This is a genomic window from Acinetobacter sp. XH1741, from assembly GCF_041021895.1.
Classification (GTDB): Bacteria; Pseudomonadota; Gammaproteobacteria; order Pseudomonadales; family Moraxellaceae; genus Acinetobacter.
Genome location: NZ_CP157428.1, coordinates 1,959,070 through 2,016,740 on the forward strand (window position 1 = coordinate 1,959,070; position 57,671 = coordinate 2,016,740).

General features: G+C 37.5%; 54 protein-coding genes (1 of these 54 running past the window's edge). 32 read left to right on the forward strand and 22 right to left on the reverse strand.

What is annotated here, in order from left to right; genetic code table 11:
* From ABLB96_RS09315 to ABLB96_RS09345, 7 genes are all read left to right on the forward strand, one after another.
* Positions 1 to 178, forward strand: partial view of an autotransporter assembly complex family protein gene (locus tag ABLB96_RS09315; protein ID WP_348897588.1) — the end only. 2,549 nt of this gene lie to the left of the window's left edge; only the last 178 of its 2,727 coding nucleotides appear in the window; its start codon lies off the left edge, out of view; its stop codon occupies positions 176 to 178.
* A 26-nt stretch (positions 179 to 204) separates the two neighbouring features.
* Positions 205 to 4,710, forward strand: coding sequence for a translocation/assembly module TamB domain-containing protein (locus ABLB96_RS09320; RefSeq protein WP_348897586.1), 4,506 nt, complete (start codon positions 205 to 207; stop codon positions 4,708 to 4,710).
* A 317-nt stretch (positions 4,711 to 5,027) separates the two neighbouring features.
* Positions 5,028 to 6,263 carry a lactonase family protein gene (locus ABLB96_RS09325; RefSeq protein ID WP_348897584.1) on the forward strand — a complete coding sequence of 412 codons (1,236 nt, stop codon included), beginning with the start codon at positions 5,028 to 5,030 and terminating at the stop codon, positions 6,261 to 6,263.
* 133 nt (positions 6,264 to 6,396) lie between these two features.
* A complete protein-coding gene (locus ABLB96_RS09330) occupies positions 6,397 to 6,759 on the forward strand; it encodes a hypothetical protein (RefSeq protein WP_348897582.1) in 363 nt (120 codons plus the stop codon).
* A gap of 257 nt (positions 6,760 to 7,016) precedes the next feature.
* The gene (locus tag ABLB96_RS09335; RefSeq protein WP_348897580.1) at positions 7,017 to 9,656 is read left to right on the forward strand and encodes a bifunctional aconitate hydratase 2/2-methylisocitrate dehydratase; all 2,640 of its coding nucleotides are present in this window, start codon (positions 7,017 to 7,019) and stop codon (positions 9,654 to 9,656) included.
* Between the two features lie 228 nt (positions 9,657 to 9,884).
* Positions 9,885 to 10,319 carry a hypothetical protein gene (locus ABLB96_RS09340; protein WP_348897579.1) on the forward strand — a complete coding sequence of 145 codons (435 nt, stop codon included), beginning with the start codon at positions 9,885 to 9,887 and terminating at the stop codon, positions 10,317 to 10,319.
* Positions 10,320 to 10,457: 138 nt separating this feature from the next.
* Entirely contained in the window at positions 10,458 to 11,441 is a 984-nt protein-coding gene (locus tag ABLB96_RS09345; RefSeq protein WP_348897577.1) for an ion transporter, read from the forward strand.
* 27 nt (positions 11,442 to 11,468) lie between these two features.
* Here the strand turns inward: ABLB96_RS09345 and ABLB96_RS09350 are convergent, their stop codons facing one another.
* The gene (locus ABLB96_RS09350) at positions 11,469 to 12,668 is read right to left on the reverse strand and encodes an MFS transporter (RefSeq protein WP_348897575.1); all 1,200 of its coding nucleotides are present in this window, start codon (positions 12,666 to 12,668) and stop codon (positions 11,469 to 11,471) included.
* Between the two features lie 227 nt (positions 12,669 to 12,895).
* Between ABLB96_RS09350 and ABLB96_RS09355 the strand changes: the two genes are divergently transcribed.
* Positions 12,896 to 13,324, forward strand: coding sequence for a hypothetical protein (locus ABLB96_RS09355; RefSeq protein ID WP_348897573.1), 429 nt, complete (start codon positions 12,896 to 12,898; stop codon positions 13,322 to 13,324).
* 263 nt (positions 13,325 to 13,587) lie between these two features.
* Positions 13,588 to 14,508 carry a LysR family transcriptional regulator gene (locus ABLB96_RS09360; RefSeq protein WP_348897571.1) on the forward strand — a complete coding sequence of 307 codons (921 nt, stop codon included), beginning with the start codon at positions 13,588 to 13,590 and terminating at the stop codon, positions 14,506 to 14,508.
* A 65-nt stretch (positions 14,509 to 14,573) separates the two neighbouring features.
* Here the strand turns inward: ABLB96_RS09360 and ABLB96_RS09365 are convergent, their stop codons facing one another.
* Positions 14,574 to 15,026 carry a DUF441 domain-containing protein gene (locus ABLB96_RS09365; protein WP_348897569.1) on the reverse strand — a complete coding sequence of 151 codons (453 nt, stop codon included), beginning with the start codon at positions 15,024 to 15,026 and terminating at the stop codon, positions 14,574 to 14,576.
* A 254-nt stretch (positions 15,027 to 15,280) separates the two neighbouring features.
* On the opposite strand from ABLB96_RS09365, the gene ABLB96_RS09370 reads away from it, so the two are divergent.
* Positions 15,281 to 15,499 (forward strand): hypothetical protein, encoded by a 219-nt coding sequence (locus ABLB96_RS09370; RefSeq protein WP_348897567.1) that lies wholly within the window; start codon positions 15,281 to 15,283, stop codon positions 15,497 to 15,499.
* A gap of 103 nt (positions 15,500 to 15,602) precedes the next feature.
* Entirely contained in the window at positions 15,603 to 16,307 is a 705-nt protein-coding gene (locus tag ABLB96_RS09375) for a pseudouridine synthase (protein ID WP_348897565.1), read from the forward strand.
* On the opposite strand, the gene ABLB96_RS09380 is transcribed toward ABLB96_RS09375, so the two are convergent.
* From ABLB96_RS09380 to ABLB96_RS09390, 3 genes are all read right to left on the reverse strand, one after another.
* On the reverse strand, positions 16,300 to 16,743 hold the full coding sequence (locus ABLB96_RS09380; protein ID WP_348897563.1) for a GNAT family N-acetyltransferase: 444 nt from the start codon (positions 16,741 to 16,743) through the stop codon (positions 16,300 to 16,302). The two genes, ABLB96_RS09375 and ABLB96_RS09380, sit on opposite strands and share 8 nt — an antisense overlap.
* A gap of 97 nt (positions 16,744 to 16,840) precedes the next feature.
* Positions 16,841 to 17,149: a type II toxin-antitoxin system RelB/DinJ family antitoxin gene (locus ABLB96_RS09385; protein WP_311069709.1), complete on the reverse strand. Its 309-nt coding sequence runs from the start codon at positions 17,147 to 17,149 to the stop codon at positions 16,841 to 16,843.
* A 111-nt stretch (positions 17,150 to 17,260) separates the two neighbouring features.
* Positions 17,261 to 18,169, reverse strand: coding sequence for a pseudouridine synthase (locus ABLB96_RS09390; protein ID WP_348897561.1), 909 nt, complete (start codon positions 18,167 to 18,169; stop codon positions 17,261 to 17,263).
* Between the two features lie 119 nt (positions 18,170 to 18,288).
* On the opposite strand from ABLB96_RS09390, the gene tsaE reads away from it, so the two are divergent.
* The 5 genes from tsaE to ABLB96_RS09415 all read left to right on the forward strand — a co-directional run bounded on the left by tsaE (position 18,289) and on the right by ABLB96_RS09415 (position 23,255).
* A complete protein-coding gene (gene tsaE / locus ABLB96_RS09395; RefSeq protein WP_348897560.1) occupies positions 18,289 to 18,762 on the forward strand; it encodes a tRNA (adenosine(37)-N6)-threonylcarbamoyltransferase complex ATPase subunit type 1 TsaE in 474 nt (157 codons plus the stop codon).
* Entirely contained in the window at positions 18,755 to 20,707 is a 1,953-nt protein-coding gene (mutL, locus tag ABLB96_RS09400; RefSeq protein WP_348897558.1) for a DNA mismatch repair endonuclease MutL, read from the forward strand. The genes tsaE and mutL overlap by 8 nt, the downstream gene beginning before the upstream one ends.
* A 6-nt stretch (positions 20,708 to 20,713) precedes the next feature.
* Positions 20,714 to 21,658, forward strand: coding sequence for a tRNA (adenosine(37)-N6)-dimethylallyltransferase MiaA (miaA, locus tag ABLB96_RS09405; protein WP_348897557.1), 945 nt, complete (start codon positions 20,714 to 20,716; stop codon positions 21,656 to 21,658).
* A gap of 94 nt (positions 21,659 to 21,752) precedes the next feature.
* Positions 21,753 to 22,265 (forward strand): RNA chaperone Hfq, encoded by a 513-nt coding sequence (hfq, locus tag ABLB96_RS09410; RefSeq protein ID WP_348897555.1) that lies wholly within the window; start codon positions 21,753 to 21,755, stop codon positions 22,263 to 22,265.
* 132 nt (positions 22,266 to 22,397) lie between these two features.
* On the forward strand, positions 22,398 to 23,255 hold the full coding sequence (locus tag ABLB96_RS09415) for a DMT family transporter (RefSeq protein ID WP_348897554.1): 858 nt from the start codon (positions 22,398 to 22,400) through the stop codon (positions 23,253 to 23,255).
* A 39-nt stretch (positions 23,256 to 23,294) separates the two neighbouring features.
* On the opposite strand, the gene nfsB is transcribed toward ABLB96_RS09415, so the two are convergent.
* Positions 23,295 to 23,948: an oxygen-insensitive NAD(P)H nitroreductase gene (gene nfsB, locus ABLB96_RS09420; RefSeq protein ID WP_348897552.1), complete on the reverse strand. Its 654-nt coding sequence runs from the start codon at positions 23,946 to 23,948 to the stop codon at positions 23,295 to 23,297.
* 140 nt (positions 23,949 to 24,088) lie between these two features.
* Here nfsB and ABLB96_RS09425 point away from each other — a divergent pair, with 140 nt between their 5' ends.
* Positions 24,089 to 24,310 (forward strand): hypothetical protein, encoded by a 222-nt coding sequence (locus tag ABLB96_RS09425; RefSeq protein WP_348897550.1) that lies wholly within the window; start codon positions 24,089 to 24,091, stop codon positions 24,308 to 24,310.
* On the opposite strand, the gene ABLB96_RS09430 is transcribed toward ABLB96_RS09425, so the two are convergent.
* Both ABLB96_RS09430 and ABLB96_RS09435 read right to left on the reverse strand, forming a co-directional pair.
* The gene (locus tag ABLB96_RS09430; protein ID WP_348897549.1) at positions 24,307 to 25,026 is read right to left on the reverse strand and encodes a UDP-2,3-diacylglucosamine diphosphatase; all 720 of its coding nucleotides are present in this window, start codon (positions 25,024 to 25,026) and stop codon (positions 24,307 to 24,309) included. The two genes, ABLB96_RS09425 and ABLB96_RS09430, sit on opposite strands and share 4 nt — an antisense overlap.
* 15 nt (positions 25,027 to 25,041) lie before the next feature.
* Positions 25,042 to 25,551 carry a peptidylprolyl isomerase gene (locus ABLB96_RS09435; protein WP_004700945.1) on the reverse strand — a complete coding sequence of 170 codons (510 nt, stop codon included), beginning with the start codon at positions 25,549 to 25,551 and terminating at the stop codon, positions 25,042 to 25,044.
* 167 nt (positions 25,552 to 25,718) lie between these two features.
* Between ABLB96_RS09435 and ABLB96_RS09440 the strand changes: the two genes are divergently transcribed.
* Positions 25,719 to 27,446 (forward strand): glutamine--tRNA ligase/YqeY domain fusion protein, encoded by a 1,728-nt coding sequence (locus tag ABLB96_RS09440; protein ID WP_348897548.1) that lies wholly within the window; start codon positions 25,719 to 25,721, stop codon positions 27,444 to 27,446.
* A 719-nt stretch (positions 27,447 to 28,165) separates the two neighbouring features.
* On the opposite strand, the gene ABLB96_RS09445 is transcribed toward ABLB96_RS09440, so the two are convergent.
* Together ABLB96_RS09445 and ABLB96_RS09450 are read right to left on the reverse strand one after the other, a co-directional pair.
* Positions 28,166 to 28,888: a glutamine amidotransferase gene (locus ABLB96_RS09445; RefSeq protein ID WP_348898457.1), complete on the reverse strand. Its 723-nt coding sequence runs from the start codon at positions 28,886 to 28,888 to the stop codon at positions 28,166 to 28,168.
* A gap of 229 nt (positions 28,889 to 29,117) precedes the next feature.
* Positions 29,118 to 30,629 (reverse strand): aldehyde dehydrogenase family protein, encoded by a 1,512-nt coding sequence (locus tag ABLB96_RS09450; RefSeq protein WP_348898456.1) that lies wholly within the window; start codon positions 30,627 to 30,629, stop codon positions 29,118 to 29,120.
* Between the two features lie 144 nt (positions 30,630 to 30,773).
* On the opposite strand from ABLB96_RS09450, the gene ABLB96_RS09455 reads away from it, so the two are divergent.
* Complete coding sequence (locus tag ABLB96_RS09455; RefSeq protein WP_348898455.1) at positions 30,774 to 31,964, forward strand: transcriptional regulator; 1,191 nt, start codon at positions 30,774 to 30,776, stop codon at positions 31,962 to 31,964.
* On the opposite strand, the gene ABLB96_RS09460 is transcribed toward ABLB96_RS09455, so the two are convergent.
* The gene (locus tag ABLB96_RS09460) at positions 31,961 to 32,929 is read right to left on the reverse strand and encodes an alpha/beta hydrolase (protein ID WP_348898454.1); all 969 of its coding nucleotides are present in this window, start codon (positions 32,927 to 32,929) and stop codon (positions 31,961 to 31,963) included. The genes ABLB96_RS09455 and ABLB96_RS09460 overlap by 4 nt on opposite strands.
* A 195-nt stretch (positions 32,930 to 33,124) precedes the next feature.
* Complete coding sequence (locus tag ABLB96_RS09465; RefSeq protein WP_002119340.1) at positions 33,125 to 34,297, reverse strand: iron-containing alcohol dehydrogenase; 1,173 nt, start codon at positions 34,295 to 34,297, stop codon at positions 33,125 to 33,127.
* 230 nt (positions 34,298 to 34,527) lie between these two features.
* On the opposite strand from ABLB96_RS09465, the gene ABLB96_RS09470 reads away from it, so the two are divergent.
* The 3 genes from ABLB96_RS09470 (at position 34,528) to ABLB96_RS09480 (ending at position 37,576) form a co-directional block, all read left to right on the forward strand.
* A complete protein-coding gene (locus tag ABLB96_RS09470; protein ID WP_348898453.1) occupies positions 34,528 to 36,240 on the forward strand; it encodes an AAA family ATPase in 1,713 nt (570 codons plus the stop codon).
* A gap of 43 nt (positions 36,241 to 36,283) precedes the next feature.
* Positions 36,284 to 36,643 (forward strand): 5-carboxymethyl-2-hydroxymuconate Delta-isomerase, encoded by a 360-nt coding sequence (locus ABLB96_RS09475; protein ID WP_348898452.1) that lies wholly within the window; start codon positions 36,284 to 36,286, stop codon positions 36,641 to 36,643.
* An 81-nt stretch (positions 36,644 to 36,724) separates the two neighbouring features.
* Complete coding sequence (locus tag ABLB96_RS09480) at positions 36,725 to 37,576, forward strand: AraC family transcriptional regulator (RefSeq protein WP_348898458.1); 852 nt, start codon at positions 36,725 to 36,727, stop codon at positions 37,574 to 37,576.
* 28 nt (positions 37,577 to 37,604) lie between these two features.
* Here ABLB96_RS09480 and thiM read toward each other — a convergent pair whose 3' ends face one another.
* The 3 genes from thiM to ABLB96_RS09495 all read right to left on the reverse strand — a co-directional run bounded on the left by thiM (position 37,605) and on the right by ABLB96_RS09495 (position 40,030).
* Positions 37,605 to 38,432 (reverse strand): hydroxyethylthiazole kinase, encoded by an 828-nt coding sequence (gene thiM / locus ABLB96_RS09485; protein WP_348898451.1) that lies wholly within the window; start codon positions 38,430 to 38,432, stop codon positions 37,605 to 37,607.
* A 32-nt stretch (positions 38,433 to 38,464) separates the two neighbouring features.
* On the reverse strand, positions 38,465 to 39,622 hold the full coding sequence (locus tag ABLB96_RS09490; RefSeq protein ID WP_348898450.1) for a hypothetical protein: 1,158 nt from the start codon (positions 39,620 to 39,622) through the stop codon (positions 38,465 to 38,467).
* 150 nt (positions 39,623 to 39,772) lie between these two features.
* Positions 39,773 to 40,030: a hypothetical protein gene (locus ABLB96_RS09495; protein WP_348898449.1), complete on the reverse strand. Its 258-nt coding sequence runs from the start codon at positions 40,028 to 40,030 to the stop codon at positions 39,773 to 39,775.
* Between the two features lie 320 nt (positions 40,031 to 40,350).
* Between ABLB96_RS09495 and pepN the strand changes: the two genes are divergently transcribed.
* From pepN to ABLB96_RS09540, 9 genes are all read left to right on the forward strand, one after another.
* Positions 40,351 to 42,957, forward strand: coding sequence for an aminopeptidase N (gene pepN, locus ABLB96_RS09500; RefSeq protein WP_348898448.1), 2,607 nt, complete (start codon positions 40,351 to 40,353; stop codon positions 42,955 to 42,957).
* A 495-nt stretch (positions 42,958 to 43,452) separates the two neighbouring features.
* The gene (locus ABLB96_RS09505; RefSeq protein ID WP_348898263.1) at positions 43,453 to 43,989 is read left to right on the forward strand and encodes a spore coat U domain-containing protein; all 537 of its coding nucleotides are present in this window, start codon (positions 43,453 to 43,455) and stop codon (positions 43,987 to 43,989) included.
* A gap of 75 nt (positions 43,990 to 44,064) precedes the next feature.
* Positions 44,065 to 44,769, forward strand: coding sequence for a fimbria/pilus periplasmic chaperone (locus ABLB96_RS09510; protein WP_348898264.1), 705 nt, complete (start codon positions 44,065 to 44,067; stop codon positions 44,767 to 44,769).
* Positions 44,770 to 44,778: 9 nt separating this feature from the next.
* On the forward strand, positions 44,779 to 47,238 hold the full coding sequence (locus tag ABLB96_RS09515) for a fimbria/pilus outer membrane usher protein (protein WP_348898265.1): 2,460 nt from the start codon (positions 44,779 to 44,781) through the stop codon (positions 47,236 to 47,238).
* Positions 47,229 to 48,251, forward strand: coding sequence for a spore coat U domain-containing protein (locus tag ABLB96_RS09520; RefSeq protein WP_348898266.1), 1,023 nt, complete (start codon positions 47,229 to 47,231; stop codon positions 48,249 to 48,251). Before ABLB96_RS09515 ends, ABLB96_RS09520 begins: the two co-directional genes overlap by 10 nt.
* Before the next feature lie 229 nt (positions 48,252 to 48,480).
* On the forward strand, positions 48,481 to 49,167 hold the full coding sequence (locus tag ABLB96_RS09525) for a glutathione S-transferase family protein (protein ID WP_348898267.1): 687 nt from the start codon (positions 48,481 to 48,483) through the stop codon (positions 49,165 to 49,167).
* 7 nt (positions 49,168 to 49,174) lie between these two features.
* On the forward strand, positions 49,175 to 49,936 hold the full coding sequence (locus tag ABLB96_RS09530) for an SDR family NAD(P)-dependent oxidoreductase (protein ID WP_348898268.1): 762 nt from the start codon (positions 49,175 to 49,177) through the stop codon (positions 49,934 to 49,936).
* A 9-nt stretch (positions 49,937 to 49,945) separates the two neighbouring features.
* Complete coding sequence (locus ABLB96_RS09535) at positions 49,946 to 50,629, forward strand: SDR family NAD(P)-dependent oxidoreductase (RefSeq protein ID WP_348898269.1); 684 nt, start codon at positions 49,946 to 49,948, stop codon at positions 50,627 to 50,629.
* A 77-nt stretch (positions 50,630 to 50,706) separates the two neighbouring features.
* Positions 50,707 to 51,261, forward strand: a complete 555-nt coding sequence (locus ABLB96_RS09540) for a chorismate mutase (protein ID WP_348898270.1) — start codon at positions 50,707 to 50,709, stop codon at positions 51,259 to 51,261.
* Between the two features lie 28 nt (positions 51,262 to 51,289).
* Here ABLB96_RS09540 and ABLB96_RS09545 read toward each other — a convergent pair whose 3' ends face one another.
* The 5 genes from ABLB96_RS09545 to ABLB96_RS09565 form a co-directional block, all read right to left on the reverse strand.
* Positions 51,290 to 51,775, reverse strand: coding sequence for an Lrp/AsnC family transcriptional regulator (locus ABLB96_RS09545; protein ID WP_309453970.1), 486 nt, complete (start codon positions 51,773 to 51,775; stop codon positions 51,290 to 51,292).
* 304 nt (positions 51,776 to 52,079) lie between these two features.
* Positions 52,080 to 52,961 carry a CopD family protein gene (locus ABLB96_RS09550; protein ID WP_348898271.1) on the reverse strand — a complete coding sequence of 294 codons (882 nt, stop codon included), beginning with the start codon at positions 52,959 to 52,961 and terminating at the stop codon, positions 52,080 to 52,082.
* 71 nt (positions 52,962 to 53,032) lie between these two features.
* Positions 53,033 to 53,404: a copper resistance protein CopC gene (locus ABLB96_RS09555; RefSeq protein ID WP_348898272.1), complete on the reverse strand. Its 372-nt coding sequence runs from the start codon at positions 53,402 to 53,404 to the stop codon at positions 53,033 to 53,035.
* Positions 53,405 to 53,648: 244 nt separating this feature from the next.
* Positions 53,649 to 55,025: a heavy metal sensor histidine kinase gene (locus tag ABLB96_RS09560; protein ID WP_348898273.1), complete on the reverse strand. Its 1,377-nt coding sequence runs from the start codon at positions 55,023 to 55,025 to the stop codon at positions 53,649 to 53,651.
* On the reverse strand, positions 55,018 to 55,698 hold the full coding sequence (locus ABLB96_RS09565; RefSeq protein WP_348898274.1) for a heavy metal response regulator transcription factor: 681 nt from the start codon (positions 55,696 to 55,698) through the stop codon (positions 55,018 to 55,020). Before ABLB96_RS09565 ends, ABLB96_RS09560 begins: the two co-directional genes overlap by 8 nt.
* Before the next feature lie 149 nt (positions 55,699 to 55,847).
* Here ABLB96_RS09565 and ABLB96_RS09570 point away from each other — a divergent pair, with 149 nt between their 5' ends.
* Complete coding sequence (locus ABLB96_RS09570) at positions 55,848 to 56,192, forward strand: hypothetical protein (protein ID WP_348898275.1); 345 nt, start codon at positions 55,848 to 55,850, stop codon at positions 56,190 to 56,192.
* A 61-nt stretch (positions 56,193 to 56,253) separates the two neighbouring features.
* Here ABLB96_RS09570 and ABLB96_RS09575 read toward each other — a convergent pair whose 3' ends face one another.
* Entirely contained in the window at positions 56,254 to 56,760 is a 507-nt protein-coding gene (locus ABLB96_RS09575; protein WP_348898276.1) for an AAA family ATPase, read from the reverse strand.
* A gap of 3 nt (positions 56,761 to 56,763) precedes the next feature.
* A complete protein-coding gene (locus tag ABLB96_RS09580) occupies positions 56,764 to 57,225 on the reverse strand; it encodes a hypothetical protein (protein ID WP_348898277.1) in 462 nt (153 codons plus the stop codon).
* Positions 57,226 to 57,671 lie beyond the last annotated feature (446 nt).

Consider the following 57,671-nt stretch of genomic DNA (forward strand, 5'->3'; position numbering starts at 1 on the left):
TTTTTCTGATTTTGGTAATGCTTACGATAAGGATTTTAAAAACCCGACTGCCTATAGTGTTGGTGTCGGTATCCGCTGGAAATCTCCAATTGGGCCAATTCGTTTAGATGTGGCGTCAGGTATTTCAGACGATAATCATCCGATTCGTTTACATTTCTTTATAGGTCCACAACTTTAAAAATAAAATTTTATTAGGTTTATTTTATGGCGGAAGTAGAACAGCAGCCCACTTCGGCACCTAGCTCTCCTAAGAAGCGACGTATTTTACGTAGCTTCGTGCTGACGATATTAATCATACTTTTATTACTTGTTGCTTCTATCATTATTATGATGTCGACTGACCGTGGAAGCCGTTTCTTATTAGACCGTGTTTTACAAGCTCAGCAAGTGATTAAATATGAATATGAAGGGGGTAATTTACTCAGAGGAATTATCCTTAAAAATATTATTGTTCAGTTAAAAGAGGTTGATGTTACTTTAGATCGAGCTGATGTCCGCTTGGGGTGGCGTTCTTTATTATTAGAAAAAGAAGTCCATTTGAGTAATGCAGATGTACGTAATTTAATCATTATTAATAAAGCTCCCCCATCAAATAAACCATTTGAATTTAAACCGATTAAATTGCCATTTGTGCTTCGTGTAGATAAAGCAGATGTTGATCATTTAGAAATTAAAAATTCAGGCACAGTTGTAAATTTCCATGACGTTCATTTAAATGACGCACTTTGGTCAGATACCAAATTAAAATTTGAAAACTCGAGTATGGACATGGGTTATCTTTCTGTGCATAACGCAACAGGAAAGATGGACTTTAGCGGGAAATATCCACTAGATGCGACAGCAGATCTAAAAATTCCTTCTCTAAAAAGCTTAAATATTCAAGATATTAAAGTTGCTGCACGAGGGAGTTTAGATACTATACGTGCAGGTGTTGCAACCACCACACCAGATTTATTAACTGGTTGGGTTGTTTTACATCCTGTTCGTCATGAAGTGCCTATGCAAGGCGCATTGTTATTCAAAAATTATCATTTGCCTTTATTGGTTGAACAAAAATTATTTGCTAAAAACGGTGTCATTAATTTTCAGGGTGATATTAAACAACTAAACTTAGCACTTGATACTGACTTAAAAGGTGAGAATTTACCCGAAGGCCAATATAATGCCTTAATGAATACAGATCTCGTTCACCAGTTGAATATTACTAACTTTAATGGTCAGCTCATGAAAGGAGCTGTTAACTTAAAAGGTTTGGTAAATTGGAAAGATCATGTCACTTGGGATGTAAAAGGCCGTTTAGATCATATTAATCCTAAAGATAAAGCGATTCCTCAAGTCGTTCAGGATTTCTTACCGCCAAGTTTAGATGCTGCTGTTGCTTCAACTGGTTCTTTAGAAAAAGGCACTGAAGTATTGGCTAATATTAATTTTGACCGCTATGAGTCTTGGAAACTTAAATTAAACCAAGCACCTGAGAAAAATAAAAAACCACAGCCTATGTTAATGAATGTGGCTTGGGCAAATATAGATCGGGCAATGCCATATATCGGCTGGTTGAGTAGTGATAGTGGTCAAGTTGATCTGACTTTGCGAGATGGTCAGCAAGATATTAAGGTGGCTACTAAAGTATATCAGCATGAAAAAACTTTATTGCCAGCAGGACAATATCTCGCAACGTTGAATGTTAAAGATAATATCTTGAATGTTCCGAGTTTTAGCTTTGCTGCACAAAAGGGTAGTCTTAATGGACAGGCTAAAGTTTTACTTCCTACTGAAAAACGCCAGTTGGCTTGGAACGCATTGTTAAATGCAAAAGACTTTAATCCACAAAGTATTCATGCGGCAGCACCTGTTAATCTTCTAAATGGTTCAATTAAAGCAAATGGTTTTGCTAAACCAAACCAGCAAATCATTCAGTTTGAGAAAATTGATTTAACTGGTCGATTGGCTCAAGCCAGTCAAGAGACTGTAAGTTTAGGCGGGAAAAGTACAGCCGCTTTATTATTTAATGATGTTAAAGCTGGTGGTGGTTTTAAAGGTTTTGCAGTCAATTATGACGGATCTTTAAAAGCTCTTAATCAGGCCAATGGTTTATTAAAATTCTCTATTGCAGGTACCCCAGAATTTATTCGTATTAGCCAGTTACAGCACGATGGTGTTGCTGGGAAAATCTATGCGACGGGATCATTAAATTTAAAAGACCGTCTTGCTTGGGATATTAATAGTTCATTAGTCCGTTTTAAACCTCAATATTTTGTCTCTAGTGTAAAAGGCGAAATATCAGGAAACGTAAAAACTCAAGGTGTTTGGTCCGATAAATTAAAGCGTATTGATATTCAGCAATTGAATCTTGCAGGTTTTTTAAATAATAAACCAGTAAGAGGTAAAGGTAACTTATCTGTACTCATGGATTCGAACCAAAAAGGCTTTTTACCTCAACAGTTTGAAGCGAATAATCTATTTTTAGTTTATGCCCAAAACCAGCTACAAGCGACTGGTAATGCGCAGAATTTAAAAATTAAGCTCAATGCACCTGCACTTTATGAATTGTATCCTGGTTTAAGTGGTCGTGCGTATGGGGACTTGAGTGTTCAGTCTCAACCGCGTCTTAAAGCAATCGCGAATATTGCGGTTGATAATTTTGCCTTTAATAACTTGGTAAGTGTTAAAAAGCTTCGTATTCAGGGTGAACTTCCTACTTCAGAAACAACACCAACTCAGCTTACTGCAAAGCTAGACAATTTACGTAGTGGTAGTCGTGTCATCCAGTCTGCTGAGCTTAATTTGGCAGGAACAAGAAAAGCGCATCTGTTAAAAGTGCAGGCCAATAATAATATCTCTAAATTTTATGTTCAGTTGGCAGGTGGTCTTAACCAGAATAACGATTGGTTAGGACAAATTCAGAAAGGAAGCTTTGATTCGCGTCGAATTCGTTTAGCGCAAAATCAAAATGCACCTGTTGTTTTCTCGTCAGCACGTTCTGAGTTATATGTTGGGCAGCATTGTTGGCAAAGTAGAAATAGTCAGTTATGTCTTGATCAACCTGTGCGAGTAAGTAAGGCACAAGGTAATATTTCGTTTGTTACTCAAAATCTGGACTTAGGTGATTTTGCAGCATTTATGCCAGAAGGTCTGGCTATGACGGGTCAACTTAATGGTTATGCTAAAGCTTCTTGGGTAAATGGTGGACATCCTAAGCTTGATGCACGTTTAGTGACCCGTAAAGGTGAACTTGGTCTGGCTGCCGAAGACCCACAAGATCCGCCAACAACCTTGGCTTATGATGAGTTAAGTGTAATTGCGAAAAGTATTTCAGAAGGTTTATTGTTCCGTGTTGATGTAAAAACACCTGATATTGGTACTGGATATGCAAATGTCATTATTAATCCATATCAATCATCAATGCCAATGCATGGTGAGGTAGCATTTAACGATGTACAGTTAAAAGTCTTAAAACCGTTTATTCAAGACGTGCGTTCAATGAGTGGTACTTTGGCATTGGCAGGTAAAGTGAATGGAACATTAACTCAGCCACAGTTTACAGGTGAAATGCGCTTGAAAAATGGGGCAATCAGTATGATTTCCCTGCCGGTTAACTTAACCAATGTACAAGTATATTCATCTATTCGTCAGGATATGGCGACCATTGATGGTGCATTTAACAGTGGCCAAGGTGTTGGATTACTCAAAGGTAGTTTTGATTGGAAAGATACACCACGTTTACAGTTGAATTTAAAAGGCGATAACTTACTTGTACGTCAAGCACCATTAATTACAGCAATTGCCAATCCGAATTTGACACTTGATATGTATCCTTTCGATAAGCGCTTAAGCTTAAAAGGATCGGTAGATATTCCTCGTGCACGTATTTCAATGCCTGAAACAACGGCACCTGTCATTAATACATCTTCAGATGTTCGGATCGTTCGTCAAGGGCAAGACCCGCTTGCAATTTTACGTGCCGCAAAACCTTGGGATATTCGTGCTGATATTTCGGTGAATGTGGGTAATCAGGTTATTTTCCAAGGCTTTAACAGTAATATTCCTTTAGTGGGGCGTTTGAACTTAACCCAACGTGGTTATGAAACAGCAATGCGCGCAATGGGGGCTATTGGTGTAAGCCAAAAAGTGAAAATTGAAGCGTATGGACAGAGCTTAGATTTGAACCGTGCAATTGCCCGTTTCAATGGGCCATTGGCAAATCCGACTTTAGATATTGATGCCAATAAAAATGTTCAGGGTAGTATGGTGGGTGTTCGTGTTACAGGTACGGCATCATCACCAAGTATTCAAGTTTATAATGATGCAGGTCTTTCTGAGCAAGAAGCCTTAAATGCACTCGTGACAGGGCGTATTAATGAAGGTTCAAGTGGTTTAAGTAATGCAGAAGGATTTAAATCTGATGTAAACAATACGATTGCTGCTGCTGGTATTAGTATGGGCCTAGGTGGTACACGTGCTTTAACAAACCAAATTGGCCGTACTTTTGGTCTAAGTGGGCTTGCATTAGATGCTCAAGGTACAGGTGACGATACACAAGTAAGCCTTACTGGATACATTACGCCTGACTTATTCATTCGTTATGGTGTGGGTGTATTTACTCCTGTCAATAAGCTTACGTTGCGTTATCAAATGAACCGCCGCTTATATTTAGAAGCGAGTCAGTCTTTAGAAAGAGCAATCGACTTATTCTACAACTGGCGTTTCTAAGTAGATGGGCAGTAAATCTTGGAAAAGATGCCATCACTTGTAATGCTTTATTTGAATTGAGTCATTAATGAATAGAAGAAAAGCTCACCTTCCGGTGGGCTTTTATTTTTGCTCTCATGGTATTTTAAAAATTTGAATATTTATCAGATCAGGCATTGGTTTGTTCCCATGACCTAAGCCTTGAAAGGCATTCTGATTAAAGAAAATTCACTTGAAAATTGCAGTTTTATAAATTAGTTTTCAGAATCATTAAATGAAATTAGTTTGTTATACCTTGTTGATAGTTAAAAATAAGGTGAGTTTTTCAAGGAAATACAGTGAAAATAGATTCTTATGTTGAAATTAAACAGAGCAAGGTTAACGATACACATATTAAATATCGTGGGCTCATTCATAAATTAACCGCCACATTGTCGCTGACGCTTTTATCATTTGGTTGGAACTCCACCGTAAATGCTGCACAACAACAAATCGCTTTAGTAGGAACTTGGACATCAATTCCTGATGCACCGCTTGTGCAAAAACCAAAACAAGCTAGTGAAGGTTTGTACCAGCTTCAATTTAATGGCGATGGAACTTTAACTCCTGTTAAAGTATTAAAAATGAAAAGTCCTTCTTGGATTGTCAAATCAAAAGATGGCCGTTTTGCTTATACAACGAATGAAGAAAATGAAGGGGCAGTGACTGCATTATCAGTTCAAAACGCAAAAGTGGAAGTTTTGAACACAGTAAATAGTCATGGTGGGCATCCAACACATGCAACAATCAGTTTAGATGGTAAATTCTTGTTTGTGTCTAATTATTCGGCATTTGATAAAGGTCGTGGTGGGGTAGCTGTTTTCCCAATTTTAGCAAACGGCCATTTGGGTGAAATGGTACAAAATATAGTTTTCGCAGAAGGTTCTGGTCATGTCAAAGGTCGTCAAGAGAGTGGCCATGCACATTCGACAACTTTCAGCCCAGATGGCAAGTATTTATATGCGAGCGATCTAGGAAATGACAAAGTTTATGCTTTTCGTTATAACCCGAGTAATCTCCAACCACTTGAAGCGGACAGCAATCGAGACGTGACTCTCGGTCATGGTTCTGGTCCACGTCATATGGTCTTTTCACAAAATGGCAAACATGCATACCTTACCGCAGAAATGCAAAGTGAGATCGTGATATTTAATGTGCAAGATGGCTATTTGAAAAAAGTGGGCCAGCTAAAACTAATTCACGAGGACAAAACACCTGAGTTCAAGAGTGCGAGTGGAATTATCTTGAGTCCAAATGGCAAATATGTAATTGCTGCTAATCGCGGTGCAGACAACAAACTTCTGGTCTTTAAAATCCAACAAAATGGATTGCTCGGTAAACCGACAGTTTATAAAGCTAATGGTATTGAACCACGCGCTTTCTCATTCGATATGTCGGGTAAATATCTGTATGTGACCAATGTTTTTAGTAATAACATTAGTTTGTTCCGCTTTGATGGGGAAAAAGGTACTTTAAAATCCATTGGTGATGCAGCAAAACTTTCTACACCTACGGATATTAAATTTTTTAACTAACCCGAATCACAAAACGAGCATTACTCATACTTCATATCAAAGACCGAGAATTTATATCTCGGTTTTTTTATGGCAGTTTTTGCAAAGTTTGTCAGATTCAGTATGATGTGGTCAGCATAGTCTGTGTAGAGTAATGATGAAAAAAGTTTTATTTGTTTTGATGGGTATGTTGTTGGTCGGCTGTACAGAGAAAAAAACTTTAACACCTGAAGAACAATGGCATGGCTTTTGTACAAGTGTTGGGAATGCTGCGAGAAGCATTGTATTTGACCGTCAGCAGGCGATTGAAAAGTCGCAAGCAATTGAACATGCAAATAAAATTGAAGATGAAATCACAAAAAAATTCATCTTGAATATTATTGAAAAAGTTTATGCTATTCCACAAGATGAACTAAAAACTAACCCCGAAGCCCTACAAGAGAAAATTAGAAAACAAATGGCAGAGGAGTGTCTGGTTACGCCACACGACAAGATGCCAAATTACAAAAAGTTCTAAGTGTACAAGACATCACCAACACTCCACTAAGGTGGAGTGTTCTTTCAATTCAAAATATCGCATGATAATGCAGTCATTAAGATCATTATTTATACAGGGGTATTTAGTTACAAAATAATGGGCATCACGGAGAAACACCCCGCGCGCATTAACTTTTAGCTTGAACTCTAGTAAAATTTTGTAGTCCATATTACTTGTGAAGCTTTGTGAAAGCTGGAATTTACAAGTAGTTTTTTAAAAAAAGAGGAATGAACACCGTGCTAGAAGCTTACCGCCAACACGTTGCTGAACGTGCCGCACTCGGAGTCCCACCGAAGCCACTTGATGATGCTCAAACTGCTCAACTTGTTGAGTTATTAAAAAACCCACCGGCAGGTGAAGAAGCATTCTTGGTTGATTTGCTTGAAAACCGTGTTCCTGCAGGTGTTGACCAAGCAGCTTACGTAAAAGCAGCTTTCTTGGCAGCGATTGCAAAAGGCGAAGCGACATCTCCGCTAGTTTCTAAAGAACGTGCAGTTTATTTACTAGGTACAATGCTTGGTGGCTATAACGTAGCGCCTTTAGTTGAGCTTCTAGATGATGCTGAACTCGCGAACTTAGCTGCTGAAGCATTGAAAAAAACATTACTTGTATTTGATGCGTTCCATGACGTAGCTGACAAAGCTAAAGCTGGTAATGCTAGTGCAAAAGCTGTTTTACAATCTTGGGCTGATGCTGAATGGTTCACTAGTCGTAAAGATGTTCCAGAAGAAATCAAACTTACTGTATTCAAAGTAACTGGTGAGACAAACACTGATGACTTGTCTCCAGCTCAAGACGCTTGGAGCCGTCCAGATATCCCATTACACGCAAATGCAATGTTGAAAAACGAGCGTGATGGTATCAATCCTGAAAAACCAGGTGAAGTTGGTCCATTAAGCCAAATTAAAGAACTTATTGCGAAAGGCAACCAAGTTGCTTACGTAGGTGACGTTGTTGGTACAGGTTCATCTCGTAAATCTGCAACAAACTCTGTGCTTTGGTTCTTCGGTGACGAAATCGCGCACATTCCTAACAAGAAAGACGGTGGTTACTGCTTAGGTTCTAAAATCGCTCCGATTTTCTTCAACACTATGGAAGACGCTGGTGCGTTACCTGTAGAAATTGATGTTGCCAACATGAACATGGGCGACGAAATCGTTCTTAAGATTGATCACTCAGCAGCTAAAGTAACTGCGTTCAAAAATGGCGAACAAATCGCTGAGTCTGAACTTAAAACTCCAGTTCTTCTAGATGAAGTACGTGCTGGCGGTCGTATTAACTTGATCGTTGGTCGTGGTTTGACTGCTAAAGCGCGTGAAGCTTTAGGTTTAGCTCCATCTACTTTATTCCGTACTCCAGTACAACCTGCTGCAACTGGCAAAGGCTTTACTTTAGCTCAGAAGATGGTTGGTCGTGCATGTGGTCTTCCAGAAGGCCAAGGCGTAATTCCTGGTACTTACTGTGAACCTAAGATGACTACAGTTGGTTCTCAAGATACAACTGGTCCTATGACTCGTGATGAGTTGAAAGACTTAGCTTGCTTGGGCTTCTCTGCTGACTTAGTTATGCAATCTTTCTGTCACACTGCTGCTTATCCAAAGCCAGTTGACGTACAAATGCAACATACACTTCCAGACTTCATCATGAACCGTGGTGGTGTATCTTTACGTCCAGGTGACGGTATTATCCACTCTTGGTTAAACCGTATGCTTCTTCCAGATACAGTAGGTACTGGCGGTGACTCGCATACTCGTTTCCCAATTGGTATTTCGTTCCCTGCAGGTTCTGGCCTTGTAGCTTTCGCTGCTGCAACTGGTGTAATGCCACTTGATATGCCTGAATCAGTTCTTGTTAAGTTCAAAGGTAAAATGCAGCCTGGTATCACTTTACGTGACCTTGTACATGCGATTCCTTACTATGCAATCAAAGAAGGCGATCTTACTGTTGAGAAAAAAGGTAAGAAAAACATCTTCTCTGGTCGTATCTTAGAAATCGACTTAACAGAAATGGAAACTGACTTAACAGTTGAGCAAGCATTCGAACTTTCTGATGCTTCTGCTGAACGTTCAGCTGCTGGTTGTGCAATCACACTTTCTGAAGAGAAAGTTGCTGAGTACCTACGTTCTAACATCACAATGCTTAAGTGGATGATTTCACAAGGCTATGGTGATGCTCGTACAATGGCTCGCCGTGTTGAAAACATGGAAAAATGGTTAGCAAACCCAAGCTTACTTAAAGCTGATGCAGATGCTGAATACACTAAAGTGTATGAAATTGACTTGTCAGAAATCAAAGAACCTATTCTTTGCTGCCCGAACGATCCAGATGATGCAAAACTTCTTTCTGACGTTCAAGGCGACAAAATTGATGAAGTATTCATCGGTTCTTGTATGACTAACATTGGTCACTTCCGTGCTGCTGGTCAGTTACTTGAGAAAGTACCAAGTGGTTCATTAACAACTCGTTTATGGTTGGCTCCACCAACACGTATGGACGAACATCAGTTAATGGAAGAAGGCTTCTATAACACTTATGGCCGTGCTGGTGCACGTACTGAAATGCCTGGCTGTTCATTATGTATGGGTAACCAAGCACGTGTTGCGCCGAATACAACTGTTGTATCGACTTCTACACGTAACTTCCCTAACCGTTTAGGTCAAGGTTCTAACGTTTACTTAGCATCTGCTGAGCTTGCATCTGTTGCTGCTGTACTTGGTAAATTACCAACTCCAGAAGAATACCAACAATATGCGGCTCAGATTGACAGTATGTCTGCTGACATCTACAAATATTTGAATTTCGACCAAATGGGCGAATATACAAATGCTGCTGATAAAGTAGATACTAAGAAAATTGCTGCTGCTCAATTGACTTAATACTCAATTTAGTACAAAAAAGGAGCTGAATAATCAGCTCCTTTTTTATTTAAATGAGAATTAATGCATAATTAGTATTCGAAAATATTAAATACATCATGTTTTATTTCTTTAAAATGTAAAAATAAATATATCGCTAGATATTAAAGAAGATTTTGTTTTAAAATATTTGCATGAACTTAAAAATAATTAAAAAGAACATGGGTATTTTATATATGGAACTTAAAAATGCTAAAGACAATTGTTGAATTTAAATTTGATGATTACCAACGATATGATCAACATTTATCAGCAGAAGACGGGAATACTTTAGTACAAAAAACTGAAGATATAGCACAGTATATTTATAGTATCTTGAAAAACAGATATCACTTAAATATTGAATTAAATGCTCAAAGTTGGGGGTGGGAGATAGAGATCCCATTACCTGAAATTACGATGTATCTCGGTATTAGTGTTTACGAAGAGTACAATAATGGCTTTGCAATATTTATTTCACCGAATACACCGATTTTGAGAAGATTTCTTTTTAAAAAATTAGATATCACCCATCATATTATGTTACTTCAAAATTATATTAATATCATTTTGAAGTCTCATGCCGGTATTTATGATGTGCAATGGTGGGAAGAAAATGAATTTAGATATGTTGCCGCTCATTAAAATATAATTAGAAAATATGAAATATTCTTTATGATTGTTTAGTTAATACAATTAATAAAATATTTTATTAGTCACTATAGTGGTGAATTTACGTGTGTGAGCTTAATATATGTTCAATATATTGTGACTTAGATCCGTATGCGAATTTTAGCTTGGAAGGCATTACGTCAGTTCTTCTATAACAATCTTCATAATCATGATTATGAAACAGTCGTGAGCAGATGCATCAACTACTTCTTGGTTTTTTTAATTATTGGTAATGTAGTTGCTGTATTGCTAGAAACAGTAAATGATCTGTATTACAGCTATCGTATATGGTTTGATTACTTTGAAAATATTTCAATCACGATTTTTAGTGTTGAATACCTCTTACGCCTCTGGAGTGTAGTAGAGCGTGATCCTACACAAGGTGCATGGAAGCAGCGTTTAGCGTGGATGAAAAGCGGGGAGGCATTAATTGATCTGATGGCAATTTTGCCAGCGTATTTAAATTTCTTTGTACGAATAGATCTTCGTATGTTAAGGATACTAAGATTATTTCGCTTACTAAAGTTAACTCGTTATTTTATCTCTTTACAGATATTGCTATGCGTAATTAAACGAGAAAAAGGTTCCTTTCAGGCAGTGATTTTTATTTTAATCATTATGATTATTATGACTGCTTCGGGTATTTATGTTGTTGAAAATAAAGCTCAACCGGAAGCTTTTAGTTCTATTCCTAAAGCAATGTGGTGGGCAGTTGTTACCTTAACTACAGTTGGCTATGGTGATGTTACGCCTGTGACGAGTTTAGGAAAGTTATTAGGCGCTTTAATTACAATTTTAGGCGTGGGTATCGCAGCTTTGCCCGCTGGTATTTTAGCTTCTGGTCTAGCAAATGAACTTAATCAACGTAATCAGCGTCTCGAACAAGAGTTCCGAGAGTTACTTCAAGTGCGTGGTATTGATATTCTGCATGATGAAGTTGAAATAGAACGTATTAGGCAAAAGGTGGGATTACCAAAAGAACAAGCACATAATCTGATTATTCAAATTATGCGCGAAAAGGTGTTAGAAGAAAAAGAGTCAGTAAGAGAGAAGAAGTGTTATTGTCCACATTGCGGTGAAAAGCTAACAGATTAATATTTCACTAAGAAAGCCTGACGAGAATCAGGCTTTCTTAGTTGTTTTTTCTACAGCAAATGCAATGAGTAAGATAATAAGACCACCAAGACTTAGTACAAAACCTACCCAGATCGGTGCAATCCACCCCATTTGATGACTCAGAACCCAACCTCCTAAAAATGCACCTAATGCATTGGCTAGATTAAAGGCAGAGTGATTCAGTGAAGCTGCTAGCGTTTGAGCATCACCTGCCACATCCATTAAACGTGTTTGTAAGGCTCCACCTAATCCCATCACAGTAAGTCCGATTAAGAATAAAGAGGCGATTGCACTATAAATATTACTCATTAAGAAGCTTGCAATAACAAAAGCTATAGCTGAGCTAATGAGTACACCAACAATAGTTTTATTGAGATTTTTATCTGCAAGCCAACCTGCTGTTAAACCACCAATCACCATTCCAACACCCCATAGGGCTAAAGCAATAGGTACAATTTCAATATTAACTTTTGTGTATTCAGTTAAAATTGGTGAAACATAGCTATATACAGAGAACATTCCTCCAAAGCCAATAGCACCAACTGCAAGGGTTAACCACATGTTTATATTTTTAAGGCCGGCTAATTCGGTTTTTATACTAGCGGTGGCTTGAACTGGAATATTTGGAACAAAGCAACCAACAGCAATTAAAGTTAGAAAGGCAATGGTTGCTGAAAATTCAAAACCTGCTCTCCAACCAAAATGTTGGCCTAACCATGTTGCTAAAGGTACTCCAATAACAGTCGCAACAGTTAAACCCATCATCATTTGAGCAACAGCAGAAGCTCTTCGTGAAGGCCCAGCTAGTTCAGCCGCGACTAGAGCACCCACTCCAAAATATGCGCCATGAGGTAAACCTGCAATAAAACGAGAAATTAAAACAGTTTCAGGTGTATGCGCTAAAGCTGTACAAGCATTAGCAATACCATAAAAAAGCATTAAACCAAGTAATAGCGTTTTTCTAGGCACTTTTGCACCAAGGATGGCAATGATTGGAGCCCCAATAACAACTCCTAACGCATAAGCACTAATAAAATGGCCAGCTTCAGGTACTGTAATATTTAAGTTGTGCGCAATTTCCTGAATAAGTCCCATTGCGACAAATTCTGTAGTTCCAATACAGAAACCACCTACTGCAAGTGAGAAAATTGCTAAAAAGAGAGAATAATGTTGTGGTGTAGAGTGAGGAGATCGGGGTGAAGCCATAATAAGTTAAAAGAAGACTCAAAAAATGAAAGTATAAGGGAAAAGAGATTAAAATAATAAAAAACTCAAATATTGAGAGCATGTTTGCATATCTCAGCCAAAAATATTTTTATCTTTATTTTGAATGGTTTATCGAAATTATTTAATAAATTGTATATGATAAGTCAGTAATACTTTAGGCATTACAATAAGTTGTATACATATTTAAAAAATAGAGAATCTAAATCGTGAGAAAATTAAGTATTGCCTGCCTTATGGGGGTGGTTATGTTATCTATGTCTGGTTGCTCAGTCTTTATGGCGGGGAATCAACCAAGTAAAAAAAATTTAAATGTTTTAAATCCGGGTAGTTCGCGTAATTATGTTATTGCTGAGTTGGGAGCGCCTGTACTTTCTGAATATCGTGATGGTACAAGAGTCGAAATTTATACTTTCCAGCAAGGCTATCCAAAATGGGCGAAAGTAAGCCGTGCATTTGGACATGGTATAGCAGATGTTGCTTCATTTGGATTGTGGGAAGTATTTGGAACACCAACTGAAGCATATTTTAGTGGGAAAGAAACTTCTTACGAAGTAATGTACGGACAAGATGACTTGGTAAAAAGCTTTAAACTTATTGATTTTGACCAAGCATTTCCGAAAGCAAAAGTACAATGATGATATGAAAAGGGCCGTTAGGCCTTTTTCTTTATATGAACGAAAAAAATTTATTCTAAAAGAAATCATTGCTTTAAGAAAAGGTGAGTTCATTTACCTTAAAAGTAATTCAATAAAATACAAGTTGAGACATATTAATTAATATTATGATAAGATGAATACTATTCATTAATGAAGATTTATCTAGGCTGACTCTATTGATTCATAAATAAGAGATCAGTTCCAAAATTTATGGATAAATCTATTTGTTTAGGCTTTTGCCCATGTTAGAAATTCGCCATCTTAAAACTCTAGTTGCTTTACGTGAACACGGTTCACTTGTTGCCGCAGCTAATGACCTGTGTTTAACACCGTCTGCTATTTCTCACCAATTAAAAGAATTAGACCATTGGTATGGAGTAGAAGTGGTTAACCGTAGAAGTCGGCCTGTAAGTTTTTCTAATGTGGGACAGCGCTTACTCAAGTTAGCTGATGATGTATTGCCGCAAATTCAGATCACTCAGAGTGATATTACTCGTATTGTGCATGGGCAAACAGGCAGAATTATTTTTTCTTCTGAATGTCATAGCTGCTTCGACTGGTTAATGCCTTTGCTTAATCAATATCGTCATCAATATCCGGATGTAGACTTAGATTTTGCTTCAGGCTTTGAAGCGAATCCGCATGAACTTTTACAAAATGGTGAGTTTGATTTACTCATTACCGCTGATCCACTTGCATTAAAAGGGATCGAATATTTTCCAATTTTTGAATATGAATCGCGTTTGGTTCTATCTAACACCCATCGCTTGGTTCGTGCTGAAAATATTACAGTTCAGGACTTGGCAGAAGAAGTTTTAATTACTTATCCAGTGGATAAGCACCGTTTAGATATCATGTCGAAACTCTTTATACCTGCAAATATACAACCTAAACAAATAAGAACCACCGACCTTACTCAAATGCTGATTCAGCTTGTAGCAAGTGGCCGAGGGATTGCTGCTTTACCTGATTGGGTTGTGAATGAATATGAACAAAAGGGCTGGGTAACAAGTCGACGTTTAGATTGTGTTTCACCAACAGGCCTAAGACGGACTTTATATGCAGGCTATCGAACTGAAGAAAAAGAGAAGAGTTATTTTGAAGGTTTCTTAAAACAGCTTGAGAAATTTTCTTTAAAACGGACGTCTTATTATTCAGGCTAAATACATTCGTTTAGCCTAAGTTTTGATTAAAAAGTACCAGAAGTCGCCTTATTAATTTCGGATATTTATTTGCCTATAAATAGCGAAAGTAGACCAGCTGCAATAAGGGGACCCACTGGTACACCACGTAATAAAGCAACACCTGCAACTGTACCAATAAGTAAGCCTGCAACAACATCAGGTTGGGTTGACATAAGTTTCACACCACGGCCACCTAACCACGCAACTAATAGCCCAATTGCGATAGCAACAAGTGATTTAAAACTTATAAAGGATTTTAAAATACTTTCTCCACTCAGCTTACCGCTCGCAATGGGGGTAAGTACTCCAATGGTTAAAATAAGTATGCCTAAATTAAGTCCATGAGCCTGAATATAAGGAAAAAACTGATTTAAAGGCGTAATTTTAACGACAATGAGCACACCTGCGGCAACGGTTACTGCTGTATTTTGACTTAGTAAACCACAAATAAGCAAAACTAATAAAACAACTAAATTCACATCAAATTGGGCGAGCATGAGAAGCAGCAGGAAAAGCAAATAATTTGAATTGTATAATAATTGAGAGCCAAAATGTGAGAGCTTGCAAAATTGTAGAATACGAGAGGTGTAATTTTTAATAGAGGCTTTAATGTATATGACTCAATGATAAGGAGTTTTATTTCTAAGTTACGCTTGGAAACAATGTTATATAAATTAACAACTTAAAAAATATTTTTTCCGAAAGGTATGCTATAAAAATAATGACTACTCATGGGTACAGGAACACTTTTATGGATATTATAGATATCAAGATTAAAGATCAGTTCGATCAAATTCATGATGCAAAAGCTCAATTGAAGAAAAATTTGGTTGAACATGAAAATGAACCTTTAAAGCTAAGTCAACGCATTGAACATATTATTGTAGATAATGAGATTATTTTGCCCACAACCGAACTATTATTTGAAAGTGAACAGAACGAAAAGATTTATCGCATCATTGAAGAATAAACTAAGAATATCGAAGTTAACTGCATAGATAGTAAAGCAATTGGTCATAAAGCTCTGAAACTACGTTAAAATGATGGCTTCGTTTTTTTGAAGAGAAAGCACTATGCTGCTGGAAAAAATTTTACAATCACAAGGGTTCGGCTCACGTAAATATTGCCAGCAGTTAATAAAAAATGGTTCTGTAAGTATTGATGGAGAGGTGGTGAGTGATCTCAAAAAACAATTCTCTCTGGAAAATTTTGAGTTTTCTGTATTTGGGGAAACTTATCAATATCGAGAAAAAATTTATATCGCTTTAAAAAAACCACAAGGTTTTGAATGCTCACACGATCCTCAGCATCATCAAAGTGTTTTTAGCTTATTGCCAGAAATGATGATTCAGCGCGGTGTACAGGCAGTTGGACGTTTAGATCAGGATACAACAGGACTACTTTTACTCACCGATGACGGTAAATATCTACAAGCGTTAACTCATCCACGTAAACATGTGCCAAAAGTTTATCATGTTACGACTATAGATCCGGTGACTCCTGAACAAATTGAAATGCTGACAAACGGCGTTAATTTACATCAGGAAAAAGGCTTATTTGCAGCTACAGATGTGGTGATGCTTGATACTCACCAATTAACAATGACTATCCATCAAGGTGTTTATCATCAAGTAAAACGAATGATTGCAGCCGTAGGTAATAAAGTCGAAAGGTTACATCGACATCAAATAGGTCAATTGGTTTTACCTGAAATTGAGGAAGGGGATTGGATATATTTATCTGAACAACAAAAAAAGCTTGCTCAAAATATTACTTAAGAAAACAATGAAAAGTCTGAAATTCACTGTCTCGAATAAATCCCATTTGTTCATAGAGACGGTGAGATTCATGATTGTTGGTTTGAGTCTCGAGGCTAATTCGTAAAGCATTTTCTTGTTTTGCAAATAAGATTGCAGTATCAATAAGTTGTTTGGCTGAACCCTGCCGACGGAACATTGGAGTGACATATACGTCATCTAAGATGTAATACGTTGAGCAAGCAACTGAAGAAAAACCTAAATAAAGAAGGACAAAACCAGTAATTTTTTCATCTTTAATATGAATAAAAAATACACTTTCTTTATTTTCAAAACGTTGTTTTAAAAAAAGATGCGATTCTTCAAGATTAGAAGATGCGCCATAAAATTGACGATATTCATCAAATAAAACAGCGAGTTGACTTAAATCTTCGTAGGTCGCTCGTCTAACAATCATTGGGCGCTCCTTTTAGTTATCATTATGTTTTTACAAAAAGAGCATAACTAAAAAAGAAGCGAATTGACGTTAAAACTTGTTTAAAAATGCAACACTGTTAAGTTTTGTCACTTTCACCTAAAAGAGCATTTAACTCTTCAAATAAATCTTCGTGATCATCATCTTCATTTAAAGTTGAAGAATTCTGATTTAATGAAGACGCTTTCGCTTTTCTCAGTTTTAATAATTGTTCCATATTAATATTCTGATTTTCGATAGCAAAAGGAATAGATTTAGTTAAGACGACTTGTTTGAAAAACAGTCGCACTGCTTGGGCAGGGGTAATCCCCAATTGTTTAAAAACAGCAAAAGCCTGTTTTTTCTCTTGGGAGTCAAGTCGAACCTGATAAACTTCTGTTTTTCGCATGAATAACAAAACCAAATGATTTTTAATTTTTAGGAATTTATTTTAAACCATCAGAATGTAATTTCAATGTCTTTGAGCATAAAAAATAATCTTTTTGTCATTACGGTGTGATTACAGTGTCAATTCAAATGTGGAATTGAAAACCATTTCCTGTTTTGTGATTGGGTCTATAAAAGAAATTTGCTTCGCTAAAAGCTGTAATGGCTGGGAAAAATCATGATCAGCCTTATGCCGAACTATTGGATAAAACGAATCATTTTTAATCGGAATTCCCAAATGATTTAAATGAACGCGGAGTTGGTGTTGTTTTCCGGTAGTGGGGGTTAAACAATATTTAGCCCAACTTTGGTTATGTTCAAGCAACTCAATTTTTGTTTCTGTATTGGTTTTACTCTGGCTAATAACGCGCATTGTATAAAAGGGTGTGCCTTTATCTAGATATAGTTTAAGAGTCTGAGGAAATTTTAATTCAGGTTTGTATTGTGCAATTGCATGATAAATTTTATGAACTTGACGATCTGCAAATAACTGTTGATAAATCCCGCGTGACTGCGGTCGTTTGCAAAATAAAACCACTCCGGCAGTTTCACGGTCTAATCGATGGATTGGAGTTAAAAACTCATTGTTAGTTTGCTTTTTTAATCGAACCAATAGTGTTTCTTGTACATATTGTCCTGTTGGGCTAATCGTTAAAAAGTGAGGTTTATCTACAACGAGCAAGTCATCATTTTCAAATAAGACCCGATGCTCAAATGGAACATGGGTTTCATAAGCAAGAAATCGATAATAAAAAATATGGGTATTTGCGATGTAGGGGGTATCTAAAGTTAGTTTTTCGCCGTTTGCCGAATAAATAAGACCATCTTGAAAGCGTTGCTGCCACTCAGTTACTTTTATATGAGGAAAATTTTCGCAGAGAAATTGATAGATGGTTTGAGCATCGGTTTGGGATGGAAGATAGACTTGGCTTGCGCTTACGCCATCAATCATTGGTGGGAAAAATTCAATCGGACTAGACATAAAAGAGTGTCAATATTGCATAAATGTGATGTAAAAAAGGCCAACTTTAAGGACTTAAGTAGGCTTTAAAGCAGGGCAATGGTATCATATCGATTATTTTGAATCATGTTATGTGTGTTATGTCGTATTCATTGAAAATAGTTTTAAATCATGAAGAAGATACCCAGCGTTTAGCTCAGGCATTGGCGCAACATGTTCAAGCCGGAGTGATTTATCTCATTGGTGATTTGGGTGCCGGTAAAACGACATTGACCCGTTATTTTTTGCAGGCTTTGGGGCATACAGGCTCGGTTAAAAGTCCAACTTATACATTGGTTGAACCATACAAAATCAATAATAAAGAAATTTTTCATTTTGACTTATATCGCTTAAATGATCCGTATGAACTTGAATTAATGGGTATCCGTGATTATTTAGATATTACCGATGCACTTTTTTTATTTGAGTGGCCATCGAAAGGCGGAGATGAAATTCCAGAGGCGGATATTATTATTGATATTCAAAAGTCAGATGATGAACTCAATCGTTTTGTGACCTTAACTTTGCCAACAGAGCATTTGTATCAAACTTTGCAGGAAAAGCTTCATGACTGATGAAAAGCTAACACAACGTCGTATTCATACATTAGACGCAGCGTTAGCCAACCAGATTGCTGCTGGTGAGGTGATTGAACGCCCTTCATCGGTTGTAAAAGAATTATTAGAAAACTCAATTGATGCAGGGGCAACCGAGCTCATTGTGCGGATTGCACAAGGCGGTTCAACACTGATTGAAATTATTGACAATGGGCATGGGATTCATCCTGATGATTTGTCATTGGCAGTTATGCGTCATGCAACCAGTAAAATTAAAACAGCAGAAGATCTACATGCGATTGTCAGCTTAGGTTTCCGTGGCGAAGCACTTGCGTCTATTGCGGCGGTTTCGCGTTTGACTTTAACCAGTAGCCAAGATGAAAGTGGCATTGGTCATCAGGTTGAAGTAAATGGTACGGCATTTGATCATCAGCAAGTACAGGCTGTTGCCGCACAAAAAGGGACACATATTCGAGTTCAGGACTTATTTTTTAATGTTCCTGCACGCCGTAAATTTTTAAAGAAGCCAACCACCGAGTTTGGGCATATTGAAGAAATTGTACGTCGTTTAGCTTTAACGCATTTTGATATACGTTTTGTACTTGAGCACAATGACAATATTCGAATTAATTTACCGATAGCAGATAGCGGTGAATTAAGATTTCAGCGTGTCCAGCAATTATTGGGTCAACAGTTTGTTCAAAATGCGTATTGGATAGATGCACAAAGTATTAGCATGCGTTTATCAGGGTGGTTAGGACATCCTTCAGATGCACGTGCCCAAGCAGACTTACAATATGTTTATGTAAATGGCCGGATTGTTAAAGATAAGACTATCTCGCATGCTTTAAGAATGGCTTATGACGGAATTTTACATGGTCATCAACATTCATCTTATTTACTTTTTTTAGAAGTTGATCCTGAAAATATTGATGTTAACGTTCATCCAACGAAACATGAGATTCGTTTTCTAAATCAACGTGAAGTGCATGAGTTTGTCAGACATTACGCAAAAGACACTCTAGCTCAATTTCAGACGGCTAGTGCAGATTTAGCACAAGCTATGAAAGTTGATGAAGCTCAGAATGCTTCTGTACAACCTCAACCTAAATATCAAGAACAATTTTCATTGCACCGTACAGAGCAAGCTTCCGATACGGTAGTAGACAAGCCAAATAATTATCAGCCCTCTACTGAACTTTTAACTGTTTTTAATGCCAGCCGTCCGCAAGCTGTTCACTATGCAGATCAGTCACCAAAATATAATGGTTCTACTCAATTAAATAATGCGTTAAAGACCTACTTAGCGCCACTACGTGACCAAACTGCTAATGCCTCAGTTGATGAGAATATTGAACCTGTCGCTAAAGTGGATGAATTTCCATTAGGTATTGCAATTGCTCAGCTTCATGGAATTTATATTCTGGCGCAAAATACCGAAGGCCTCATTATTGTTGATATGCATGCAGCCCATGAGCGTATTTTATTGCAACAAATGAAAAATGCTTGGGATAAACCTGAGTTTTGGACATCTCAGCAGTTGCTTATACCTAAAGTAATTTCAATTAGCCGTATGCAGGCTGTTCGGGTTGAGGATTTAAAACCTCAGCTTGAGCGCTTAGGTTTAGAAATTGATTTATACGGTGATGAGCAAGTTATTGTGCGTGGCGTGCCAGCTATTTTACAAAAAGCAGATTTTGAAAACCTTATTCCAGAGCTTTTAAATGATTTAGACCCAAATGATGAAGCTCAAGGGTTATTACAAAAACGTGATGAGTTATTAGCAGGAATGGCCTGTCATGGTGCAGTGCGGGCACATAGGCAACTCAGTCTTTCAGAGATGAATGCTTTATTACGCCAAATGGAGCAGACTGAATTTGCCAGTCAATGTAATCATGGCCGTCCAACTTGGCGCGCATTTCCATTATCTCAACTAGATAAATTATTTGCTCGAGGAGAGTAGTTTTACATGTCAAATCAATTGCCCGTCATCAATTTAATGGGACCGACTGCAAGCGGAAAAACCGCTTTGGCATGTGAACTATATGAGCGTGGAAATTTTGAGTTAATTTCAGTTGACTCTGCACTTGTTTATAAAGATATGGATATCGGTACTGCGAAGCCAACGCGTGAAGAACAAGCATTATATCCCCATCATTTGATTGATATTATTACTCCACTTGAAGTCTATTCAGCAGCGCAGTTTGTTGAAGATGCTTGTGTTTTAATTGACGAAATGCATTCGCGTGGTAAAACGCCTATTTTGGTAGGAGGAACCATGTTGTATTTCAAGGCACTCCTAGAAGGTTTATCGAGTAATTTGCCAAGCGCAGATGCAAGTGTTCGTGCAGCAATTGAAGAAAAAGCATTAAATGAAGGGTGGCAAGCCGTTTATGATGAACTTGTAGCGGTCGATCCTGCTGCGGGTGTGAAGTTTAAGGTTTCAGATAAACAAAGAATTATTCGGGCACTTGAAGTTTATCGTATTACAGGTGAACCAATTACCAAATTACAGGCAGAACAACCCAAAAATGTACCATATCGATACATATTTCATAACTACGCCTTACTTCCAGATCGGTTAGAATTACATCAACGCATTGAGCAAAGATTAAGCAAAATGTGGGGTATCGGTTTTTTGAGTGAAGTTGAATCTCTAATTGAAAAATACGATTTAGATGAAAATTTACCCTCTATGCGTTCAGTTGGTTATCGACAAGCTCTAGAATTTCTATTAAAAAGTGATATGAGTCTCAAAAAAAAGCAGGAAATGGAGGATAAAGCCTTATTTGCAACACGACAACTTGCCAAACGTCAATATACGTGGTTACGTTCTTTGCAAGAAATACACGATTTTAAAACTTACTTGACGATAAAGCAGGCGAAAGAAGACTTGCGAAACTCTTATGGATAAAGCAAAATTTGCACACTGTCTTTTTATAATTTTTAGTTGAAAAATAAAGATAGTTTTTTTGCGCTGATTTAAAAATTTTTTTTTGGAGTTAAAAATGTCTAAAGGTCAAACTTTACAAGATCCGTTCTTAAATTCTCTCCGTAAAGAACGTATCCCAGTTTCTATTTTCCTTGTTAACGGTATTAAATTACAAGGTCATATTGAATCTTTTGACCAATATGTTGTTTTATTAAAAAATACTGTAAGTCAAATGGTTTATAAACACGCTATTTCTACGGTTGTTCCAGCTCGTAACCCACGTCCAGCAGGTGCACAAGGTGCAGGTTTCCCAGCTCAGGGTGGTAGTCAAGGTGGCTTCGGCGCTCAAGGTACAGGCTTCGGCGGTGCTCAAGGTGGCGGCTTCGGTGGTCAAGGCGGCTTCGGTGGTCAAGGCGGCGGCTTCGGTGGTCAAGGTGGCTTCGGCGGTCAAGGCGGCTTCGGCGGTCAAGGCGGCGGCTTCGGTGGTCAAGGTGGCTTCGGTGGTCAAGGCGGTTTCGGCGGACACCAAGGCGGTTTTGATGGCGATTCTAAATTTGAAGATGGTCAAGAAGACGAAAATAATCGTTAATTGATAATCATAAAAAAACCAGTCAATTTATGACTGGTTTTTTTATGGCTTTAAAATATAAAAAGTAATTTAAACGCCCTTCAGTTGGTCTCGTTTTCTTAAAATTTAGGTTAGTTAATAGGTTCTTTGCGAATGATATTAATATTTGCTGCTGCATTGTGCAGTGTTCTGGTTTCTGTGCTATTAAAAAATTTAAAGAAAAGGGGATATCAACCCATGCAGATGATTGCATGGAATTATGCAAGTGCTAGCCTTTTATGCTACTGGTGGTTTAAACCTGATATACAACATATATCTATACAAAATACACCGTGGTGGTTAATTGCCGCTTTAGGGATAATTTTACCCAGTATTTTTCTATGCCTTGCCAAATCATTAGAGTTTGCAGGTATTGTAAAAACTGAGATCGCGCAACGACTCTCAGTCGTACTCTCACTATTAGCTGCTTATTTATTTTTTCAAGAGCAGTTCAACTCTCTTAAATTATTGGGAATAGGTTTAGGCATTTTTGCTGTTCTTTTTATTTTATTTGGCCAGTTTAAGGTATCTTCTGGACATCAATCAAAAAAAGCAATTATTGCTTTGATGAGTGTATGGTTCGGTTATGCAGCGGTCGATATCTTATTAAAATATACGAGTAGTTTGGGTTTACAGTTTACTTTGACGCTCAATCTAATTTTTATTACTGCATTTATTTTATCAATCATTTATTTGCTCATCCAAAAAAAGGCTGCGTGGCAATTCAAAACTACTCTCGCAGGATTAATGCTTGGCGTACTGAATTTTTCCAATATTGCACTGTATGTTAAAGCGCATATTTTACTTAAAGACTCGCCAGCAATTGTTTTTGCAAGTATGAATATTTTGGTGGTATTACTTGGAATTGTATGTGGAGTGGTTCTATACAAAGAAAAATTAAAACTACCAACAGTTTTAGGAACTATTTTAGGAATAAGTGGCTTGGTGTGTTTAGCCCTTGCAATGAAATAGGAGTTCAAAAGAATACTCTTTTGAACTCTGCTCAACTTTTTATAAATGCGTAAAAATAACTTCATCAGGCAGACGAGATTTTGGCAACTTAGCATTAAAATCATTTTCGCTTCTGTATCCAACTGAAACAATTACAGAACTACGTAGACCTTTTTCTTTTAAGCCAAACTCGTCATTTAAAATATCTTCATCAAATCCACCCATTGGGGTTGCATCAATCCCTTCGAGGCCAGCTGCAAAGAGTAGTTGTCCTAAGGCAATAAAGGTTTGATTTTCCATCCAGCCAAATAGGTTTTTTTGCTCATTACGATAAAACTCGACATAACCGTGACGAGTATCTTTTTGACCGAGCTTTGCTTTTTCGTCTTTAAATCGGCCGCTTAAATCATCTTGTTCAAGTAACTGGTTTAAAAATTCTGGTGAAATATCGGTTCTTGTACAAAAGACAAGGGTATGTGATGACTCGAGAACTTTAGGTGCATTGTAGGCATATCGCCCTGTTAAAGCCTTTGCAATGCGTTCTTTTGCTGCAAGATTGTCTGCAACCAAGAAATGCCAAGGTTGGATATTTACTGAAGAGGGGGTAAAACGTAAAACTTCTAATAATTTGTTGAATTTTTCTTGAGGGATTTTTTTTTCAGGATCATACGCTTTCGTTGTATAGCGACTTTTAACCGTATTTAATAAGTCCATGCATTTACTCCATATCAATCTTATTACAATGGAAAGGCTTTCATCTTTGGAATCATACGCGATTTTAGAAAAAAACATCTGCATTTTAATGTGATAAAGAAATACAATACTTATATAAATTTTTTACTAATTTATTGAAAATGTTTGAATTAATACCAATTAATCGAAAAAGTAAGCTGCGAGAAATTAGAGTGGTTAAAGTTTTTCTAATTTTTGCATTTGTATTGTGTCTTTTAATTTTATATATCGAATATCAAAAATATGGACATATAAACTGGAAATTTGTATTCATTACCTGTCTATGTGTAATCTGGGATTTTGATTTAAATAAACAAGTTAAACATTTGAAAAATAATAATTAATAATGCCAATCAGTTAGTTTGATTTGTTGCGTATGTGAAGAGGGATCAAGTTCTAAAATTTGTGCATGATCTTCTTTCCAATCACCTAGCACAATCCGTTGTTTGTATTGTACTTCATGAATAGCTGGACGGTGAGTATGGCCATGAATAAGTATGTCGACATCTTTTATGGCAGAGAGAACGGCTTGTCCATTCACATCCATAATCTCATAACTTTTTTGTTGCTTGTCCGAGTGACTTTTTTTACGAAAACCATTGACCAGTTTTGTGCGAAAACTTAAGGGTGTTCGACGTAAAAAGGCAACTAAAAGGGGATTACGAATAATTTTTCTAAATCTTTGATAGGAAATATCATCAGTACATAACGCATCGCCATGTTCTAGACGATATTGGTGGCCCGCGATATTAAGATAATAAATATCTGGAAGTAATACACCATTAAATTTATTAAGGAAAACCTGATTTAAAGCAAAGTCACGATTACCGACTTGAAAGTAAACTCGATTACCTTTTTGATTAAAGGTTTTTAAAGCTTCAACAATTTCATCGAGCCATGGTGCTGAATAATCATCACCAATCCAGGCGTTAAACCAATCACCTAAAATAAAGAGCTGTGTTTGCTTATTTTGATAATGTACCAACAAATCTAAAAACCCTCGAACGAGTCGAGGGTGTTCAGGTGACAAGTGTAAATCTGAAATAAACAGATAGGTCACAGCGTAATCCTAAAATTATTCAGAAATAATTTTAGCAGATTCGATCACAACGTTTTCTAAAGGAACGTCAGCGTGATAACCACGGTTACCTGTACGAACACCTTTAATTGCTTCTACTACGTCCATACCTTCAACAACTTTACCGAATACAGCATAACCCCAACCTTGTGCAGTTTTAGAAGTATGGTTCAAGAAAGAGTTGTTTTTTACGTTAATGAAGAATTGCGCAGAAGCAGAATGAGGCGCTTGAGTACGTGCCATAGCAATCGTACCAACATCATTGCTTAAACCATTGTCAGCTTCGTTTTCAATCGCATCGCGAGTTGCTTTTTCTTTGAAGTTTTCATCCATCCCGCCACCTTGGATCATGAAACCATCAATGACACGGTGGAAAATAACGCCGTCATAAAAACCGTCACGTACGTATTCTAAAAAGTTTGCTACTGTTTTTGGTGCTTTTTCAGTATTTAGTTCAAGAACAATACGACCTTTATTGGTGTTTAATTCGACTTGAGGAAAACTCATTACATTAATCTCCTAAACATGGGCTTATGACCATGGGTTTTTGGTTGAGAGAAGCATAAGCAAACTGTAAACTACAAGGCAAGTAAAAAACGTTAAAATCTTTGTGAAAAATGAAGATAGCGTTTATTTTTTCGAAATTTTATCTACAAAGAAGTGATTGATACACTATGAAGCCTAATGATGTTGTCTCGAACCTGCCAAACAACCCGACACCGAATACTCATGCCTCTGTCGATTCTACGCAGCAAGAACAACAGGCTGGATTAGATTTTGTTCGCCAAGTCATTACTGAAGATTTGGCTACGGGACGTGCAAAACAAATCGTAACGCGTTTTCCGCCAGAACCAAATGGTTATTTACATATTGGCCACGTAAAAGCAATCTGCCTAAACTTTGGTGTTGCAGAAGAGTTTGATGGACTTTGTAACTTGCGTTTTGACGATACAAACCCAGATGCAGAAGAACAAGAATATGTTGATGGTATTGCCAATGACGTGAAATGGCTTGGTTTTAACTGGAACGGCGAACCACGTTATGCGTCTGGTTATTTCGATCAACTTTATGCATGGGCAATTCAGTTGATTGAACAAGGTGATGCATATGTTGATTTGCAATCTCCTGAAGAAATTAGATTAAACCGCGGTAATTTTGTTGAGCCTGGTAAAAATTCTCCATATCGCGATGCTTCTGTAGAAGAGAACCTTGCTCGCTTTGAACAAATGCGTAGTGGTGAGCTAAAAGAGGGTGAAGCTGTTCTACGTGCCAAAATTGATATGGCAAGCCCGAATGTGCATATGCGTGATCCAATTTTGTATCGTGTTTTACATTCAGAGCATCACCAAACTGGTGATAAGTGGAAAATCTATCCAATGTATGACTATGCTCATCCATTGTCTGATGCAATCGAAGGGATCACTCATTCACTTTGCACATTAGAGTTCCAAGATCACCGTCCGTTTTATGACTGGATTGTTGAAAAAGTTAAATCTAAAGCAGTTCCGCACCAATACGAATCTTCTCGTTTAAACGTAGACTACACGATTACCTCTAAACGTAAATTACGTAAGTTGGTTGAAGGTGGCTATGTTAATGGGTGGGATGACCCGCGTATGCCAACGGTTGTGGGTATGCGCCGTCGTGGTTTTACACCAGAAGGCTTACGTGATTTCTGTAAACGCGTAGGCGTATCTAAAACTGACGGTATTGTAGATGTTGCAATGCTTGAGTTCTGTATTCGCCAATCTTTGGAAAATACAGCTGCGCGTGGTATGGCCGTTTTAAGCCCGCTTAAAGTGACTTTAACTAACTTACCAGAAGATATGGATCTTACACATGCTCGTCATCCTAACGTGGATATGGGTGATCGTGTAATTCCTTTAACTAAGGAAATCTATATTGACCGTAAAGATTTTGAAGAAGTACCTCCTAAAGGCTTTAAGCGCTTAACTACCGATGGTGAAGTGCGTTTACGCCATGCTTACGTCATCAAGTGTGATGAAGTCATTAAGGATGCAAATGGTGAAGTGGTTGAATTGAAGTGTTCAATTGACCCTGAAACTTTAGGTAAGAACCCTGAAGGCCGTAAAGTAAAAGGCGTGATTCACTGGGTATCTGCAACAAAAGGTATTCCTGCTGAAGTACGTATTTACGATCGTTTATTTACTGAAGCGGCGCCTGATGCAGATGATGACTTCTTGGCAAATCTTAATTCTGAATCATTGAAAGTGGTACAAGCTGTCATTGAGCCTGCTTTAGCTCAAGCGAGTCCTGAAGACCGCTTCCAGTTTGAACGTGAAGGTTACTTTGTTGCAGACCAATACGATCACACTCCTGAAAAACCAGTGTTCAACCGTATTCTTGATTTAAAGGACAGCTTCAAACCTGAGAAAAAGTAAGAGATTGCTTATCTCTTACTTTTTCGCAAGACGAACAACATGTTGTGAGTAGACAGTAGAGATTACTTATCTCTTACTTTTTCGCAAGACGAACAACATGTTGTGAGTAGACAGTAGAGATTACTTATCTCTTACTTTTTCGCAAGACGAACAACATGTTGTGAGTAGACAGTAGAGATTACTTATCTCTTACTTTTTCGCAAGACGAACAACATGTTGTGAGTAGAGAGCAGAGATTACTTATCTCTTACTTTTTCGCAAGACGAGCAACATGTTGTGAGTAGATAGTCGAGATTACTTATCTCTTACTTTTTCGCAAGTCGAGCAACATGTTGTGAGTAAATGTGAGATATTAAAAAAGCCCAACTGTTAGGTTGGGCTTTTTTCTCGGAGGTCTTCTCATATATTCTTTTTCTTTATGATCCCACTTCCTGGGCAAACTAGCTTAGGTAGGATTAATCACATAAAAATAAAGAACTAATATTATGAAAAGAAGAGTTGAAAGCATGAGATAGGTGTTAACCGTATTAAAGCTTTTAATAAACTTCCAGATATCCATAGTAAATCAGCGTATATTTTATGTTACAAATTAATAATACACTGAAATTTTCATAAAATGTTCTTAAAAATAGAATATAGACTTATCTTTGAGTAAAAAATAATCAAATAATATCCAGTGATAAAGGGGCAGATTTAGAGTAGTTTAAAAACTGCTTAATCTATGAACTATAACCAATTCTTTTTAAGAATTTTTGAATTATTTCAAATGCAGCTTGTTCAAGTGCTGAGGCATATTCGATATTTTGCTCACGTAACTGATGAATTGAGATTCCAGCATGATGAAGCTCACAGGTGTGACCAATAAGCCATTTTTCGAAATTCTCTTGAGTAGTCTCAATATGGAATTGTAGGGCAAGAATATTGTTACCAACTTCAAAGGCTTGATTGGTATAAACGTCTGAACTTGCTAGAAGCACCGCATTTTCTGGAAGGTCAAAAGTATCACCATGCCAATGTAGAACATGAATATTATTGAGCAAAGCAGATAAAACCTGATTAGAACGTAAACTTAAGCTCAGTGGCCCCCAGCCAATTTCTTTTTGATGACCTGCATATACTTTCGCACCAAGTGCGTGTGCAATCAGCTGTGCCCCTAAACAAATACCTAATGTAGGTTTATCAGCAGCCAAGCGTTGTTTCAGTAAGGCAATTTCATCTTTTAAAAATGGGTAATCTTCAGTTTCATAAACCCCGATAGGGCCGCCTAAAATAATAGTTAAACCATCATGTACAAAAGCAGGAGTTAAATCATCTACACCTGCTTCAAAGTAACGGACCCGAAACCCAAGTTGATAAAAAACATCTTCTAATGAACCTAAGTCTTCAAAAGCAAGATGCTGAACTGCATAAATGGTTTTAGGGAAGGCGTTTGTTGTGCTCATACAAATGATTCATAGAAGATCAATATGTGGAGTATAGCGGTAAATATAAAGAAGAAAATATCCAGATAAATCGTCAATACCTAAAAATTGCTATTTTTCGTTAAGATCGATTTCTTATGCATCAATATTCTTTGCATGTAGCTCAGGGCATAATAAAGCCAGTAATCTAAATTACTGGCTTTATATTAAAGTTCTTACTTCATTTTATTGTAGATAGATTAGTATCAACTTAGAAGAAGCCCATTGGTTTGGTTGAATAACTCACCAACAAGTTTTTGGTTTGTTGGTAATGATCTAGCATCATTTTGTGGTTTTCACGGCCAATACCAGACTTCTTGTAGCCGCCAAATGCAGCATGAGCAGGGTAGATGTTATAGCAGTTTGTCCAGACGCGGCCAGCTTCAATTGCACGACCAGCACGATAAGAAATATGGGCTGAGCGTGACCAAACGCCTGCGCCTAAACCATACATAGTGTCATTTGCAATTTTAATTGCATCATCAAAGTCTTTAAACGTTGTTACGGCAAGTACTGGCCCAAAAATTTCTTCTTGGAAAACTTGCATGCTGTTGTGACCTTTAAAAATAGTTGGATCAACATAGAAACCATCGCCTACTTCTTTACGGCCACTACCACCCAGTAGGAGTTCTGCGCCTTCTTCGCGACCCGTATTAATACAACGCAAAATTTTCTCTTGCTGTTGCAAAGATGCTTGAGCGCCAATCATGGTTTCAGTATCGAGAGGGTGACCAGTCTTAATACGTTTTACACGCTCGACAGCCATCTCTAAGAACTGATCAGCAATACTTTCTTGTACTAAAGCACGAGAAGGGCAAGTACATACTTCACCTTGGTTTAAGGCAAACATGGCAAAACCTTCTAACGTTTTTTCTAAGAAGTCATCTTCTTTATCCATGATATCTTCAAAGAAAAGGTTCGGTGATTTTCCGCCAAGTTCTAACGTGACTGGAATAATATTTTCGGTTGCATATTGCATCACCATTTGTCCAGTTTGGGTTGAACCTGTGAACGCGATTTTTGCAATACGTGGGTTTGTCGCTAACGGGCGGCCAACTTCTGCACCGAAACCATTGACAATATTAAGGACACCCGGCGGTAAGATATCTTGAATAAGTTCAGCAACCAGCAAAATACCCACTGGTGTTTGCTCAGCTGGTTTAATCACAACGCAGTTACCAGCGGCTAAAGCAGGAGCAAGTTTCCATGCTGCCATTAAAATTGGGAAGTTCCATGGAATGATTTGACCAACTACACCGAGTGGTTCATGGAAATGATAGGCAATGGTGTCTTCATCAATTTCAGAGATACCGCCTTCTTGGGAACGAATACATCCAGCGAAATAACGGAAATGGTCAATCGCAAGCGGAAGGTCAGCTGCTAAAGTTTCACGAACTGCTTTACCGTTATCCCAAGTTTCTGCAACAGCAAGCATTTCAAGATTTGCTTCTAAACGATCGGCAATTTTTAAAAGTATATTAGAGCGTACTGTTGGTGAGGCTTTGTTCCATGTTGCTTTGGCTTTATGCGCGGCATCTAGAGCAAGTTCGATATCTTCGGCACTAGAACGCGGAATGCGTGTGAAAGCTTTTCCGTCCACAGGAGATACATTGTCAAAATATGCACCCTTTACAGGTGCAACCCATTCACCGCCAATAAAATTTTCATATTGTGACTTGAATTGAACTTTTGAGCCTGGTTGATTTGGATCGATATAGCGCATATAAATATTCCTTTGCTTTTATTAGGACTAAAGACTAACAAGAACCCTGTCAGTAGGTACTTTCGTACTTTGTGTAATTAAGATATAAAGAAGAAGGTTGGAGAAAGGTTGGAATAGAAATGTGGATATATAAGGAATTTACAAATGTTCACAAAAAAGGATTTATTGCAGCAGCGGGCGTTGATTGATCAACTGCGGACGCAAAATAGTCTCTCTCCTCAAAATGCTGCCAAACTAGGCCAAAGTATTGCAAGTTCATGGGAGCGCTCAGCTTCGGCTGCGATTCCAAAAGAACGTTTTGCAGCTCCTATACTTGAAAAAAAATCTGCCTCACAGAATGCTTTAGATATGGCTTTAAGCCAGTGTGCTGATGACTTACGCCATATTGCAGAGCAGTCTTCCATGGTTATTGCTGTGGGTGATATCGGTAGTACGATTATCTGGACTGCATCTAGTGCTCAAATGCAAAGTGCCGCTGAACGTGTCCATTTTGTACAGGGTGGTCAATGGCGTGAAGAATTTGTTGGCACCAACGCCTTGGCTTTGTCTTTAAAAACTCAACAATCAAGCTGTGTTTTTTCAAATGAACATTATATGGAATCGATTCATGATTGGGTGTGCTATGCCGCACCCATTATTGACCCATACTCAAAACAAGCCTTAGGAGTGGTCGATTTATCAACTACTTGGAAGAACCATAATACTTTAGGAATATTGGCTGCTGAACGTTGTGCATCAATTATTCAGTCGGCTTTATTAGAGCAGCAGCGACAACATTTACATATTCGTGCTTTTTCAACGCCGCAAGTTAAATTTAATGGCAAGAGCTTATTATTAACGCCGCGCCAAATTGAGATTTTAACCATATTGGCATTATGTCCGAATGGCTTAACTCTAGAGCATCTTTATCAAGCGCTGTATGGCGAACGTAAAGTCAGCATGGGCACGCTTAAAGCTGAAATGTCTCAACTACGAGATATTTTGGGAGGTTTGCTGGGTTCTCGTCCATATCGTTTACTTGTACATGTCGAAGCAGATTTTTTACAAGCTGAACAGGCACTAGATGCAGGATATGCGGCTTCTGCTTTGCAGCTTTACACTGGCGTATTTCTTGCAAAAACTGAAAGTCCATTTTTATGCGCATGGCGTGACTGTCTTGAATCGCGTTTGAGCGATGCAATTTTTAAAACCCAAGAAACTGACTTGTTACTTAAGCATTTAGCCCATTTCCCCGAAGCAATTGATGCGGTAGAGCGCCTTATGGAGTTATTACCAAATGAACATCCTGCACATCAATTGCTAGTGAAATATCTTGACTCACCCAAGCTTATTTAAGTGATTTTTTGATCCAGCCATTGGAACAATTTTTGATAAACCTGTTCTCGCACTGGCTGGGCCGAAAGGACTAAATCATGTAAGCCATTATGAATGGAGACAACAGAGACATCGCCTTTGATTTTTTTACCAAATTTGGCAATGTCTTTAACATCTAAGATCACATCGCTTTGAGTCGCATCTGCTCCCCATTTGCGTGGGTTTTTAGTTTGGTGCGAATGCATAATGAGTGCGGGAATATTTAATTTAACGCCGTGGTGAATTTCTTTTTGTGCTGTATGAATCGCATGTAGAAAGCTGAGTTGAACTGTAGGGGCAGAGGTAGGTTTCCAGTCGAGGTTAAAGTCCCATTCACCCTTGAGTTGTTTGTGAAGACTCGTGGTGTACCATTTGTTAAGTTTGCTTGGAAATTTAACCTTAGGCAGATATTTTCCTACTCGACTGAGCATTGGAATGCCAAACTTCTTTTCGACTAAGCTTAAATTAAAGTCATAAAATGGACTGTTTGCCCAAAGTGCTTTAATAAGAGGATGGTTTGGGTGATGGGCAGCATAAAGCGTTGCCGTTAAACCACCAGTTGAGTGACCTGCAAGCAAGACTTGCGTATGCTTTTCTTCGCCAATAATCTCTAATGCTTGTGTAATTTCAGCATCATATTCATTTAAATCAAGTACATTATAGAAAATTTGATGCGGCAGTTTTGAGCGACCATATTTTCTTAAATCGAGTGCATAGAAGTCATAGCCATGCGCATTAAATTGCTCAGCCATTTCAGTTTGAAAGAAATAATCTAAAAAACCATGAATATAAAGTACAGCTTTTTGAGTCGATTGCGCGGCTTTTTTACGAACCAGTGTTGCTACCACTTTTCCTTCATAATCATTGGGAAAATTAAGCGTGAGTTGTTCGTAGCCAGTACCTAAAATATCTGGAACATAAGTCTGGTTAGCTAAAGATGTATTCATTTTTATCGAGCTATTGTAATTAAGACATGCTGAGTATCCTTCAATGAAATGGGCGAATTGTCAATCAGGTTGAGAAAAGGTTGGAATAGAGGTTCTAAAAAAAAGGAATACCGCTGGAGCTAAGTATTCCCTAAAAAAGTAAGCCAACGGTCGGAGGGATTTGACTTACTACAGGAACATGCCATCAAACATGTATTAAAGTGCCGCTTTGAAAATCTCCACAACTTGTGCATGGTTTGCTTTACGAGGGTTGGTGAGCATGCATGCATCTTTTTGAGCATTATCGGCCATCACCGCAAGGTCTTCGGTTTTTACTCCAAGCTCTGTTAAGCCCGATGGAATACCAATTGATGAAGACAGTTTACGAATGGCATCAATCGCAGCATACGCAGCTTCAGTTACAGTAAGTCCATGAGTATTTACACCCATTAATTCCGCAATTTTTGCATAACGATCTGGGCAAGCAATTAAGTTAAATTCACACACGTGTGGTAATAAGATTGCGTTACATACGCCGTGCGGTAGGTTGTAAAAACCACCCAATTGATGTGCCATTGCGTGCACATAACCTAAAGATGCATTGTTAAAAGCCATACCTGCTAAGTACTGTGCATAGCTCATTGCATCACGTGCTTCAATGTTTTCCCCATTTGCGACAGCAGGTTGGAGCCACTGGCTAATCATGGTAATTGCTTTTTCTGCACAGGCATCGGTAATTGGATTTGCCGCCGTAGAAACATATGCTTCAACAGCATGGGTTAAGGCATCCATACCTGTTGCAGCTGTTAAACCCGCCGGTTTTGCGATCATGAGTTTTGGATCATCAATGGCAATAAGTGGGGTACAACGCCAGTCGACAATCGCCATTTTTACGTGAGTGTCTGTATTGGTAATAATACAGAAACGGGTCATTTCAGATGCGGTACCAGCCGTTGTGTTGACTGCAATCAGTGGTGTCATTGGTACTTTACTTTTATCGATGCCTTCATAGTCACGAATATGACCACCGCCAGCAGTAACTAGACCAATACCTTTCGCGCAGTCATGAGAAGAGCCACCGCCTAATGACACAATAAAATCACAGCCATTGTCGTTATAGGCATTTACGCCATTATGAACATTGATATCGGTTGGGTTGGGTTCTGCACCTGGGAAAATATGGCTTGCAACGCCTGCTTCAGTTAAATAATTTGCAATAAGATCTGCAACACCAAATTTAAATAACCCTTCATCGGTCACAATTAATGCTTTTTTTGCGCCGAGGTTTTGCGCCTTTGTACCAATTTCTTTGGCACATCCTGGTCCAAAGAGAGATACACAAGGAATATAAAAACCGTTAGTTTGATCTGCAATATTTTTAAAAGCCATGGAGTGATTCCTTCTTCCATAAATCCATTGTTTGTTATTACAGGTGAGCCTCACCATGGGCCTAGTATTGTGATGTGAGGATGATTTTCCTACCTACCAAAAACCTACCAAATATTATTTGTTTATTAATTATTGATTTATATTGAATTTATAGAAAGTTTGGTACATTCATTTAATTTTTTCGGGAAAATCGTTAAGCTATGGGCTGTTGAAGATGTACATATGAGATTATGAAACAGGAAACTGCGCTTAAACTGCTTAAAGCAGGTGAAAATGTCTTTTTAACCGGTTCGGCTGGTGCAGGGAAAACCTATACACTTAATCAGTACATCCAATACCTAAAAGCACGTAAAGTGCCAGTGGCTATTACGGCATCTACAGGTATTGCTGCAACGCATATGAACGGCATGACCATTCATACATGGGCTGGCATTGGTATTAAAGATCAGTTAACTGACGATGACCTAAAACGTATGAAAGAGCGTAAATATCTCAAGGAACACCTTGAAAATGCGCAAGTTCTCGTCATCGATGAAATCTCGATGCTACATGCGAAGCAGCTTAATCTGGTTAATCAAGTTCTAAAATATTTTAAAGAAAGTGATGAAGCTTTTGGTGGCATTCAAGTCATTGTGGCGGGAGATTTTTTTCAGTTACCCCCTGTAGGACGTAATGGTGAAGCCAATCGCGACAAGTTCTGTTTTATGTCAGATGCATGGGTCGAAGCAAAATTTCGCGTATGTTATTTAACAGAGCAGCACCGTCAAGACGATGAAATTCTGAACCAGATTTTAAATGCTATTCGTGCTCAAAATATTCAAAACGACCATTTACACGCACTGCGTCAATCACGCTCGCATGATATTGGTGAGACTTTTACTCGGCTTTATACGCACAATATGGATGTCGACAATATCAATTATCAGCATTTAAATGAAATTGATAATGAAGGGCATCAATTTAATGCAGTTTTAGACGGTAATGAAAAATTATTAGAAACTTTAAAATCTTCGGTACGTGCGCCTGAAGAGTTAACGCTTAAAAAGCATGCCAAGGTTATGTTTGTCAAAAACAACTTTGATATGGGCTATATCAACGGAAGCCTAGGTGAAGTCATCGGTTTTGAAGAAGATGACGAAAATGGCTTGCTGCCAAAAGTAAAATTGACCGATGGGACGACATTGCTGGTAGCCCCAGAAACATGGTCAGTTGAAAATGAAGCAGGTAAGGTCATTGCTAGTTTTCAACAAATTCCACTTCGTTTGGCATGGGCGATTACCATTCATAAAAGCCAAGGGATGACTTTAGAAGCTGCTGAAATTAACCTCATGAATACCTTTGAAAAAGGTCAAGGATACGTTGCACTCTCGCGTTTAAAATCTTTAACGGGTTTGAAATTAATAGGTATTAATGAACAAGCTTTAGAGTTAGACAGTTTAGCTGTCAAAGCTGATCGCCGTTTTCAGGAGCTTTCTAAAGAAGCTGAAGATAACTTTGCAGATGTAGATTTAACAGCCCAGCACAAAGCCTTTATTCGTCACTGTGGCGGCACCTTAAATGAAACTGAGATTTCTCGTAATGAGAAAAAACTCGCAAAAGGTGGAAAGCAAAATTACGCTACGGCAACGCTAGACGAGACACGTGCCTTATTTGAAGAAGGTTACGAAATTGAAGATATTGCACATGAGCGTGGTTTGACACCAGCAACCATTATTAATCATTTGGCTCGACTTCATAAAGAACAAAAGCTAGATATTTCGGTTGCTCATCCTGGTGAGGAAGTCGTTGAAGAAGTCCGTAAAGTTTATAAGAAATTGAAAAAACGCCAAAATCCAGATCATTTTTCTGATGATGGTTCGATCAAACTAAGACCAATTGTTGAAGCAACCAGTCCTCGAATGGGATATGATCAGGTTCGATTAGCTTTATTATTTATTGAATAAAGTTGAATCGGCTTAATTACTTATTACATAAATTGAGGTGGCTATGCCGCACGTAGTAGTCGATTATTCAGAAAATTTAACTGGATTGAACGCAAAACAATTACTTGAAGAAATTAATACCACACTGATTGAGACAGAGTTATTTAGCCCAGAAGACATTAAAAGCCGTGCGCGTAAAGATGATGTTTTTTTGATTGGCTTAGGGGTAGAACAGGCTTATATTCATGTAAAAGCCTATATTTTGTCGGGAAGAACTGCTGAACAGAAACAACTTATAGGTGAGCAGTTATTAGTAGCGCTCAGCAATAAAAAATATCTACAACAAGGGTTTAATAAAGAAATTCAATTGTGCGTTGAGCTAGTGGATATGCCAAGAGAAGATTATTTTAAGCAAGTTGTATAATCATAAAAAGCGCAATTTCGATCAAGAATAGCGATTAGCACTATGTAAAAGTAGTGCTATCGAATGAACAGACATAAATGTATGGCTGTATATATACAAAAGCTGCAACTGGTTTGCGACTATATTCAAAGACATTTAGATGAAGACTTAGATGTTGATCGGTTGAGCCAGATTGCGGCCTTATCTAAGTTTCATTTTCATCGTATTTTTGCCATTCATATTGGTTTAAATGTGATGAGGTTTATTCAACTTTCTCGTTTAAAGCGTGCCTCTTTTCAATTGGCTTTTGAACCTGATCTCAAGATTATTGAGATTGCATTGCAAGCAGGGTTTGATAGTCCAGAGGCATTTACTCGTGCATTTAAGCGTTCATTTGATCAAACTCCTCGGGCTTTTAGAGATAAACCAGACTGGGAATCTTGGCACCAGAAGTTTGTTTTTACGATTCCAAAAAGTGAGCTAAAAATGAATGTAAATATTGTTGAGCGACCTGCTGAAAAGATTGCCTATCTAACGCATTTAGGAAGTGCCGATAAAGTTTTGGAAACGGCTGCGCGTTTTATTGCTTGGCGCAAAGAAACAGGTTTGTCGCCTGTAACCAAGTCGAGAACTTATGGAATTCCATTTGCTGACCCTGAACAAGTACCGTCTGACGAATTTCGGTTTGATATCGCGGGATCAATTGAAAAAGCTGTACCTGAAAATAGTTATGGCGTACAGACAGGTGAAATTCCTGCTGGTCGTTATGCAACCGTAAGACATTTAGGTAGCCATGACCAGCTTAAAGATAGCATTTATTATATCTTTAGAAACTGGCTACCTGAGCAACCAGAAGAAGCAGGGGCTTATCCAATTTTCTTTCACTATCACAACTTTGTACATGATGTGAAAGAGTGTGACTTAGTCACCGACATCTACTTACTTTTAAAGTGAGACTAGGGTGATACAGGCATAGCTTAGGTTATGCCTGTATGTTTAAAAGTTTGATATCTGCATATTGTTCAATCAGGTTGTCATCTAACATATGGATATAATCCATAAAGATACTACTAAAACTTCCCATGGTTTGCGCTTGATTTGCAGCAAGTTTACCTGCGATTGCAAAATGAACATGGGCAGACAGTGCTGCAATAGTTGGAGAGGTGACCGCACTATATGCTGCGATTAATGCTCCTAAAGCACAGCCTGTTGCGGTAATTTTTGGTTGTAATGAACTTCCGCCATTGACTTGAATTACAGCATCTAATTCATTAGACAAAATGTAATCTGACTCACCTGAAATAGCGATACAGTTCGCATGGGTTAATAGCGAAAAAGCCTGTTGATAGGCTTGATCACTACTTAAAGTACTGTCTACACCTTTAGATTGAACTTGATTACCTGCAAGGGTGCTAATTTCTGAAGCGTTACCACGAATCACACTTGGCTTAAACTGTAAAAGCTCGTCTGTCATTTGACTGCGCCAAGCTAAAATTGGTCCGTAACCTACTGGATCGAGTACCCAAGGAACTTCATTGAGTTGTGCGGTTTTGGCTGAAATTTGCATGGCCTGCATTTGCTCTGAGGTTGGCGTACCCAAATTAATGCTTAGAGCCGATGAAATTTTGGTAAAACTTTCTGCTTCATAAGGATTATCAATCATGGCAGGTGAAGCACCCGAAGCCAGTAACACATTGGCTGTATAGTTGGCTGCAACGCTATTGGTAATGCATTGTACAAGAGGCGTTTTTGCCTGCATGTTTTGCCAAGCTTCAATCACCTGTTCAGTCAGTTTGGATGTTGAAGTCATCTGATCATCCTTATAAGCCAGAAATAACAAATTTAACGGGTAAAATAGTGATCTTGATGCTTACATCTTTCACAAATTAATGAGACATAATCTGAGGCATCATAATCAACGCTTAAATCATTTGAACCACAATGCATACAACGTTTAACTGAGTAAAAGTTTAAACGCGGTTCGATTTTTCGCCATGCTTTCCAGATGGGTTGTACAAAAATTTGTTCGTCATAACCCAAAAAGCGATTAAACAAAATGTGGCTCATTTTGCTGTAGGGAATATTGTAAGGGCGTGGCAACATCGAAGTTTCCCACTTTTCAGCCACAGCTCTTTCCCGATATTGTTCTAAAGTTTTCTTTAATAGATTGGTATTAATGAACTTTTCATTACGCGGTTGTAGTGCTTTTTGTTTATAAAGATATTCGAGTGCAGTCTGAATTAAATAATAAATTTGACCAATGGCTAACGAGTCCATTAAACGGTAGCAAAAAGTTTGGAAATTAGAACTCCCCGCAATTTGAATGCCCCAAGTCCTACAGTAAAACTGCATAAACTGAATAATTTCTTGGTAGAGTACCTGAAAAAGTACGTCTTTTACTTCGTCGGCACTGCGAAATGGAATACCAAGACTTAGGTTTTCATAAAACCAGTAGCGTAGTTGTTGGGCAACACTAAATAAACTTGGGTCACTATATCCATCTAGGCGAATATTTAAATAAAAACATTGTGGTTCGTCAGATTGATCCTGTGCATTTAAAATCCCATCTTTATGAAGTTGTTTAATCAGATGGTTTTGGAACATCCAGTTGGGTGTAATCGGTTGATATTTAATACGGTCCCAATGAATATATTCATCGTGGGAAACATCGTCACGTGCATAGTCATCAAGCAGACTTAGTAAAAAAAGTTTATGTAAAAAACTAAGTTGTTCCAGACTTCGCTGCGGTTGATCTTTTGCTTTAAATTGACGTTGTTCTTGTAAGCGGGTCTGTTGTAAAAGTTTTTTTCGTTGTTTAGTACATTGATCACAATGACAGGTCATTTTTGTGTCTTTAAATACACGGTGCTGACAATGACTGCATTCATGAAACTGAATATCTTGTTCAAATTGTTCGGCATCTACCCAATACATTGACGCTTGGCAGAGTGGGCAATGGCTACTTTCATCTAGCTGTTTTTGTAGAATTTGTAAGGCCATTTCGCTCCGAACGTTTAATCAATCAAGGGAAACCTATTATACACAGCCGCATTGCCGATAGCTGAGATTGTCTTTTTGTTTGGTGCAAAAATAGAAAACCTAAAATCTTTATTTGGATTTTAGGTTTTCATAACGTATTAAAAGTTAAGATTAAACAGGGCACGGCAAGCTCTCATCATGTTGTCCAAGTTTTTTAGCATGTATAAGTGCCTGTACCTTTTTGCTTGGTAATTTCACTTTTCCTAATGCATCGTAGGTATTCACGATAGTCGTGACTTCTTGAGCAGTCATTGCAATACCTTCGGCAGATAAAAATACGGCAATGACATGATGGTCGAGTCCTGCTGCATCCAGATCATGAATCGCTTTAATATTTTCTAAACGATGTAAATAAGCTTTAAATTCCATGGTGGCTACCTCTTGTTCTGATTGGAATACCTATACTGGTATATGAGTTAACGCAAGAACCATGCCCAAAATGTAAGCTGCTCCTAAAAAATGTTAAAAACTGAACGTGTTTTATTTTTCTTGTATAGATTGATTATATAAACAGCGATTATCGTAATTTTGGTCTAATCTGTGCTAATAAAAGAGGATTCTAATTTGAAATGTATAAATGAAGTCCCATTAATTTTATAAAGGTAAGTAAACACAGTATGTATAAGCCGTTATGATCAAACTCATAACACGTTTTACTACGGTTTTAGACGAATATATAAGGAATAAAGATGAATATTGCGGCGCAGCCTCCTGTTCAGGCAGATCAAACAGTTTATTTAAAAGATTATCAAAAACCTGCGTTTTTGGTTGAATCAATTAATCTTGATATTCAAGTCTATGATGATAAAACAATTGTTGATTCAACATTGGTGATGAAACGCCAAACTGCTGGAGATCTGGTGCTGTTAGGCCGAGACCTTGAGTTGCAATCTGTTGAGTTAAACGGTCAAAAGCTTACTCCTGCACAATATTCACTCGATAGTGAACAACTGGTGATCACTGATGCACCAGATGAAGTCATTTTGCAGACTCAAGTCATTATTCACCCGGAAACTAACACTCAGCTTGAAGGTTTATATAAAGCAGATGAGTTGTTTGTTACACAAAATGAACCGGAAGGTTTCCGCAAAATTACGTTCTATCCAGACCGTCCTGACGTACTTTCTGTGTTTACTACACGTGTAGAAGCAGATAAAAAATATCCTGTATTACTTGCCAATGGTAACTTGTTAGAAACAGGTGAAGTGGGTGAAAACCGTCACTTTGCAATCTGGCAAGACCCGACTAAAAAGCCAAGCTATTTGTTTGCTTGTGTCATTGGTGATTTAGCTGTACTTAAAGATCGCTATACAACGTCTGAAGGACGTGATGTTGCCTTAGAAATCTATGCAATTGAAAAAGACATTCCAAAATGCCATATTGCGATGGAAGCACTAAAGCACTCTATGCGTTGGGATGAAGAACACTATGGCCGTGCTTATGATCTCGACAACTATATGATTGTTGCGGTGAGCCAGTTCAACATGGGTGCAATGGAAAATAAAGGTTTAAACATCTTTAATACCTCATGTGTACTTGCCGATGAAGAATACACAACTGATGCAGCGATTATGCGTGTGCAGTCTGTGATTGCCCATGAATATTTCCATAACTGGACAGGGAACCGTATTACTTGCCGTGACTGGTTCCAACTTTGTTTGAAAGAAGGCTTGACGGTATTCCGTGATCAGTCTTTCTCGGAAGATTTACAATCTGCTGCGGTTCAACGTATTGATGACGTTGCTGTACTTAAGTCACACCAGTTCCCTGAAGATGCAGGTCCATTATCGCATCCACCACGTCCAGACCACTTTGTAGAAATTAATAACTTCTATACAGCAACTGTTTATGAAAAAGGTGCGGAAATTAACCGCATGATGTCGACCTTACTCGGTAAGGAAAAATACCGTAAGGGAACAGATGAATACTTCCGCCGTCATGATGGACAAGCTGTGACGGTAGAAGACTGGGTTGCTGCATTATCCGCAGGTTCAGGTGTCGATTTATCTGCATTTTTAACTTGGTATAACCAACCTGGTACACCAAAGCTTGAAGCAAAAGGTGAGTACGATGCAGCAGCACAAACTTACCGTTTAAGCTTTAAACAAAGCCTAAAAGCACATCCTAAATATCCAAATTTAAAAGCTGTTCCAATTCCTGTGGCTTTAGCGCTATTTAATGCTAAAACAGGTGAGCAATATACATTGCACAGTAACAGCCTATTTGTAAACTATGTTAAAGATGGCGTGTACTTGTTTGACCAAGATGAAGCAACCATTGAATTTACAGGTGTGACTGAACAGCCAGTTGTATCACTACTTCGTAATTTCTCTGCACCTGTAAATCTTGTATTTGACTATACCGATACAGAATTAGCTTTCTTAATTCAGCACGAAACAAATGGTTTTAACCAATGGCAAGCAACGCAAACCTTGCTTGAACGTATCTTGTTAGAAGACCATTCTGCAGATGCGTATATTCAAGCTATTCAGAGCACTTTACCTGAATTGGTTGGCCGAGACCCGCTATTAGCATCACGTTTGTTTGATGTACCAAGTGAAGGTTATTTGGGTAGTCGTATCGATCAGGACTATGCACCTGATGATATTCATGTAAAACGTGAAGCTCTGCTTAATCGTTTGGCTCAAGATTTAGGTTCATTCTGGAAAGATACTTACCTTACACTTGACCCAGACCTGCAAAAAGAATTTTCTTTAGCGATGGGTGTACGTGCTTTAAAGAACATTATGCTTATGATGATGGCTCGTCAGGGCGACCAAACTGCATTTGAATTAGCACATGTGCAATATCAAAATACAGGAAATATGTCTGAGCGTTTAGGTGCACTGCGTGTATTGGTTTGGCAAAATGCACCTCAAGCTCAAGAAGTGCTTGCTGATTTCTATGACCGTTTTAAAGATGAAGCCTTGTCTTTAGATCAGTGGTTTATGATTCAAGCTGCAAACCCAAATGCGACCGCAGAAACCATCGAGTACTTAACTCAGCATCCTGATTATGATTTAACTACACCAAATCGTATTCGTGCCGTAAGTGGTGGTTTATCGAATAACCCTGTAAACACATGGGGATATGGTGTGGCTCACTTTATTAACCTTGCACAATATCTTGACGAGAAAAACCCGATTTTAGGTTCACGCCTATTACAGGTGTTGTCACGTTGGTATACGCTTGCGGAGCCTCAACGCACTCAAGTACAACAGGCATTGCAAGCATTACAGCCTAAAGTGAAATCTAAAAACGTTTCTGAAACTTTAAATAGTATGCTAAGCGTTTAATTATTTAAAAATACTTAATAAAGGTCTCTTGAGAGGCCTTTATTTTTATCTTTATTTTATATTTCTTTAAATTATAAAATTTATTAATTTATATTAAATGTAGTTTTTAAATATATTAAAAAATAAGCCTGTCTGTACTTAAGTTGAAATACTTCTTGGAAAACAAGTTTTTTGTGATTAATTACCGAAAAAATGGACATATTTAGTTAAATTTTTACGAATAAATTTTATTTTAATATTATTAAAGTATTTTAAATCAATTGCTTGTCATTGATTGGTGTTGATTTTTATATATGAAACGTAAGTTTGGGTAACTATATTTTGTTAATTAGAAATTAAAATAATAACAAGACCATGCATTTTAATTATTTTTATGTATGATGTTTAAAATAGGATAAAAAATAAGCTTTAAAAGAGCAGTCAAATAAAAATGATTGTAAGAATAAGAGTTAATTTTTTTATATCTATTTATTCGACAATTTAATTTAAAAGGTTTTGGCCATGAAAAAGACTTTTTTTTATTTATCAGCAATTGCTGTAGGATTATTTTCTCTTAACGCAGCAAATGCCGCTACAGCAACGGGGACATTAACTGTCAAGGCAGCAGTAACAAATAGTTGTGTCCTTAATACTTCGGCTACAGGGACTACCACAAATGCTGTTTTGGACTTTGGTACTTTAAGTTCTCTTGCTAATAATGAAGATGCTGACACTACAACGACAGGAGGGACATCAATCAAAGTCCTTTGTAACAATACCGTACCATGGACATTATCTTTTGATGGCGGAAAAAATGCTCAAACAACCCAACGTCGTATGGTAGGCGGGGCAACAAGTAATGAATATATTCCTTATAACCTGTTTTCAGATACAGGGCGTGCCACAGCAATTGGAATTGCAACCACAGCTTATAGTGGAACAGGTACTGGTGTAGTGCAGACAGTGAACGTGTATGGTCGTATTCCTGCTGGTTCAGCGTTGCCGAGTGCAGGTAGCTATGTGGATACAGTAACCATAACGGTAACTTATTAATTTGTATAAATTATAAAAACTGTTAGCCCTTTTGAAAGGGCTAATATATTAAAAAGATATATATTTGAGTAAAACATGAAAAAAAATATTTTTATTATTACGGGATTATTCTTATCTTTATCTACCATTATTAACGCCGCTACAATCCGTCTGTCACCAGTCACTGTAGAAATATTAAGCCATCAAAAAGCTTCTTCAATTAGTTTATATAATCAGTCAAATGACAGTGCTGATTTACAGGTACGTATATTTGAATGGAGCCAAAATAATGGACAAGATCAATTAACACCTACCGATGAAATCACCATTAGTCCACCTTTTTTAAAGCTAAAACCTAGTGAGTCTTATAATTTACGGGTAGTTCGAATTAATCCAGAGCCTATTTCTGGTGAAAAAACCTATCGTATTATTATTGATGAACTACCAAAGCCTGTTGATAGTCGTAAAGCTTCTCAAGGTGTAAATGTATTGCTTCGCTCGTCATTGCCTGTATTTGTAGTCAATAAAGATGCGATTACTCAACTGAATTGGAAAATTGATTCTCATCAAAAGGAAGCTTTTTTAAATATTAGAAATATTGGAAACCGCCACGCACTTTTAAATGACTTAATGCTTGTAGATAACACCGAAAATAAGAGTTATCCGATTAAAGTGAATACAGTGAATGGCTATATTCTTGCAAAACAGACAAAAAGTTATTCAATTAGTAATTTTACATATCAACCTAATCATAAATACAGCATTTCTCTGACAGTTAATGGTAAGAAAACCACACTTTAAGAGGCTTATATGAAATATATTATAGGTGTCTTATGTGTGGCATATTTTCCAGCGCATTCATTTGCTGAACAACTTCTAGATCATTCGAATACAGCGGTTCCGGGTGTTCCTGAATCTATAGAGAGCAATAATAAACACGCGCAGAAAAATATGAATGGGCAGGAGCCAGATCTTAATTTTATTCAGCTATTTTTAAATATTTCTATTAATTCTAATACTTCTGAAGATTTGTTTGCCGTAAAACAATCCAAAAATGGAAAGCTATATATTCGCGCGAGCGACTTGAAAACGTTAAGACTAAAAGTGGATGAGCATATCCCTGATAGCCAGTGGGTATGTCTTAATGAGCTCAAAGGAATTCAGTTTAAGTATCTGGAAAATGAGCAGTCTTTAAACTTACAAGTTCCGTCAAACATGTTAACGGACTATTCAGTTGACTTAACTGGTCAACCGACTACTAGCTCCAGCTTGCTAAAAATGAAACCCTTAAATGCTGCAATTCTAAATTACAGTCTCTACCATACCATCACCAATGATGAGCGTGTTTTTTCAGGTTCGGCAGAAGGGGTTTTTAACAGCGCGCTTGGTAATTTTTCATCAGGCGTTTTATATAACGGCAGTAATGAAAACAGTTATAGCCATGAGAAGTGGGTTCGCTTAGAAAGTAAATGGCAATATGTAGACCCTGAAAAAGTCAGGATTTATACCCTAGGTGACTTTGTTTCCAATAGCTCTGATTGGGGCAATAGTGTACGTCTGGCAGGTTTCCAGTGGTCAAGTGCATATACCCAGCGTGGGGATATTGTGACTTCGGCACTACCACAGTTTTCAGGTTCAGCAGCACTACCTTCAACACTCGATTTATACGTTAACCAGCAAAAGATTTATTCGGGACTGGTGCCATCTGGTCCATTTGATATTAAACAGCTCCCGTTTATTTCAGGGAATGAAGTTACGCTAGTGACGACTGATGCCACAGGTCAGCAAAGTATTACCAAAAAGCCTTACTATTTCTCATCGAAGATTTTGGCAAAAGGCATAAATGAGTTTTCAGTAGATGTTGGGATTCCACGCTACAACTATGGGCTGTACTCAAACGATTATGATGATGCCACTTTTGCATCGGGTGCGATTCGATATGGTTATAGCAACTCACTTACTTTAAGTGGTGGTGCAGAGGCTTCAACAGATGGTCTTTCAAATTTGGGAACAGGTTTTGCCAAGAATGTTTTTGGTGTGGGGGTTATCAATGCCGACATTGCAGCAAGCCAGTATAAAAATGAAAACGGCTATTCGGCTCTGGTCGGTTTAGAAGGGCGTATTAGCAAGAATATTTCATTTAACACGAGTTACCGCAAAGTATTTGATAACTACTTTGACCTTGCCCGTGTGTCTCAAATTCGATATTTAAAAGATAACCAGATTACTTCTGAGCCACAGAACTATCTGAGCTACAGTGCACTGGCAGATGAGATTTTTAGGGCAGGGATTAACTATAACTTTTATCCGGGCTATGGTGTTTATGTCGGTTATAACCAGATCAAATACAGTGATAACTCCTATAAGCTACTTTCTGCCAACATAAGCGGAAGTTTAAACAAGAACTGGGGTTTTTATAGTTCAGCTTATAAAGATTATGAAAACCATAAGGACTATGGCATTTACTTTGCGCTTCGCTATACGCCATCTACCAGAGTTAATGCAATTTCTAGCGTATCTAACGATAGTGGCAGGCTGACTTACCGACAGGAATTATTTGTTTTATCAGAACCACAAATTGGTTCATTTGGATGGGGAGGCTATGTTGAGCGAGATCAGGATGCGCATAACAATAATGCATCGATCTACGGCTCTTACCGAGCGCGGGCTGCTTACTTAACTGGCCGATATAACCGAATTGGAGACAATGACCGAGTTGCAGTTTCCGCGACTGGATCATTGGTTGCGGCAGCAGGACGGATTTTTGCAGCTAATGAAATAGGTGATGGTTATGCTGTTGTTACCAATGCTGGGCCGCAAAGTCAAATTCTAAATGGTGGGGTAAATCTAGGGACCACGGACAAGTCAGGAAGGTTTCTTATTCCAAGCCTCATGCCATATAGAGAGAACCATATTTATTTAGATCCATCTTATTTACCTTTAAATTGGAATGTTAAATCTACAGATCAAAAAACAGTGGTGGGATATCGTCAAGGGACTTTAGTTGACTTTGGGGCACATCAGGTCGTTTCAGGTTTAGTGAGAGTCGTTGATAAAAACAACTCACCCTTGTTGCCGGGGTATAGCGTTCGAATTAATGGACAGCAAGATGCTGTGGTGGGCTACGATGGCGAAGTATTTATTCCAAACCTATTACAACAAAACAAACTTGAAGTAGATCTTCTTGATCATGGTTCATGCCAAGTTGACTTCACTTATAACAGTAATCAGTACTCAACTAAGAAATTGGGACCTTATGTATGTCATTAAATATTATGAATAAGGCTCAAATAGAGAGCTATAAAAAAATTTTCTTATATTTAAAATACTTTATAGGTATTTGCTTATTTTATCTCGTTTATGCATTTTTCAGTCCAACACATGCTGCTTGTACGGTAGCTGGAACAACCAATAATACGTTTATTTACACGGCAGCAAATATTAATAGTGATGCAACGGTAAATTTTTCAGGAACAATTACTTGCACAAATGGAGGACTAATACCTCAGATCTCTCCGTTTATGTGTATGAAGACAGTATTTACAGGAGCGACCAACGCGAATAATAGCGTATCGTTACCATATACAGTCACTGCAACTGTAGGTGGAGCAGGTTCCTCTACCACTAACCAAACTTCTAATGTTTGGTATGGTCCAGTGGTCACTGTCGCTTCAAATAATATTCTTAGTTACTCGGTAAATGTGAAAGTACCGGCGCGAACAGGGTCGCTCATTGCATATCCTCAAGGAACCTATACAACTACGGTTCAACTCTTTTGGGATATGGATATTCTAGCAGCGTTATGTTTAGGGGACGTCATTAGTTGGAGCTCTGGAAATGTAACGTTAACAGCGAACTTTGTGGTACCGACGCTTTGCCAATTAAACTCAACCTCAAATGTCGATTTTGGCAATATTAATGATATTGGTATTACTAAGCGTGACTACACGACTCAAGGTGCTGTAAATACGACATGTAACTCTGGAACGCCATATTCGATTTATTTGGGAGATGGTAATAACCGTATAAGCGGAGGGTTTAGGCGTATGGCCAATAGTAATAATGAGTTTATTCCCTATCAATTATACAAAGATGCTGCTTATAGTTCAGTGTGGGATGCTACAGGTGGCATAAATAGTATTAATGGAGCAGGTGGTGTATCTGGTACTGGAAATGGCAGTGCTCAAACTAATACCGTTTATGGAAAAATTCCGCAAGGTACATCCATTGCAAGTACACCAGGAAACTACTCTGATAATGTTGTGGTTACCGTGACTTATTAATTTTCAAATCTACATAAGAAGCTCTTTTATGACAGAGCTTCTTATAATTCAAACTGTATTGTCTGGAAATTGCTCAAATATAAATAATAAAAATCAAATAATTCTTAGATTTCGAAACTCAACCGTCATTAGAAATGGTTTGACTTAAAAAGGCATCCTGTATATTTATTGATTAGTTCTAAAAAAGAACTAGCATGTAAAAACAAGCAATTAAAATAAAGGTGAACCAATGTCGGATATTATTTTGCACCAGTGGGAAATTTCTCCGTTTTGTCAAAAAGTTGCAAGGGCTTTGAAATTTAAGGGCATTCCGTACAAAACAGTAAACTATAACGGTATTCTTGGAGCGAAAGTTCCTTTGCTCAGTAAAGTGGGGAAGGTTCCTGTCATTGACCATAATGGGCAACGTATACAAGACAGTACCCGTATTGCTCGTTATTTAGATGAAACTTATCCAGATACACCTAGGCTTTATCCTGAAGATCCAAATCAGAAAGCACTTGCTGAGCTATGGGAAGACTGGGCAGACGAGTCTCTTTATTTTTTTGAAGTTTATTTAAGGGTAAATGACCCAGAAGCTCTACAAGAAGCCATCCGTATTAGCAGCATTGGTCGCCCAGCTTATGAAAAGCCTATGGTGAAGGGTTTTATTTTAGCCGAATTAAAAACACAGCTCTTCTTTCAGGGTTTGGGACGAATGAAAGCTGAAAATGTGGAGGCAGAGTTTATAAAACATTTAGATCGTATTGAGCAGGTTTTATCGCAAAACGAATGGTTGGTAGGACATAATCAGAGCATTGCCGACATTGCTGTGGTTGCCCAACTCGGTGAAGTCGTTCGTACAAGCAAAAAGTTTAGTAAAGAAATTTTGAATCGTCCGTTTATTGCTTTATGGTATAAAAAACAAACAGGGTGAAACGACTATGTCATTAGTAACACCGAATAAAACACGAGATTGTGCAGTTGTTATTGGTGTCGGGGCTTTACAGGGGATTGGTGCAGCCGTATGTCATCGCTTTGCTAAAGAAGGCTTAAAAGTTTACGTGGCTGGACGGACTTTTCAGAAAATTGAAGCAGTCGCTGCCGAAATTCATGCAAAGGGTGGTGAAGCTGTCGCATTTCGTCTAAATGCCGAAGATATCCATCAAGTACAAGCTCTATTTGACACAATCACCAGTCAAAATGAACGCATAACTGCTGTCATTCATAATGTGGGTGGCAATATTCCCTCAATTTTTTTACGTAGTCCACTCTCGTTTTTTACCCAAATGTGGCAATCCACGTTTTTATCGGCTTATTTAGTGTCACAAAGCTGTCTAAAAATTTTTAAAGAACAAAATTACGGAACGCTTATTTTTACTGGGGCGAGTGCTTCTTTGCGTGGAAAACCTTTTTTTGCTGCTTTTACCATGGGTAAATCTGCTTTACGGGCTTATGCACTAAATTTAGCTCAAACTTATAAATCGCAAGGCATTCATATTGCTCATGTCATTATTGATGGAATGGTTGATGGCGATAGAGTGAATAAAGCTTTATTGGGTCTAGGTCGTTTAGCGCGTCTTACGCGTGGGACAGGCGGGCTTAACATTGAAGCAATAGCAGAAAATTATTGGATGCTATATCTGCAAAGTCCCGAGCTCTGGACACATGAGTTAGATCTGCGCCCATACCAAGAAAAATTTTGAGAGACTCATATGCTAAAAACAATATTTCAGAAGTTTCAAAAAAAGCAGGGCTGTGTTGTGCTTGCAGGTCATGATGACGAGCTACTGGGTCATGACTTTGTAATTTTAGATAAAAACAGTCAATCGCCATTACAGGTTTATCAAGTCGTACATGATTCTACAGTTAAGAATATACAAGTAAATCGTGTAAATGATGGCATAACGACTGTCCGTTTAGATCTGGTAAATCCCAAGCATTTAAAAAAACTACTGAACTATATAACAGCGCATGGTCATATCATTGAACTATGCGTATTTCAGCCAAACTTTTCATCTGCACCAAATATTGAAGCTTTATCTTTAGAAGAAGTTGAGCACAGTTGGCAGACTACAGGTTTAAGTGCGGTAAGTGTGTCGCAAGCTGTGATTAAACCTATGCTTAAGCAGAAGCGGGGGACCGTTATCTTTCTTGGTGCACCCTCTAGTAACTCAGCTCACTACGATGTATTAAGTCAAAGCATGTTTGCAAGTATTCGTGCTTTGTCGCAGTCGTTAGCCAGAGAGTTTCAACCAAAAGGGATTCATATTTCTTATTGTATGGTTGAAAAATGGGAGGGACAAAACCCACGCTTTATTTCATCTGTTAAAGATGTCTGTCAACATCTCTATCAACAGCCTAGTTCTGCATGGAGCCAAGAGCTCAGCCTATCTTGAGATTTTACTTTCGACCATTCTTAAAATAGAGTACTGCTTTGAAGGTCGTCACAACAATAATTTCGATAGGTACTCAAATGGTAAATACTAAGAATGCTCAACAAGTAGTTAAATTGGTGTCGTTAGCGACTTTCATGTGCGTTTCTTCGCTGGCACAAGCCTATCAATATGATCAAGTGGCTCATTTAATGAATGAGCGCTTGTCTTATATGAAAGATGTCGCAGGCTATAAAGCAGAGCAGCATTTACCGATTGAAGATTTAGTACAAGAAAAGAAAGTACTCGATCAATCACTTTCTGAGGCTGAATCTTTTGGACTTAGCAGTGAAACTGTAAAGCCATTTATCGTGACGCAAATGAATGTAGCTAAAGCAATTCAGTACCGATATCGTGCAGACTGGTTGTCTAGCCCTGAAACCAATTGGAAGCCTCAAGACTTAAGCGAAGTGCGTTTAAAAATTAGTTCTCTAAATACCGAGCTTTTAAAAAATATTGCCTATGAACTCAAGAAAAATCATAACAATGCACCTTATGGCTGTAGCTATATGTGGCCAGTTCAGCACCCTCAACTTAAAGAAGCCGACAAGAAAGCTTTATGTTTAACCCTGAATAAAATCAAATTAAAACAATGAAACACCTAAAGCGATTTATATAAGTAAATTATTCAATCAACATTAAATCGGCGGTGTTGGCAGATTTAAGTGGGCGTAGGGCAAAGGTTGAACGCGTGTGCCGAATCCCTTTAATCGAATACAGCTTTTTACGTAAAAAACGTTCGTAATGCTCGGCATCTTTTACGGCCACTTTCACCAAGTAGTCATAGTCACCAGTAACTAAATGTGCCTCTACAACTTCGGGTATATCTGCCAAAGCCTCACTAAAGTTTCCTAGCATCTCGTCATCGTGGCGTTCTAACGTAATTTCAATAAAGAATAACTCGTGAATGCCAATCGCTTTTGGATTTACGTTTACGGTATAGCCTTCAATAATTTTTAGACTTTCTAAACGTTTGAGTCGAGTCCAACAGGGTGAAGATGAAAGCCCAACTTCTTCGGCGAGCTGTGCAACCGTTAAGCGTCCATTTCCTCGGAGGGCAGATAATATTTTCCGATCTATGCGATCTAGTGTGTATTCTGTGCTGTTCAAAATATAAACCAAAGAAGATTCTTCTGTTAATTTTTAATATACGTGATTTTTATGCTGAGATCATTTAAAAAAACTGAAAATTCAGGAAACATTTTGAGCCTTACAGCCATACACTATTTCTATGCATCGGGCTCTACTGGATAGGAGTTGTGATGGAGCAAAGAGCACTGTTTTAGTAAGGGTGACTAAACAGTGCTCTTTGCGGATCTAATAAGAACTAATACTCTGACTAAAATTGAACAGTTACTTGATTAATCTGGCAATACTATTTCTAGACACTCACTCTCTAAAGTTTTCTTTCTTTTTATTCAATACCAATGACAGTTGTGATGTAGCCCGTTGTTAACAGTATGGCTAGACCTAATGACATTTCAACTAAAATGGCGTAACCCAACTGGTTTGCAAATTTTGGATACTCTAAACGAGGTGTGAAATACCATTTATTAAAGGCGGCTAGTAATAAAATGCAGAGAACAAAGAGCAGTTTTATAACAAATCCGTGCCCATAAGGAGTACTAACGAGCGTACTGAAATCTTTAATCAGTAACAAAGCAATGCTAACTCCACAGGCCACTAAAATTCCAACAAGAACGCCTGCAATTCTTCCAAATAAGTGCATACTTTCTTTTAGCGGTAGGCCATTTATTATTCTGCTTGTTTTCCATAAGGGATAGAGTGAACCCATCCATAAAGACATCGCGAATACATGTATGGAAAGTAAAGCTTGAGAAAATAAGGATAAATTTGTGACATGACCTAATTGAGAGAAACTTAAAATAATTGGGATGAGTAAGAGAGCGAAAATTGTTCCTTCAATTTTAAAAATTTGGTAAGTACGACTGCTTAATTTTACCAGCATAAAGATGAATAAAAGCAGAAAACTAAGTGATCGAATGATATGAGCATGCCCAATAGGGGTATTTATGAGTATGTTGATATAGTTACTATTCCACATACCAGTTAGACCCGTATTAGCAAAACTTCCTATAAGAATAAAGAAACCTAAAACACTAGAGACAAGCCCTAAACTTGTACCAATCGCGATATATTTAATAATAATGCGTTTCAGTTCCGCATAGTGACCAAGCAATAAATAACAAAAAGTACCCCCTATAACAAATGAAACACCCAGATATAAAAAGACCTTAATTAACCAAGTAGCATATATCCAAGTTTCAGAAATCATATTGCGCTCCTTCACTGTATCAACATGCTATTGAGCTAATAGCATGTTGATCTTAATTTTTATTTTTTGATTTATTTAATAGTGAAAGTATATTCGCCACTCATGTTGTGACCATCAGAACCCATTGTGCTCCAAGCTACCGTATATTTTCCTTTTTTAAGTTGAGGTACGGCGAATTTAAATGATTTTTTTAAATCATGACTTACTTGGTAATTTAAAGGGATATCTGTACGTTGAGCATTAAGCAACTTAACGTTCATTAACATCACTTCACCAGCAAAGTTGAGTGTTATATTTTTAGGCTGGTTGACTATAGAAGCATTAATACCGGGTATTGCACTTTCAAGTTTCACATGTGCAAATACATTCGACGCAGAAACGAGCATAGTTGCTCCAATTAAAACATTGCGTAGGGCAGTCATTTTGTTATAAACAAGCTTCATATTTTCATCCTCTTAAAACTCATATTTGACTAGGTCATGACCGAATTAAAATAAAGGTCGTGCTTTATTGGTCACACTCTTGGTCTGTCTATTATTCAAGATAGAAAGAAACGCGTTGATGACTTCAAAATTACATTTTTGTCATTTTAAAAAATTGATAATTTATTATGAACAAAGACTTTTTTAGCTTGGGTTATCTTGTTGAATTGGAGGTTTGAATAAATACCACAAAGTAAAAATCCACTTAATTTTTAAAGATAATTTTAAAAATAATATGTCCGTCACTATAGTTGGCTTGGATGGTGGCTCCATGTACATCAAGAATAGATTTGGTAATTGCTAAACCTAAACCTGTGCCTTCTTCGACTCGCTGTCTTGAAGCATCTGTGCGATAAAAACGATCAAATAATCGGGTGAGTTGCTCTTGTGATAGGGGGGAACTTTCATTTTCAATTGTGAGTTCAGTTCTGTCATTATTTTGTTGGCATTTAATTTTGATGACCGAGTCTGATTTACCATATTTGATTGCATTTGATAAAAGATTGCTAAACGCACGACGTAACATTGAAGGATCGCCTTCAACATAACCTTGTCCCGTTTGTTCTAGTGACATTCCCTTTTCAGCAGCAATTGCATCATAAAAATCAAATAATGCCGAGATTTCTTTAAATAGATTCACTTCCTGTAAGTTTGCAACATGCAAGCCATGTTCTGCTTTGGCAAGAAATAGCATATCGGAGACCATGCGGGCTAAACGTTCAAACTCTTCTAAGTTTGAAAACAGAATTTCTTGATAGGTGGTGATATCTCGACTACGTGATAAACAAACTTGGGTTTGAGTCATCAAGTTATTAATTGGTGTTCTAATTTCATGAGCCAGATCAGATGAAAAGTCCGAGAGTTTTCCTACAGCGGTTTCTAGTCGATCTAACATATCGTTAAATGCAATAGTCAGCGATTTTAATTCGGTTGGCGTTTTATTGATGTCTAAACGCTCAGAAAGATGTTGAGCCGAAATACCCTCTGCAACCTTTGCCATGTTTTGAACTGGGCGTAATCCTCGCCATGCAGCAAACCAGCCTAAAAGCATTAAACAAATTGTACCGATTACACCAATAGATAAGAGCTGACGTCTAAAATCATTCAAGAAATGTATGTGTTCAGATGTATCAATACCTACAAGAATTTGAGCTGATGGAATAGCGCTATTTTGATTGAAAGATTTTTTATAAACTAAGCCATGATAGATTTTATTTTGGACTTTCCACTCAAGCCACTGTCCATGTTTTGATTTGACTAGTGTTTTACTTTTAATCACGGTAGGCGATGAGCTAAAAATAATTTGTCCCGTGGGGCGCTCAATTTGTACGATTAAATCATGATGTCCTACCAAGGCATCTTTTAAATACACATTTAGTTCAGATGAGTTGTGATAATTTTGCTCAAGTAAGTTCTCTACAAGTTGGATTTTGCCTTCTAATTGAGTTCTATCTTGCATTTCAAAATGACGCATGACGAGTTGATGAATCACCAATCCCATAATCATTAAAATAAGAATTGTAGAAAAAGAAAAAAGAATCGCAATACGAAAACTGATTGCATTAAACAGTTTATTAGGCATCTTCAACCTCTAAAACATAACCCATTCCACGTATGTTTTGGATTAGCTTGGGGCTGAAATTGCTATCAATTTTATTTCTTAAGCGTTTAATTGCGACTTCAACCACATTGGTATCACTATCGAAATTCATATCCCATATTTGAGAAGCAATAAGGGCACGAGGTAAGATTTCACCGCGTCTACGCATAAATAATTCCATTAATGCGAACTCTTTCGCCGTTAGATCAATACGTTGACCGGCTCGAGTGACACGACGCTTACGTAAATCAAGCTCCAGATCAGCAATCGTAATAATATTACTGTCTTCTTTTTGCTGGCCTCGACGAAGTAGACTTTTTACGCGGGCGAGTAGCTCCGCAAAAGCAAAAGGTTTTACCAAATAGTCATCGGCACCTAATTCTAGACCTTTCACTCGGTCTTCAATTTGATCACGGGCTGAAAGAAAAAGAATCGGCATGGTTTTACCGCTTTTTCGGATGTCATTAATAATGTTCCAACCGTCTAACTTCGGTAACATCACATCTAAAATAATTAAGTCATATTCTTCTGAAAGAGCTTGGTGTCTTCCTGTGAGTCCATCAGTGACCCAGTCGGTAATATATCCAGCTTCAGATAAACCTTGTTTCAGGTAGTCACCTGTTTTTATTTCATCTTCAACCAATAAGATTCTCATTTATAAAAATCTCATATTATTCATTTAGAACATAATAACGTTATAAACACCTGATTCGGCATAGATTACAAAAATGTCATTTTCAGGTCATGTAGATGTCCATTTGAAGTGTATAGGGTATTTATATAAAGCTAATCTTTGGAGCAAAAATGAAAAATCTATTTCGCCGTAGTTTAACCACGTTTATGTGTGTTGGGACTTTAATGGCTGGAGCTCAGTCTTGGGCAGGGGATGTGAAACCAACACCAGCTACCAATGCGGAAGTAAAGACAAATTCGAAAGCGCAAGAAAAATGCTCAAAACCTTGCACTATAAAGAGCGCTGAAAAAATGCAACAAGATCATATGCAGCATGACCAAGGCAATATGGCAGATATGTCGAATATGGATCACTCTCATATGAGTGAAATGGACCATTCACAGATGATGAATATGGATCATTCTAAAATGGGTAACATGGATCATTCCAAAATGATGAATATGTCGGATAAATAAAAAGTAGAAAGAGGAGAAAAGAGCACTGTTTGAGGAGTGCTCTTTGTGGGTCTAATAAAAATTAAATATTAGAAATGCTTGATTGATAAATTGCCTGAAGAGCTGATGAAAAATCATTAAAAGAAACTACCTTCACAGATAACATAGTTTCATGTTTAAGAAATTTATCTAAACGTTTATCGAAACTGTGTGAAAAACGGATTAATTGGATAGTATTTCGCAGTGTTTCTTTAGGTCTTTTTCTGGTAATAGTAGACACAATGTAACGCTTAATTAATCTAAAGGTTCTTACATGCAATGGTAGATCCATCTTTAATATTAATGAGCAATCACGAAGTAGAGGAAGCAAGCGTTTATCGTATGCTCCTTCAACAATCCAGCGCTCCTGAACAGAAATTTGTTTGATCCCATGAAAAATAGCTTCCTCTGAATTTTTTATAAAATCAGTTCCGTTTAAATTCCAATAAATTTCATCAAATGCGTAAGCTGAGATATTTAACTCTTTTGCCAATTTCTTACTTAGCGTCGTTTTACCAGCACCGGAAGGGCCTACAATACAAATTTTCATGGTTTATAAAATTAAAGTTTGGTATCTAATTAACTCATCCAATGCGAACTTAACAGTTTCTATAGAAATAGTTTCTACATAACCGTCACCAACTTTGATAACTGAATGAGTCCCATAGAATGGATGATGTGGTATTTTAAAAAAGAAGAATACTTCATGACAATTTCTTACAGTACTATTCTGAAACTCATAAATGTTATTTTCTACTTCTAAATACTCTAAATTTATTAATTTTTTAATTAGCTCAATGTTTTCAACGATAGTGTCTACTTGTAGATAGTCTATTTCTCGTTGATTAGTATATAAGAGTAATTTTAAATCATTTATTAAAACTGAAAGATCTATAGGAGTTTCATAATTGCTAAAAGACGTACCATTGATATGAACAACTAATAAGAATAAGTCATTCTTAGGGTCATATTTTTCTATCGAAAAGAAAAATTCTTTTTTGCCTAAATCTTTCATTGATCTTTAACTCATCCTTCTATGTTTAATAAAATAGATAAAATTTTTACTAGTTCTTTTAAATCATTATATATGTTTTTAAACTCGATCAACGGAAAGCTTAAGCAAGGAGTGGAAGAAAGGCCTCCTATACCAAAGAGGTCGCAATATTATGACCATGCTAATACATGGCCAAAACTAACCAATATGATTTCATCTGTTATAACAATTTGTTCAATTTAAAGAACTAATGAAGTACTCTAAATGTTTAAACCTTTAGGAGATTAGTCTTACTTTTAAAAACTATAAAAGCACATTCTTTAACCCAAAACCAAAATTTTAATTTAATAATTAAGAAAAGTATAAAAACGAGCATGATTTATTTATTAAAACTTAATCACACACTTTTATTAAGGTGATTAAATATTCAAAAGATAACAGGATTTATCCTATTTTTTTATTATTAA

Coding starts and splice junctions, on each gene's coding strand:
- ABLB96_RS09320 (WP_348897586.1), top strand. CDS start 205: ATGGCGGAAGTAGAACAGCAGCCCACTTCGGCACCTAGCTCTCCTAAG.
- ABLB96_RS09330 (WP_348897582.1), top strand. CDS start 6,397: ATGATGAAAAAAGTTTTATTTGTTTTGATGGGTATGTTGTTGGTCGGC.
- ABLB96_RS09340 (WP_348897579.1), top strand. CDS start 9,885: ATGCTAAAGACAATTGTTGAATTTAAATTTGATGATTACCAACGATAT.
- ABLB96_RS09345 (WP_348897577.1), top strand. CDS start 10,458: ATGCGAATTTTAGCTTGGAAGGCATTACGTCAGTTCTTCTATAACAAT.
- ABLB96_RS09350 (WP_348897575.1), bottom strand. CDS start 12,668: ATGGCTTCACCCCGATCTCCTCACTCTACACCACAACATTATTCTCTC.
- ABLB96_RS09360 (WP_348897571.1), top strand. CDS start 13,588: ATGTTAGAAATTCGCCATCTTAAAACTCTAGTTGCTTTACGTGAACAC.
- ABLB96_RS09365 (WP_348897569.1), bottom strand. CDS start 15,026: ATGCTCGCCCAATTTGATGTGAATTTAGTTGTTTTATTAGTTTTGCTT.
- ABLB96_RS09370 (WP_348897567.1), top strand. CDS start 15,281: ATGGATATTATAGATATCAAGATTAAAGATCAGTTCGATCAAATTCAT.
- ABLB96_RS09375 (WP_348897565.1), top strand. CDS start 15,603: ATGCTGCTGGAAAAAATTTTACAATCACAAGGGTTCGGCTCACGTAAA.
- ABLB96_RS09380 (WP_348897563.1), bottom strand. CDS start 16,743: ATGATTGTTAGACGAGCGACCTACGAAGATTTAAGTCAACTCGCTGTT.
- ABLB96_RS09385 (WP_311069709.1), bottom strand. CDS start 17,149: ATGCGAAAAACAGAAGTTTATCAGGTTCGACTTGACTCCCAAGAGAAA.
- ABLB96_RS09390 (WP_348897561.1), bottom strand. CDS start 18,169: ATGTCTAGTCCGATTGAATTTTTCCCACCAATGATTGATGGCGTAAGC.
- tsaE (WP_348897560.1), top strand. CDS start 18,289: ATGTCGTATTCATTGAAAATAGTTTTAAATCATGAAGAAGATACCCAG.
- mutL (WP_348897558.1), top strand. CDS start 18,755: ATGACTGATGAAAAGCTAACACAACGTCGTATTCATACATTAGACGCA.
- miaA (WP_348897557.1), top strand. CDS start 20,714: ATGTCAAATCAATTGCCCGTCATCAATTTAATGGGACCGACTGCAAGC.
- hfq (WP_348897555.1), top strand. CDS start 21,753: ATGTCTAAAGGTCAAACTTTACAAGATCCGTTCTTAAATTCTCTCCGT.
- ABLB96_RS09415 (WP_348897554.1), top strand. CDS start 22,398: ATGATATTAATATTTGCTGCTGCATTGTGCAGTGTTCTGGTTTCTGTG.
- nfsB (WP_348897552.1), bottom strand. CDS start 23,948: ATGGACTTATTAAATACGGTTAAAAGTCGCTATACAACGAAAGCGTAT.
- ABLB96_RS09425 (WP_348897550.1), top strand. CDS start 24,089: ATGTTTGAATTAATACCAATTAATCGAAAAAGTAAGCTGCGAGAAATT.
- ABLB96_RS09435 (WP_004700945.1), bottom strand. CDS start 25,551: ATGAGTTTTCCTCAAGTCGAATTAAACACCAATAAAGGTCGTATTGTT.
- ABLB96_RS09440 (WP_348897548.1), top strand. CDS start 25,719: ATGAAGCCTAATGATGTTGTCTCGAACCTGCCAAACAACCCGACACCG.
- ABLB96_RS09445 (WP_348898457.1), bottom strand. CDS start 28,888: ATGAGCACAACAAACGCCTTCCCTAAAACCATTTATGCAGTTCAGCAT.
- ABLB96_RS09450 (WP_348898456.1), bottom strand. CDS start 30,629: ATGCGCTATATCGATCCAAATCAACCAGGCTCAAAAGTTCAATTCAAG.
- ABLB96_RS09455 (WP_348898455.1), top strand. CDS start 30,774: ATGTTCACAAAAAAGGATTTATTGCAGCAGCGGGCGTTGATTGATCAA.
- ABLB96_RS09460 (WP_348898454.1), bottom strand. CDS start 32,929: ATGAATACATCTTTAGCTAACCAGACTTATGTTCCAGATATTTTAGGT.
- ABLB96_RS09465 (WP_002119340.1), bottom strand. CDS start 34,297: ATGGCTTTTAAAAATATTGCAGATCAAACTAACGGTTTTTATATTCCT.
- ABLB96_RS09470 (WP_348898453.1), top strand. CDS start 34,528: ATGAAACAGGAAACTGCGCTTAAACTGCTTAAAGCAGGTGAAAATGTC.
- ABLB96_RS09475 (WP_348898452.1), top strand. CDS start 36,284: ATGCCGCACGTAGTAGTCGATTATTCAGAAAATTTAACTGGATTGAAC.
- ABLB96_RS09480 (WP_348898458.1), top strand. CDS start 36,725: ATGGCTGTATATATACAAAAGCTGCAACTGGTTTGCGACTATATTCAA.
- thiM (WP_348898451.1), bottom strand. CDS start 38,432: ATGACTTCAACATCCAAACTGACTGAACAGGTGATTGAAGCTTGGCAA.
- ABLB96_RS09490 (WP_348898450.1), bottom strand. CDS start 39,622: ATGGCCTTACAAATTCTACAAAAACAGCTAGATGAAAGTAGCCATTGC.
- ABLB96_RS09495 (WP_348898449.1), bottom strand. CDS start 40,030: ATGGAATTTAAAGCTTATTTACATCGTTTAGAAAATATTAAAGCGATT.
- pepN (WP_348898448.1), top strand. CDS start 40,351: ATGAATATTGCGGCGCAGCCTCCTGTTCAGGCAGATCAAACAGTTTAT.
- ABLB96_RS09510 (WP_348898264.1), top strand. CDS start 44,065: ATGAAAAAAAATATTTTTATTATTACGGGATTATTCTTATCTTTATCT.
- ABLB96_RS09515 (WP_348898265.1), top strand. CDS start 44,779: ATGAAATATATTATAGGTGTCTTATGTGTGGCATATTTTCCAGCGCAT.
- ABLB96_RS09520 (WP_348898266.1), top strand. CDS start 47,229: ATGTCATTAAATATTATGAATAAGGCTCAAATAGAGAGCTATAAAAAA.
- ABLB96_RS09525 (WP_348898267.1), top strand. CDS start 48,481: ATGTCGGATATTATTTTGCACCAGTGGGAAATTTCTCCGTTTTGTCAA.
- ABLB96_RS09530 (WP_348898268.1), top strand. CDS start 49,175: ATGTCATTAGTAACACCGAATAAAACACGAGATTGTGCAGTTGTTATT.
- ABLB96_RS09535 (WP_348898269.1), top strand. CDS start 49,946: ATGCTAAAAACAATATTTCAGAAGTTTCAAAAAAAGCAGGGCTGTGTT.
- ABLB96_RS09540 (WP_348898270.1), top strand. CDS start 50,707: ATGGTAAATACTAAGAATGCTCAACAAGTAGTTAAATTGGTGTCGTTA.
- ABLB96_RS09550 (WP_348898271.1), bottom strand. CDS start 52,961: ATGATTTCTGAAACTTGGATATATGCTACTTGGTTAATTAAGGTCTTT.
- ABLB96_RS09555 (WP_348898272.1), bottom strand. CDS start 53,404: ATGAAGCTTGTTTATAACAAAATGACTGCCCTACGCAATGTTTTAATT.
- ABLB96_RS09560 (WP_348898273.1), bottom strand. CDS start 55,025: ATGCCTAATAAACTGTTTAATGCAATCAGTTTTCGTATTGCGATTCTT.
- ABLB96_RS09565 (WP_348898274.1), bottom strand. CDS start 55,698: ATGAGAATCTTATTGGTTGAAGATGAAATAAAAACAGGTGACTACCTG.
- ABLB96_RS09570 (WP_348898275.1), top strand. CDS start 55,848: ATGAAAAATCTATTTCGCCGTAGTTTAACCACGTTTATGTGTGTTGGG.
- ABLB96_RS09575 (WP_348898276.1), bottom strand. CDS start 56,760: ATGAAAATTTGTATTGTAGGCCCTTCCGGTGCTGGTAAAACGACGCTA.
- ABLB96_RS09580 (WP_348898277.1), bottom strand. CDS start 57,225: ATGAAAGATTTAGGCAAAAAAGAATTTTTCTTTTCGATAGAAAAATAT.